The sequence below is a fragment of the Acinetobacter calcoaceticus genome, assembly GCF_900520355.1.
Taxonomy (GTDB): domain Bacteria; phylum Pseudomonadota; class Gammaproteobacteria; order Pseudomonadales; family Moraxellaceae; genus Acinetobacter; species Acinetobacter calcoaceticus_C.
The window spans coordinates 230686-288061 of the sequence record NZ_LS999521.1; the positions used below are offsets into that span (position 1 = coordinate 230686).

A 57376-nucleotide genomic window follows, 5' to 3' on the forward strand; every position below is an offset into this window, starting at 1 on the left:
AAGTTGAGGCAGAACGTCAAATTGCTTTATTACGCCCACAAATCGATAAAGCAAAGAATGATATACGTGGGTTAAACATTCAACTTAATGGTGAAGCCAACCAAGGTGGTAAAGTCGCTGAGAAAGCAGCATTAGACCCTGAAATTCAAGCAAAATGTTGGCAAAAAAAACAAAAGTATGACTCATATTTTCAGGACGCTTTTACTGGATTTAGAAATAGTGCAGAAAGATTTAAAGATAAAATTCTATTGGAAAAACAAATAAATACATCAATTCTTTTATCATTAGAAGAGTTAAAAGAGAAAGCCTCTACAATATTTTCAAGTAACGTCGAAAAATACAATCTTATTTCAGCTTTTAATGCTTCTACACTTGTTGGAGTAGAAGCAAACCCGATTTTACAAAGAATAATTATTGGTAATCAAGATGTTAATATCTCTAAGCTCATAGAAACTATAGGTAATAGTGATTGGGTTAAACAGGGCCGTGAACATTTTGAAAAAAGTTACCCCCAATGCCCTTTTTGCCAACAAATAACTCCACCAAGTTTTTCTGATGAATTACTTCAATTTTTTAGTGAAACATATGAGCAGGAAGTAGGGATTGTTGAACAACTATTTAGGCAATATCTAGACACATCTGAAATAGTATTAAATGCAATTCAATTCATAAGTAGTCAAAATACACCTTTTTTAGAAATAGAGCTTTTTCAAGCAGAAGCTCAAATACTCAATGAGCGCTTGGAGCGAAACAAGGGCATCTTACAAAGGAAATTGTCAGAACCGAGCCTAAAAGTTTCTCTAGAACCATTAGAACCCATTATTAGTAAAATCTTAGATCTGATCCAAGATGCAAATCAAAACATTATGCTACACAATCAAGTTGTCCACAACCTCGCGACTGAAAAGCAGAACCTTACAAATCAAGTTTGGAAATACATTATAAATGAGTTAGATAGTGACTTAAGTACTTATTTACAAAATAAGGCGAGACTCGAATCCACCATTACTGGAATGAACAATAGCTTAATACAAAAAAGAGAAATTTTAGATAATTTAGAAGCCCGACTAAAAGTATTTGAAAAGAAAGCTACGTCAACAATACCGACAGTAAATGAAATAAACGATCTTCTCAAATCATTCGGCTTTACTTCATTTTATATAAACCGTGTAGATGAACAAGGCCATTATAGAATTTGCCGAGCAAATGGAGATGATGCTAGCCGATCTTTGAGTGAAGGTGAAAAGACATTTATAACTTTCCTCTATTTTTATTCACTTATAAAAGGCTCCCATTCTTCATCAGGAATTACCGAAAATAGAATTGTAGTCTTTGATGACCCTATTTCTAGTTTAGATAGTGATATTCTCTATATTGTAAGCAGCCTCATAAAGCGTGTATTTGATCATGTTCGCACTAAAAATACTTTGATTAAACAAGTTTTTGTTTTGACCCATAACGTTTATTTTCATAAAGAAATTACTTTTAATAACAAACGAAGTCAGAATCAAATCATAAGTGATGAAACCTTTTGGATGGTCAAGAAAAATTCTAGCGGATCTACTATTGAAAAATGCTCTGAGAACCCTATTCGTTCAGCCTATGAACTACTCTGGTCAGATATAAAAACCAATAATCAGTCAAACCTAACTATTCAGAATACATTACGTCGAATTCTTGAAAACTATTTCACAATGTGGGGTGGTATGAAAAAAGATGAAATTTGTGATCTTTTTGAAGGAAATGAAAAGCTAATTTGTCAGTCGTTATTTGCATGGGTCAATGATGGTTCACATTCAATCCATGATGATCTGTATATTAACCACGGGCAACAAACTAATGAATCCTATTTATCTGTTTTTAAAGAGATTTTTCATAGGTCTGGTCAATCAGGTCATTATCAAATGATGACAGGTAGTTTAACAGATGGTATGTCTTGATTAGAAATAGTTTTAGTTTTGAATGCAAAATACTGGATATAGTATTCAACTTATGAAAATGCGATATTCCATTTGATGTTTGTGAAAGTGACTTATTTTATATTTTTGTGTTAAATATTAGCCACTTAAATATCATTTTTTCAGATATTTTTATTTTTTAATTAACATTATTCTACAATTTGTTAGTATTGATTAAATTTTTATTTTGAGATCTCATATGATAGATGTGATCCATGGAACAACAGATAAACCTGTTACATCAAAACAGCTTCAAGATGCTGTTCAACAAATAAAAGAATTAGATGGAACTTTATATTTAGGTTATCCAATTATAGGTACTGTTGATGGTGCCTATGAAATAGATGCACTTTTAACGTCTCCTCAACATGGAATTATTGCCTTTATTTTGGTTGAAGGGACTGAATTACCAGAAGATATATTAGATATACAAGACACGTGTTTTACGATGTTGTCTGCAAAGCTTATTCAATACAAAGAGCTTTTAAAAAGAAGGCAACTGGATGTAGATGTACGAGTTTTAACATTTTCACCAGCCGTATCAAATGGTCAAGAAAGCCTTGAAGAAGATAGTCTTATAATTACACAAGCTTCATCTTTAACTAATTATCTTAAAAATGAACAATTCGATAATTCTGAAAAATATAAGCAGATTGTAAGTGCTATTCAAGCTGTTTCAAAAGTAAAAGTAGGAAAAAAAAGGAATCCGCAACAACCCAACTCTAGAGGGGCTAAATTAGTAAAGCTAGATCAATCTATTACAAATTTAGATTTACAACAAAGTAAAGCCGTACTTGAAACAGTTAATGGTGTTCAGCGTATTAGGGGATTAGCAGGTTCAGGAAAAACTATTGTTTTAGCTAGAAAAGTGGCTTATTTACATGCTAAAAATCCTGATTGGAAGATAGCGGTTACTTTTAATACAAGATCATTAAAAAAGCAATTTGAAACTTTGATAACAAGTTTTGTTTATGAGCAAACTAATGAACTCCCCGACTTCGAAAAAATTAAAATTATTCATGCTTGGGGCAGTCCCTCTATGGAAGGGGTGTACTACAATTCCTCATTAGCAACAAATTCAAAATATTATGATTTCCGAACTGCAAAAATGTTTAGACGACCATCTGATCAAAATGAGTTTGATTTTGCGTGTAAGTCTTTATTAGATCAAAAACAGTCATTCCCGACTTTATATGATCTGATCTTAATTGATGAAGCTCAAGATTTTGCACCATCTTTTTTACAGCTCTGCTATAAGCTTTTGGATAAAAATAAACGACTTATATACGCATATGACGAGTTGCAAACACTTTCAGAGAGTTCAATGCCTAACCCTGAAGATATTTGGGGGAAAGATGAACAAGGGCGACCTTTGGTCAGTTTAAACACTAATGATGGTGAGCCTGAAAGAGATATTATTCTTGATACTTGTTATAGAAATCCTAGACCAGTACTAACTTCAGCGCATGCTTTAGGTTTTGGTATATATCGTAAAGTTCCTGAAGGTAAGCTGCCTTTAGTGCAAATGTTTGATTATGCTCCTCTCTGGAATGATATTGGATATGAAGTCGTTGAAGGTAACTTAACTGAAGGTGAAAAAGTACGTTTGGCGAGGACGCTTAAATCAAGCCCTGACTTTTTAGAGAATCATTCAGAAATTGATGATTTAATAGAGTTTAGGACATTCAATACAGAAGAAGAACAGATTAAGTATTTGGTAGCTTCAATTAAGAAAGATATTGAAGAAAATGAGTTAAAGCCTGAAGACATTATGATAATTCATCCAAATGCTTTAACTGCTAGAGATAAATTTGGTCCAGCTAGGTATGGCTTATATGACGAAGGGATTAACTCAAATCTGGCAGGTGTAACGATTTCTCCTGATGATTTTTCACAAGATGATAGTGTTACATTTACCTCCATTTTTCGGGCAAAAGGTAATGAAGCGCCAATGGTTTATGTGATCAATGCTGACTATTGTGCTCAAGGTATTGGACTGGCAACAAAAAGGAATATTCTTTTTACAGCTATGACGAGAACTAAAGCATGGTTGAGGGTATTTGGCGTTGGTTCTGGTATGAAAATTTTGGAAGACGAATTTCAGGAAGTAAAAAGAAATAACTTTTCACTTTCATTCACATATCCAACGGAAGAACAGAGACAACATTTAAGAATTGTGAACAGGGATTTATCAGATAAAGATAAAAAAAGAATTCAAGCTAGGAGAAAATTCTTAGAAAACTTGATTAAGGATTTAGATGAAGGTGTTCTTCATAAAGAGGATTTAGACCCAGATGTATTACAAAGATTTAAAGATATTTTTGGGTGATTGAATATGCCTTTAACTCCTTCAGATATTATCAATGAAATTAGAGCCATAGATGAGCTTTTCTTTAAGAATAGTTTAATTGATAAATATAATAGTTATTCGTTAAAAGAGCATCCTGAAAATAAAACAGAGATATGTATTTCATCATGTAAAGATATTTCCTTTACTTTATCGTCTATGAGCTATAAAGATTTATATGATGAATCTTATAAAAGGAACCTTTTTAATTACTTAATGTTAGATGGAGCAATCATCCAATTAAATTATTTATTTAATAAAAATAAAATTTATAAACATCGATTAGCCTATTTACCAAATCCAAATATGGAAGCTTTTCAGCATGAACCAGATATTTATATTGAGCAACCAATGTATGCTGAAATTATAGAGCCTTCTATAGTTCCAGTTCCAATTAGGTTTGATTATGATGAAACGGCATTTGAGGAGTTTAACCATCCAAAAAGCCACTTAACATTAGGTCAATATAAAAATTGTAGAATTGCTACAAGTTCACCTGTATCACCTCTAGTTTTTATCGATTTTGTTCTTAGAAGTTTTTATAACACTGCATACAAAAGCTATAACCAAGGCATTCGATATCCGAAAAGGTTTTTTGAGCCTACTATTACGGAAGGTGAAAAAAGTTTTCTACATATGAATATGATTAGATAAATAAACCTATCCTAAAATCTTTAATTTAAAAATTTTATTTGATAAAATTAAGTAAAACAGTGGTCTAAAATTCTCAATCCATCCTTGGAATAAAAATCTGTTAGTTCTTCAACTTTTAGAAGACTTAATTGTTTCTGAATTTCTTCTATGCGTTTTTTGAGAAGGAAGTTTTCTCTGAACTATAGAATTTTTTTAGATGCGAAAATACATAAACAGCGTGCAATATTCCTTTATTATTTTGAGGTTCATGTTTCCAAGGAAAATAAATATTTTTATTTGTTGAGAGATAAAAATCATATTTTTTTCTAATAATGATAGTAGAAAATGCATAGTTTCATGAATGGGTTAAGTACCAAATATTGTGCTTAACAGGATACATCTTCCAATCAAAAATTACCTGTCTCGAAATCATTGACCACTGAATTAGTCTGTATACAACCAAGCATCCACTAATCAGGCAAATCTAAAGATTTGTGTCTGGATCTATTACAAGGTGTTATGTGTAAGCAGATAGCCAATCAAAGTGGATTATGAATTGATTCCAATGTTGTGAATTACAGGATCATTACTCGGCTCGTCATTCTTATGAATACATCCTCTAAAAATAGTAAATTTTTAAAGGATTAGCTATATATTTTAACAATATACTTAACGTTTATTTATCAAGCAATTGAATTAAAATAACTATTATTTTATTGGTGTATATATCCGTTCTAATCAAAGTTTCAAAAAAGGCGAGTTTATCTCGCCTTTTTTATTACTCAATTCCAAGTAAACGTAAAAGTGCGGTACCAGCGGCTGCCAAACAAATCACCAATAATAGAGGCACTTTTTTCCAGACCAAGAAAAGCGCTAACCCAACACCAAAAATACGCGCGAAACCAGCGAAATGTTGGCCTTCAAAGAGTGTCGTGGTCACTGCAATAGCGCACAGCAAAACAGTTGCGCCGTTTGACAATAAAACTTGGTATTTTTCAGAAAAAGTAAACTTGGCACCTAAATGAAAACCAGCAAAACGAATGCTGTAAGTACCGAGTGCAAGTAAGGCTATACCTAAAATAATGAGTAATTGTTGATTCATTTCTTTCTCCCAAATATTAAACCAAAAAGAGAAATTAAAATTGGAAGTCCTGAGGCTAAAAAGGGTGTGGTGATCAGGGCTAAAGTTGCGCCAGAAAATGCAGCTCTTCGCGTAAATTTATTCTTTAAAGCAGAAAAAGTAAGAGCAATTAAAATGGCGGGGAAAATTGCATCTAGCCCAAATGTTTTTGGGTCTGGAATAGCAGTTCCAATAAAATAACCAGCGGTTACACCGAGTGGCCAACTGAGCATAATGCATATACCACACAACCAATAAGCAGCTTTTTTAGTTTCAAAATCAGGTTGTGCCATGCCAAACAAAACACTTTCATCGTTCATGATATGGCAGCCGAAATAACGTAAATATTTACCTCTGATTAATTCATTGACCGCAATTCCAAAAGGTAAATGCCTTAAATTGACCAATAGACCTGCAATTGCAGCTGCAATCGGACTACCGCCTACCGCTAAAAAACCAATAAAGATAAATTCAGCAGTTCCTGCAAGTACAAAAATCGATAAGCAAAGTGGAATCCACAAGGGGAGGCCATAGCTCGCGGCAAGAGAACCTAAAGACATTCCAACTACACTGGTTGCCAGACACACAAAGAAAATTGAGCGAGTGGTGTCTTTACTAAGTTTCTTAATGAGAGAGTATGTGGTCATAGCATGATATAACGAACGATTTTCCATTATAATGAATAAGTCTGATTGTTTTGTCAAAATGAACGATCGTTTTTTATATAGAACGGGTGTGTTGAATGTCTCAGCCAATTCAAATTATTGCCAAAGGTTTAACTCGTGAGCGCCAAAGAGTAGGGCTTTCATTGGCAGAGGTTGCTCGTCGTGCAGGTGTCGCCAAATCTACACTTTCACAATTAGAGGCAGGCCAAGGTAACCCAAGTATTGAAACCTTATGGGCGCTTTGTGTTGCGCTAAATATTCCATTTGCACGTCTGATGGAAGAGCCTAGCAATCAGGTACAAGTGATTCGTTGCGGCGAGGGTCCAACAGTGAGTTCAGAGATTGCCAATTACAAGGCAATTTTACTGGCGAATTGTCCGCCTCATGCACGTCGAGATGTGTATCTACTCATTGTTGAGCCTGGCGAAGACCGTCTTTCTGAACCCCATCCAGTTGGTTCTGTAGAGCACATTATTGTGGTTGAGGGCAAAGCCTTGGTTGGCTTAATTGATGAAGCTGTTGAGCTCGGTGTTGGAGATTATATTTGTTACCCTGCCGATCAAAAACATATATTTAGAGCCTTAGAAAAGGGTACAAAAGCTTTATTAATTTCTGAACAAAATTAAAGAATTTTAAACTGATTAAATTAAAACTTATTTATTATTTAAAATAAAAACCATTTACCAGCATCCCATACAAAAAGAGCCAATTTTGCGTATAAATTTTGCAATTGGCTCTCTCTTTTATTACAAAAATGGCTCTCGTTTCTTGACTGCCGAAACGACAAATTAAAGCCATTGGAAGTATGCATACGGAAGCGCCGGATAAGCTCAGTGAATTTTCTGTTTTAGAAATTGGGCAGAACGGCTAAATTTTTAGGGGATATTTTTTGGCTTCGGAGGTTTTCCGAGACTAGCCGATATCCTCCATATATTAAGGAAAATGATATGGCAGCTCATCAAAATGGTTCTGAAGCCAATCACTCCCAAAGTTTAAAACATGGACTCAAATCACGGCACCTGACGATGATCTCGATTGCAGGGGTTATTGGTGGTTCTCTATTCGTGGGCTCGGGTAGCATTATTTACAATACGGGACCTGTAGTTTTTCTAACCTATGCTTTGGGTGGTTTACTCGTTTGGTTCATCATGCGTATGTTAGGCGAGATGGCTGTTTTAAACCCTGACAGTGGCTCTTTTTCAACTTATGCTGACCGCGCGATTGGCCGTTGGGCAGGTTTTTCAATCGGCTGGTTGTACTGGTGTACGCTCGCAATGCTCATGGGGTGGGAAGCCTATGTGGCAGGTAAAATTTTAAACAATTGGTTCCCATTTATACCAATCTGGGCCTATATGGTCGTGGTCATTGTTGCATTGGTCGCAGTCAATTTACAAAATGTGAAAAATTATGGTGAATTCGAGTTCTGGTTCGCCCTTATCAAAGTTATCGCGATTGTTATTTTCCTTGTGATTGGTAGTTTGGCCATCATGCATTTGTGGCCTTGGGGTAATCCAGCTGCTTCTGGTATTAGTAACTTAACCTCTCAAGGCTTTATGCCAAATGGAGGATCATCCGTCATTACCGCTTTGCTTGGGGTCATGTTTGCCTATATTGGTGCTGAAATTGTGACTGTAGCAGCAGCAGAATCAGAAAACCCATCTAAGGAAATTCGTAAAGCTTCTAACTCGGTTGTTTGGCGAATTATTTTGTTCTATGTTGGTTCAATGTTTGTCGCGGTATGCTTAATTCCTCACAACAATGAACTTTTGAAAGATTCGACGTGGGGAACCTATAGCGTGACTTTGTCGGCACTTGGGATTCCGGGGGCTCGCCATATTGTGAATTTTGTGGTGTTAACGTCGGTATGTAGTTGCTTTAACTCAGCACTTTACACGTGTTCACGTATGTTATTTTCGTTGGCTAAACGTGGCGATGCACCGAAAAGTTTTGGTTCAGTAAACAGTAAAAGCAGCCCGTGGGTTGGTGTGATTGTGTCATGCTTTTTCTCTGTGATTGCCGTGGTTTTAACTGCAACCAAGAGCATGGACGTTTATGACTTTTTCATGCTAACCACAGGTGCAGCGACATTGTATGTCTATTTGACTATTGCTTATTCACAGCTCCGTATGCGTAAAAAACTAGAAGCTGAAGGCGTCAAAATTGACTTTAAAATGTGGATGTTTCCTTTCCTGACTTATGTGGTGATCTTTGCAATTATTGGTGCAATTCTCACCATGTTGATTGAAGGCACATATTTTAAAGAAGTGATTTACACCACAGCATTGTTCGGCATTATTGTATTTTTTGGAATATTGTCGGAAAAACTGGGTTGGGGCAAAGACCGTAGACAGACTCATTTAACCCATAACCATGAAGAAAAGTTGGTTTAGTATTTTTGAAACAATAAGAGCCTCTCGATGAGGCTCTTTTTTTATTCAGCAGAACGAGATTAAAGAATCAATTTAGTGTTGATACGCCTGCTTCGCGTAAGCACTGGAGCAAGACACCAAATGCCATCACCATGTCTTTTTCATTAACACAGGCAAAGCCCATCAGTAAGCCACGCTGGGCGTGTGCATGAGATTGCATGTAGTACTGCGAAAGTGGGCGAACTTTGACACCACGCTCAAGTGCAGTGGCTGCAATCGCCACATCATCGCAATGAGCTGGTAGTTTTAAAACCAGATGCAAACCCGCAGCTTCATCATAATCATGGATAAATTCTGCCCCCAGATAGCGTTTAATCAAGCTGACCAAGTAATCACGGCGTTTGCCATAAAGTAGACGCATACGACGAATGTGTGCTTCGTAGTAACCTTCGCGAATAAATTCAGCTAATGCTTTTTGTTCGAGTAAATGTCCACCACGGTACAACTCTGCTGCCACAATCCGTAGCGGAGAAAAGAGCGGTTTAGGCACCACCAAATAACCAATTCTTAGAGATGGATAAATGGTTTTACTAAACGTGCCCATGTACAGCACAGGTGCATCATTTTCTAGGCCCTGTAAAGACGGATAAGGTTGGCCCGAGAAACGGAACTCACTGTCGTAATCATCTTCTACAATCCAGCTATTGTGCTGACGGGCAATCTCAATCAATTTGCGTCGACGATCTAGGCTTAAATGTGAGCCAAGCGGATATTGGTGTGAGGGTGTGACAAAAATGAGTTTAGGTGGTTTAACCGGATTTTCTTCAGGGATAATGCCTTCGGCATCGACTGGCATGGGCTGAATATCAACGCCATTAATACGTAGCATGTTGCGCATTCCCCAATACCCCGGATCTTCAATCCAGATGCGATCACCAATATCGCTGAGTGCACGTGAAACTAAATCAATCGCTTGGTGAATACCTTCGGTAATAATAATCTGGTCGGCATCGCACTGGACTGAACGGGCAACCCGTAAGTAGTCTGCCAATGCACTTCGAAGTTCGATACATCCGCCCGCGTTGCTATAGATAAGGCGGTTAATGTCTGGCTCACGGCTTAATTTTGCTTGAATACGGCTAAAAATATGATGTGGGAACTCAGTGACATCAGGTGCGCCAGGCACAAATGCACCCCATTGATGTGGAGATGCTGCGGCATAGCCTAATAAATTTGAACCACGCTGTGATAGCGCATAAGAGTTTTGAACATGTGGTTTTGAAACTGTTTTCTTTTCATTTTTTGTATTTAAAAAGCTTTCGGGTAGCTTCTCTGCAACCCATGTGCCGTGTCCTGTACGTGCTTCTAAGTAACCTTCCGCTTGTAGTTGTTCGTAGGCAGTAAGAACTGTATTTCTTGAAACATGAATTTCACTGGCCAAATCCCGTGAAGCAGGCAAACGCGTTTTGGATTGAACCACTCCATCAATAATGGCAGCGCGTAGACAACGAAAAAGTCGCTGATGGAGTTTACCTTCGATGTCCTGTTGGAGCCGTTGTAACAAATGATCTCCAAGTAAACTACGCAATTGGCTCTCTCCTACAGTTAAAAAATGGCTCTCGTCAGTTGCCGCCAGACGAGCGAAATTACATGCATAGGCAGTTGTTGTAAAGCACCCTGAAAATTAAGCACAGGATGTAAAAAACCAAAGCTGCAACTGATGATGAAAATATGAGGGAATCAAATGGATAATCAACATTCTGCACTTAACGCACGTAAACAGCAAGCAACTCCACGTGGTGTAGGCGTGATGTGTCAGTGGTACGCTGAAAAAGCTGAAAATGCCACGCTTTGGGACAAGGAAGGCAACCAATTTATCGACTTTGCTGGTGGTATCGCGGTTTTAAATACAGGCCATCGCCACCCTAAAGTGATTGCAGCGGTAACTGAACAACTCACTAAATTTACGCATACTGCCTATCAAGTAACACCTTATGAGAGCTATGTCGCTTTAGCTGAGCGTATTAATGAACGTGCACCAATTGCAGGACCTGCCAAGTCTGCTTTTTTCACAACAGGTGCAGAAGCAGTTGAAAATGCTGTGAAGATTGCTCGTTGTTACACTGGTCGTCACGGCATTATCACTTTTGGTAATGGTTTCCACGGTCGTTCATTTATGACCATGGCGATGACAGGAAAAACAGCGCCTTACAAACGCGACTTTGGTGTTATGCCAGCAGGTGTGTTCCATGCGCGTTATCCAGTGCCTGCTAAAGGTATTTCGGTTGATGCAGCGATTGAAAGTGTTGAAGATATTTTCAGTGAAGATATTGCACCACATGATGTTGCAGCGATTGTGCTTGAGCCAGTACAAGGTGAAGGCGGCTTTCATGTTGTACCTGCCGAGTTCTTAAAACGTTTACGCGCTATTTGCGATAAGCACGGTATTTTACTTGTAGCTGACGAAGTTCAGTCTGGTTTTGCACGTACTGGTAAATTGTTTGCAATGAACCATTACGAGACCAAAGCTGACTTGATCACCATGGCGAAAAGCTTAGGTGGTGGTTTCCCAATTTCGGGTGTGGTTGGCCGTGCAGAAGTGATGGATGCACCAAACCCAGGTGGATTAGGTGGTACTTATGCAGGTAGCCCGATTGCGGTTGCTGCTGCACACGCAGTTATTGATGCGATTGAAGAAGAAAACTTATGCGACCGTGCAAATGAGCTAGGCGCTGAGTTGGTTGTTTCGCTTAAAGACATTCAGCAAGCAACAGGCAATGTAGTGACTGATATTCGTGCATTAGGATCAATGGTTGCAGTAGAACTAGAAACTGCCGAACAAGCAAAAGTTGTACAAAACTATGCAATGGAAAACGGGTTGTTACTTCTGACTTGTGGTAAATACGGTAATGTAATTCGTTTCTTATATCCATTAACCATTCCTGCTGAGCAATTCCGTCAAGGCCTTGATATCCTGAAACAAGGTTTTGCGGCACTCAAGGCGGGTAGTGCAAAAGCAATGGAGCAATCTGCATGATTCAAAATAATTTGCAGTATTTATTAACACACCCTGATATTTCATTAGAAGCGCCTGCATCAAATGACTATATCGAGGTAAATGATGCTGCTACGGGTGAAACTTTGGCATGGGTGAAAACCTATGACCGTGCAGGGGTTGAAGCCGCAATTAACCGTTCAGCAAAAGCGCAAGCTGCTTGGAAAAAACAAACTGCCTTGGTTCGTGCTGATGTGTTATTGGCATGGTACAACCTCATGCTTGAGCACAAAGAAAATCTGGCTCAAATTTTAACGGCTGAGCAAGGTAAACCATTGGCAGAAGCACGTGGTGAAATTGGTTATGCAGCATCATTCATTCGTTGGTTTGCTGAGCAAGCTCGCCGTGTTGATGGTGAGGTTTTAACACCGACACTGCCAAACCAACGTTTGCTCGTGATTAAACAGGCGATTGGTGTGACTGCTGCAATTACACCGTGGAACTTCCCAGCTGCCATGATTACGCGTAAAGCGGGTCCGGCAATTGCTGCGGGGTGTTCAATGTTGGTTAAGCCAGCAGAGCAAACACCATTAACTGCCTATGCGCTTGAAGTTTTGGCGTTACAAGCAGGCTTACCAGCCGATGTTTTAATTAACATTAGCGGTGATGCGGCTGAAGTGGGCAAAACTTTATGTGAAAGCGATATCGTTCGTAAGCTCAGCTTCACGGGTTCAACACAAGTTGGTCGTATCTTGATGCAACAATGTGCGCCAACCATTAAGAAACTGTCGCTTGAGCTGGGTGGTAATGCACCAGTCGTGGTGTTTGACGATGCCAACCTTGAACAAGCTGTTCAGGGCATTATGGCAAGCAAATATCGCAATAGCGGTCAAACCTGTGTTTGTGCGAACCGTATTTATGTTCAAGACGGTATTTACGATGCGTTGGCAGAGCGTCTGGTTGAAGCGGTGTCTAAGCTTAAAGTCGGTGATGGACGCCAAGAAGGTTCAACTCAAGGGCCTTTAATTGATGAAGATGCGATTGCAAAAGTTCAGTCTCATATTGCAGATGCAACCGAGAAAGGTGCAACAATTCGTATCGGTGGTCAACGCTCGGCACTTGGTGGCACATTCTTTGAACCAACAGTTTTGACTGGTGTAACACAAGACATGAAAGTGTCGAAAGAAGAAACATTTGGTCCACTTGCACCGCTATTCCGCTTTAAAACTGAAGATGAAGCAGTAGCAATGGCGAACGATACCGAGTTTGGTTTAGCTGCTTATTTGTTTACACAAAGCACAGCTCGTCAATGGCGAGTGGGTGAAGCACTTGAGTACGGTATGGTCGGCATTAACACGGGTGCGATTTCAAATGAAGTCGCTCCGTTTGGTGGCGTAAAACAGTCAGGTCTAGGCCGTGAAGGTTCAAAATTCGGCATTGAAGAATATGTCGAAATGAAATACCTCTGCGTAGACTTATCTGAGTAAGGAACAAAGCGAGTTCGTTTTGTTCTGAACGAAAACATGCAGTTATGCTGTATGTGATGTTTCACAAAAACCGGTCATGCCCATTCATGACCGGTTTTTTTTAAATAAGATTTCGAATTCGGACTTAGCGTGCTGAGTCTAAAACTTCGCTATTTTTAATCACTTCTTGAGCTTTGGTATAGCTTTCAATCAGTAGCTGATAGGCAGGGAAAATTTGAGTATAAACTTGTGCCCATTCAAGCGCGTCATCTCGATTCCATGTTTTTTGAATTTCAGAAGCAACTGCTGCCGTATCCATAGGAACTACACCAGCTTGCACAACACGCGCTAACGTAATTTCTTCCGCCATTTTGCTATAAGTTCCTGAAGCGTCAACCACTGCAAAAACTTTATATCCTTCTGCAACTGCACTAATAGCTGGGAAAGCCATACAAACGCTGGTAATGGTCCCTGCAATAATAAGAGTCTTACGGCCAGTCGCTTTTACTGCAGCTACAAATTCAGGATTGTCCCATGCATTGATTTCACCTTTACGGGCAACATATTGTGCATGAGGTGCATTTGCGTGAATTTCTGGAATAAGGGGACCATTTGGACCTTGTGGAACAGAAGCGGTTGTAATTACCGGAATATTCGACAAGCTTGCGATTTTAGCTAATGCTGCTGCACGGGCACGTAATTCGGTCATTGGCATGTCTGCTACAGTTTGAAATAGACCACTTTGATGATCGATCAAAAGCATGACTGAATCATCTGGATCGATGACTGGGCGTTGACCATTGAAATTTGCTGGAGTTGTCATTGTTATATGCTCTCTTTGATGAGTGTGTAATTCATATTACAAATAGGATAAAGGGTGAAAAATATCTAAAATAGAAATCATTGTCATATACAGAAAACAATATGGTATGTTTTATATTCAGCTTGCTGAAATGCACTGTAATTAATATGTGATATGTCAGGATTACAAAATGAAAGACTTAAATGACCTCTTTTTTTTCGTAAAGATTATTGATTGCGGTGGTTTTTCGGCTGCGAGTCACGAGTTGATGGTGACCAAGTCTTTATTAAGCCGACGTATGGTAGAGCTAGAGAATCGGCTTGGCGTGAAGTTACTCAATAGAACAACTCGCCAAGTCTCGATTACTGAGGTAGGCAAGATTTACTATCAGCACTGTAAGGCAATGCTGATTGAAGCAGAGGCAGCAGAAGAGGCGATTGAATATTTAACATCGGAACCACGTGGCCTAATTAAATTGTCTTGTCCCACAAACTTACTGCACATTAATGTAAGTGAAATGCTTAACGAGTTTCTGGCACTTTATCCTAAAATTAAACTACATGTAGAAGCGACAAACCGAAGAGTCGACCTGATTGATGAAAGATTTGATTTGGCCATTCGAATCCGTCCTTTGCCTTTACCTGATAGTGATTCTATTGTTCGTGAGCTGGCTCTGGCACGACAGTTTGTTGTTGCTAGTCCTAACTTAACCAGTCGATATTTTTCAATCTCACGACCTGAGCAATTAGCCGATTGGCCTATTTTGATGATGGAGTCTTTTGCACCTGAATATACATGGCATCTCGATTCGCAAGATAAGCAAAAAGTCACAGTAAAATGTCACCCTCGGTTCACCACTACGGATTTAACCGCTTTAAAAAATGCCACATTACAAGGATTAGGGGTAGCAAAATTACCAGAACTTGTGGTCTATGAAGATCTCGCTAAAGGAACACTCGTGAACGTATTGCCTGAATGGCAATTTCCTCCTGAAATGATTCATTTGGTGTATACAAGCAGGCGTGGATTGTTGCCTTCAGTAAAGTTGCTCATTGATTTTCTTGTAGAAAAGTTTAAAGAACTTAAAAAGAATGCATCTGTTCTTTATTAAAAGAAGTATTCAATGCATTATGAAAATGAATAACCTTGATTACTTTCAGGCAAACGTCGCAATTCATCAATCAGCGTTTCAATGAGTTTTTCAACCACAAGACGCTGGCCTTTTCTGGACACATAAACCAGTTGTAGCATGCCAATATTTGACTTCCAGTCAGGCAGAATATGAATAAGTTTGCCTTTACGAATTTCAGATTCAACGGTTAAAAAGGGAAGGTCCGCGATTCCTAGGCCGTCCATAACGGCATAGTAAACACCTGCTAAGTCATTACTTTTTATTCGTGGTTGATAAGGCACATCAACCGATTCGCCATTGCGTGTGTTACATAAATGCCAGACATGATTTTGCTTTTGAGTACCCAGGCTAATACTTGGAAAGTCCTGTAATTCTGAATAATTTTGGATTACTCGACCTTGGAGCAATTCAGGCGCGGCTACCAGACAATGATCGGTTTTAATCACATCACGAACAATAAGATTTGAGTCTTCATTGGGTTCGAAATTGGTCCGAATGGCAAGGTCGATGTCATCATGCAAAATATCTACTCGACGGCTTGTAAGTTCGAGTGATATTTCAACTTTAGGATAGGTTTTTAAAAACTGATTTAAAATTTTTCTAATTTGAAAATGCATCATCAAAGGTGGGCAACTCACTTTTACCAACCCTTGAGGTTCACTTTTTTGCTTTAATAAAACGTTTTCTGCACACTCAACTTGAGCAATAACTTTGCAGCATTCCTCATAAAACTCTTGGCCTAAATCGGTCACCTTAAAATGACGGGTGGTTCTTTGAATCAGGCTAACGTTAAATTTATTTTCAAGGTCGATAATGCGTCTGCTGAGTTTTGATTTACTAATGTTTTCGGCTTCACTGGCCGCACTAAAGCCGCCGTGCTTTACGACCAAATAGAAATAATAAAAATCATCAAAAGAGCTTATCAATTTCAGATCAATCCATTTAAATGCAAGATTAGAATGCTTAAGCATTCTAATCTTGGTCATGTCATTATTTTTGCGATGTATTAAAGCTATAGCTGGTCATCAGGTTACGATAATCAGGAATATGATTTGAGAATAATGCACCTAAACCTTCTACATCATTACGCCAGTCACGATGTAATTCACATGCCATCCCGAACCAAGTCATGAGCTGAGCACCTGCTTTTGACATACGGTCCCAAGCAGCATCACGTGTTAATTCATTGAAAGTACCAGAAGCATCGGTAATCACAAACACTTCAAAGCCTTCTGCTAACGCAGCTAAAGCAGGGAATGCCACACAAACTTCGGTTACCACACCCGCAATAATCAGTTGTTTTTTACCTGTTGCTTTGACAGCTTTTACAAAATCTTCATTGTCCCATGCATTGATTTGGCCTGGGCGTGGAATAAAAGGCGCATCTGGGAAAAGTTCTTTTAACTCTGGAACTAAAGGACCATTTGGACCATTTTCAAAACTGGTCGTTAAAATAGTAGGTAAATTAAAATATTTTGCAGCATCGGCAAGTGCTAATACATTATTTTTAAATTTATCCGGATCGATATCTCGAACTAAAGAAAGTAAACCTGCTTGGTGGTCAACTAAAAGAACTGCAGCATTATCCTTGTCTAAACGCACGTAATCTTGAGCCATTTTTTATTTCCTCATGTTATCAAAATGAATGATGAAAAATTATTGAGTAGGTCATCATTGCCTAAAATTATGCTAGTTGAGTTTTATGTTGTGATTAAGTCTAAAAAATAGGATTAAGAATTTTAAAAATAGGACGATCTTTTAAACTGCGTATCAAATTCTAAGATTGTCTCATATATGAAATAATGTGTTGCTAATCCTGATCTATAAACTGCAATTATTGAGGCGTAAAATCAATCCCAGTTCAAGAAAATCCTACATATATAGGAGAGATCAGATGAAGAAATTTCTTGGTGCATATCAAAATAACCAGATGCATTGGGTAGGTGATGGTTTCCCTGTATATAACCTGTTCTCTTATGACCGTTTAGGCCAAACCCTAAGCCCATTTTTGCTACTGGATTATGCAGCGCCTTATACCTTCTCACCAACGACTGAGCAACAAGGTGTAGGTTCACATCCCCACCGTGGTTTTGAAACGGTGACAATCGCCTACCAAGGTGAAGTGACGCATAAAGACTCAAGTGGTGGCGGTGGAACCATTAAAACTGGTGATGTGCAATGGATGACTGCTGGTGCAGGAGTGTTACATGAAGAGTTTCATTCTCCTGAGTTTGCAGAGCATGGCGGTCTTTTTGAAATGGTGCAATTATGGGTGAATTTACCTGCCAATTCAAAAATGACCCCTGGAAAATACCAAGCCATTGAAGCTAAAGATATTCCAGACATTGCATTAGACGAGCATGGTAGCCATTTGCGTGTTATTGCAGGTGACTATGCAGATATACAAGGTGCAGCAACTACGTTTAGTCCGTTAAATGTATGGGATGGCAAACTAGTTAAAGGCCAAAAACATACCCTTTATGTACCTGAAGGACATACAACGCTGGTTGTGGTGTTAGAAGGGGCTGTTGTGGTTAATGACTCAAACCGTCTTGAAGGTAAAACTGTTGCGATTCTATCTCGTGAAGGCGTTGAGTTCACCCTAAATGCAGAAGAAGACACCAAGTTTTTAGTGCTAACAGGTCAGCCACTCAATGAGCCGATCGAAGGTTATGGTCCATTTGTAATGAATACCAAAGCCGAGATTATGGAAGCGATTAATGATTTTAACCGTGGAAAATTTGGTTCACTCATGCAAGAAGGATAAATTGCTCTCGAGTAGGCATTAAAGCAAAGTAATAAAAAGCCCGCTATCAAGTGTGAATAGCGGGCTTTTTCGCTGTAAAGGTTCTATTTTTATGATGGTTGGCATTGTTGTGTCGGCATTGTTTTGTGTGATTTGCTTCTCATTATTATGGGTTAATGATATCCCAAAAAATAACAGTTGTAAAACGAATGATATAAATATAGTTAAATTATCTTATTTTATTTAAAAGATTTTTTTTAAATTTTCAAAGAATTTAAGGTTTTATGTACTTCACTGCTATTGTAAGGAAATATAAAAAATGAATCGGATAAGAAACTAAATATTTTGTGTATAAATTCATGCAAAAAATAAAAATCTGGTAGTTTTTAATACGGTGTTTTTTTAGGGTATGAGTGATAATCAAAAAAACTCTCAAAGAATGGGACATCATTTTGAATATCGCAATTATTGGCAGTGGAATGGCAGGTCTTGCAGCAGCAAGAATTCTGAAAGATGCAGGGCATACGATCACGATATTTGAAGCACTTCCTGGCAGGGGAATGGACAGCCATAGCATTGAGTTCGATGGTGGAATTATTGATGCGCCATTGCGTGTTATGAACCCGCATTTATGGAAGAACACGCTTAGCCTTGCTGCTCATTTAGGCATTAAAACCTTTCCGGTTCGTACTTATATGTCATGTAGCTGGTTATTTGAAGACCGTACTGAAACATGGTTAACCACATCTCGTAGCCGTATTGGTAATTTCCCGATTATTAATAACCGTAAAGGAATCCAGCAATATGGCTGGCGCTTGGTTAAAGGGATGTTGCAATTAAAAACTGCGATTCATCAGTTCTTTAAATCTAAAAATCAAGATATTACCCTTGCTGAATTTATTAATCAGAACGATATAGAAGAAGTATTCTGGCATGGTGTAGTAATGCCGGTTTTATATACCATTTGTACGTGTAACCCAAAAACAATTGGTGACTGGCCTGCAAAAAATTTACTTGAGTTTTTACGTCACTTAACTGATGGCGACATGTTGTTGCGTATGAAAGGTGGTACACCTGCATTTGTAGATAATCTAATTAAAGATATCGACATCCATAGCGGATCAGCGATTAAGAAAGTTGAATTACAAGGCGAAAAAGTACTGGTTGAAAACAGCCAAGGTGAACAGAATTTATTTGATCGCGTGATTGTGGCAACACCAACATCTAAAATCGATGAGTTTTTAAACCCTGAACAATTTGCTGAAGATATGAAACTCTTGAAGCAATTCCGTTTTGAGCAAGGCGATCTTGTGATTCATACAGATGCCACAGTAATGCCACCACGCCGTAAAGACTGGTCGGTGCTGAGCTATATGATGGATCGTAAGTTTACGCGTCAACAATTCACAGTGTGGATGAATGCGGTTGAGCCAACACTTGTAGGTAAAAATCCTGTATTTCAGACTTGGCGTCCAGTCACTGATATTGACCCTAAAAAAGTTATTTCAAAAGTGACCTTAACGCGTGCAGTTGTAGACTCGCAAACAATTGCTTTAAATAAAGAATTGCAACAACGTCATTTAGACTTAAACCGTAAAGTATTTTACTGTGGTTCATGGTCATGTGATGGTTTGCCAATTTTAGAGTCAGCAGTAACCTCTGCGATGCACATTGCTGAAATTTTAGGTGCACCTTTACCATTTGTAGGTTTAAAACCTCAGGTTGAAGTTGCTCCTGAGCTCGGTTACTAAAATTGTGAAAACAAAAGTTCGAGCAGCTCTTTCTCGATTGATTCCCCATAAATATGCAATTGATGCATCAAATTTAGGGGATGATGGAGAGCTTGCTTGGACAAATTTGGGTTTGTGGAAAAATACCCAAAACTACCGTGAAGCTTGTTGCCAATTGGCCGACCATTTGGCACAAGCTGTCAATTTAAATTCAAAAGATCATCTATTAGATTTAGGCTGTGGGCAGGGTGCAAGTTTATTGCATTGGTTAAAGTACTATCAGCCAAAAAGCGTAAGTGCGGTCGATTTGCAAGCCGAATGTGTTAATAAAATTCAAAAACTTATTCCAGAGATAAACCAGATTTACAGTGGTTCTTTTTTAAATTTAAAACAATTTGAATTCAAACAATTCTTCGATGTCGTGCTATGTATCGACGCGGCTTATCACAGTCATTTAAATTCATTTCTTGATTCAGTTGTTTCAGTTTTAAATTCAAAAGGACGATTAGGTTTTCATTACCTAATGCGTGCCGATTCATGTCAAAACATGACGGTGTTGCAAGAACAAAAATATCGTTACCTGCTTAAAGCGGCAGACGTGGTTTGGGATAATGTGCCAAACGAGAAAACGCTAAGAAATGCCTTGGAACAACAAGGTTTTGCCAATATTCAAATTGAAGATTTATCCGAGCAAGTATTACTCGGTTTTTCACAATATATTCAAAATCAACAAGAGAGAAATCAAAGCCGAGGGTTGGCAAACTTTAAAATTCAAATGACTGCAAAGTTATGTCGACAACTCTACCAGAACGGATATGTACGTTATATTCAGATAACAGCAATAAAAAAATAGAGTGAACTATGTCAGCCAAATATCAGGGATCGTGTTTGTGTGGAGCTGTAAGTTATCAAAGTGCAGCAGAGCCACGTTATAGCTTTAATTGCCATTGTCGAGATTGCCAGAAGGCAACAGGTTCGGCATATGCGCCAATTGCTTTTTTTCATCAATCTGAATTGAAGGTGAGTGGCGAGCTTAAATATTTTGAGACTTTAGGTTCTTCTGGTCGTTCTATTAAAAGAGCATTTTGCCCGACTTGTGGTTCTCAGCTTTTTGGCTTACCTGAAATTGCCCCTGAAATGATTTCAATACGTGCAGGCACTTTAGATGACCCGAGTCTCTATCAGCCTAGGGCGGAAGTTTTTGTGAGCCAAGCCTATGCTTGGGATACGCTCAACCCAAACCTTAGACATTTTGAAAAAATGATAGAGAAGAAGAAAGAAGGTTAATAAATATAGTCAAAAAATATGATTCCTTTTTCTTTTAACTATCTCTGGATTTTCTTAATTGCTTCCTTAGGGAGTTTCGTTTTTTTTCTATTTGCAGTGGGCATGATTTTTAGTACTAAATTACGCTCTGTGATTAGGAATGGAAATATATTAATTCGACTCATTTTTTTAATGAGCTTTTTATGTGTATTGTTGAATATCGGTTTAGGTATTCTCTCAATCATTATTGATAATAAAATTAAAAAAGATCATGAGGCTTTAAATAAGGTACTTGTAAAAGAAGAAAAAATTTTAGGTATTCAGATGCCTAAAGGTACTCAACTTGAGCTATATCAACCTGATCAGCTTGATTCGTTTAGAAATGTGACGTTCCCTCAACCTATTCAATTCGGAAATTTTCACGTCAATTCTATTAAAATTGCGAGAGGATTTGATCTTGAACTATTCAATGATAGATCTATAACCTTAGAAGGCGATGGCACAGATCTGGTTGAAGGATGGCCATGTAAGGTTTCTGTTTATATAAAAGTTTACCTAGATAAAGATGCCAAAATTAATGGACTGGAATACTGTTCGCTTGCGCATTTAGTTCGGTTGAATCATCTGGAAATTCAGCCAGAAGCTAGTGTCGAGCGTTCAAAAGACCAGAAATATCCAGATGGCTTTGTTTCAAAGGATTACTGGGAAATTAAAAGTGCTTCTATAAAATATAAAAATATTTCGATGAGTTGGGCTGATATCTATTTTGACCACGATAAGAATTTAGTAGGTATTGAAAATGCAAGATTGGGAGAAGATTTAAAATTAGGCAATATTAAGTATCCTAAAGGTACTGAATTCAATTTACTGGTTCGTCCTTTAGCTAAGCAAGAAGCATGGTTATTCATTCCCCCTGAAAAGTTGAACGCAATAGATAAAAATGGAAAAATTTATACCCATCAACAAGCAATTCTCCAAAGCCCAAACGGAGTAGTAAAACAGGTTCTTGATATATCCGACCCTAATCTTATGATGAGAATGATGAATTAATCGGTTTTAATGATGAAAATCTAAAGGTGTAGTTTGTGTATTCGGTATATGACCAAATATATATTCATCTTTAGTCTGGAAAAAAATATCAAAGCTCTTGCTCATTAATTTGTCATGTTGACTTTGTTTTCTAAAAATCTCAGAAAGTTGTTGAATGTAGTAGTTTATCCAGTCAGTTTTATCTGAAAAAAAAGAACAACTTCTAAGCCTGGCATAGAGCGATTGTAGATTACTTGCGATCACATCAATATTGGGTTGAAAAAGCCAAATAAGAATTTCGTTGGTTTCTAATGGAGTAGATAAATAATCTTGTTCGGGAGAAAATTTTTCGATTTTATAGAGTTGTGCTCTATGCTCAGTATAGCTTGAACATAATAACTTAGTATTCTCTACTTGATAGAAGCCAGTTCCCATTTCTGCCTCTCTAATAAGTTTAGAAATAAGTAAGCAATTTGGTAACTCTTCTAATGAGGGAATTGGAAGATTTTTAAAAAGATTAACCGCTCGACTGATAACCTGATATTCACCTGTACCTGTAATAATTCCATTCCCCCATAGATGTATCTTTGAGATCTTTTCATGAGAAAATTGAATTATTCCATCTTCTTGCTGGGTAACTTTCTTATTATCTGAAGCAACAATAATGCTATCGTTTAATTGAATAGCAACAATAAAGGTCATGTTTAAATAGTGAGAAAGGTCTAAAATATTAGACTGATTATAGGTTAGATTTAATAAAATAATAGGTAAATCATGGCTGGTGGTTCACAAATCATTATTAATAAGAATGGTATTACGGTTATTACTCCCGCAAAGTTTGAAGTAAAAGCGGGACAGCATATCTTTAAAGGTGGTGCAGAAGTTGGAGTAAACCTGCAAGGTTTACCTGCATATGAAAAATACGATGAAAAGTTTAATTTATTTCTACCTTCTGGAAAACCTTTAACTAATGTGAGTTATAACATTCAGTCTAATAATCAGAGCTTTATGGCAACCACTGATATGAAAGGGAAAACTAAAAGGGTTAATACTAAAGAAGCAGAACAACTTGATGTTGATTTAAATTGGTTGAATTTTGAACCTGATGAAAATGACCCTGTGAAATAATTATTTCTTCTCATCATTTAAAAGGATAAATTTTAAAATGGCTGGTTCTCTTGATTGGGCTGGAACTACAAATAATATTGAAAATAGTTGTAAATCAGTAAATTGTGATTGCACTACAGTATGGGAATATTACCAGCAAATGGCAATGTCCCTTTTATCTAATAAAAAAGATAATCAAAATTATTGTATAGAACCTGGTTATGAAGCTCGTGCTAGACGAATTGCATCAATTTACGCCCGTATTTATTTGGAAATGTTTCCTTTTACATCGAATCAATCTCTTACCGCATCAACCTATAGCGGGAGATTTTACTGGATGGGGTTAGGTGCTTTTGCATCAAAAACAGTTGCTGCAGTATTTGATCATATTGTTTCTAAGACAGGGTCAAATGCAGATGCTTTAATTAAATCGATCAGTTCTGATCATTTTAATTTAAATAGTTTTGGTGTTGCAGGCATTCATACTTTTGCAAAAGGTAATCTATGGCTCTATATGGATATTAGCGTCTGGCATTTTGTTTGGGCTAAGTCATCTGCCGATTTTAAAATTTGCGTAGGCAACAGAAATACAAAAACTTATAAAAAAGTTAAAAGCTCTTTGTATAATTTTCCATGGTCTGGGTGTTTAACAAAGATTAATAATCTTAAAGCAACCACAGAGATTCATAATGCATTTGAACAGACTTTACCCAACATAGAAAAAGTTTTTGCGGCGAACGCTTTAAGGCAAGACAAGTTCACCCTCGCTGCTAAAGACTTGTTATATCACTTATTACAAATTGCAAATCAAGAACAGATCAATATCTTACAGAAAATCGTTTGGGATGATCCTATTGTACAAAATGGTGCAGATGTTCAACGTAAGGCTGGAATCCCCAAAGCTGAACTGATTCTTTCAAGTGAATATGATGGAACAATAAAAAAAATACATGCTGTTCGTGGCAATGTTTATTCGTATGAAACTGAATTTGGGAAAAAGATCAAGTCATTACCCGAATCTCCAATCAGCACACCGCCGAGTGGCACCAAAGTTGAGAACCAAGATAGCCGTATGCGTTGGATTAATTTGGCAGCTCAAAAATATCATCGTTTGATGTTGAGTGATGTTGGGCGACCTTATTTAGAAAAAGAGTTACGCACAATTGCTGGTTGGAATACCAGTAAATGGGATGACGGTCTAAGTCAGTTCGATAAATTATTTATTAAAATAGGAAAAGATTCAAATGATGGAAAGGGCGGTTAGTTATATATTCCTAATTTTTATTTTTTTAAATTTACAGGCCTGTCATGCCCAGCAAAAGGAACAAAAAATGTCTTCTCAACCTGAACTCTATACCTTGAATTTTGGTGTAGAGGGTGAAAAAAAGTTTAAATCTTATATGCAAACAGGTGTAGACCAGCAACCAGCTGGGATGTCTTTTTTTGACCTTACGTGGGAACCACCGCATTTAGCAAATATAAAAATAGATTTAGGTGAAAATAGTTTTGTTATTAAGAATGCATTTTTAGCAATGGGAACCCGGATTGACTATGCACAGCAAAATGAAGGTATCCAAATTATTGATGTAACTGCAGGGTTAAATAAAGAAGAGTTTGTTAGTGAAGAGCAGGCTTATATGGCCTATAAGGAGTTATTTGGTCAATTACAAAAAGCAGGGTGGGAACAGTATTTTTTTCCAAGTACTTCTAGAATTGCAAAAAAAGATAATATGAAGTCTATGAGTGAAGATGGCCTTATTATAGACCCTTATAATCTTTTAACGCTTACAGAGTGGAGTAACTTTTTTAATAAAAAACCAACAGTGACAGTACGATTATATACTCATGGTGTATCTTTAGAAATCAGTATAGATAAAACAAAATCAGAAAAAGATAAAAAACAATATATGCTTAGATATTCAATAGAAACAATTAATTACAGTATAAAAAATTCAATTAAAGATGGCTATAAACTGTCAGGTCAGGAACTAAAAACTGCTTTTGATGAAAGAGTGAAATATAATCAAAAACAGAGAGCTAGAGTTGAAAGTCAAGCCAAAAAAGAAGGTTTCCATATTGATGAGTCATATCAGGACCCTGATGTTTGGCAGTATGTAAAATAGTCGGATTATTGAATTTAAATCTATAAAACTAAACTCTGGATTTTCTAATTGATGAAAAAAATAGTTAGTTATTTCTTCTTATTTTTTATTCTTTTAAATTTACAAGGATGTAATGCTGAGAAAAATAATAAAAAAGCATTTTCTCAACCTGAACTTTACTCATTGAATTTTGGTATAGAGGGTGAAAAAAAGTTTAAATCTTATATGCAAACAGGTGTAGACCAGCAACCAGCTGGGATGTCTTTTTTTGACCTTACGTGGGAACCACCGCATTTAGCAAATATAAAAATAGATTTAGGTGAAAATAGCTTTGTTATCAAGAATGCATTTTCAGCAATGGGAACCCGGATTGACTATGCACAGCAAAATGAAGGTATCCAAATTATTGATGTAACTGCAGGATTGAATAAAGAAGAGTTTGTTAGTGAAGAGCAGGCTTATATGGCCTATAAGGAGCTATTTAGTCAATTACAAAAAGCAGGATGGAAACAATACTTTTATCCCTCAGATGCTCGTTTTGATAAAAAAGATAATTTAAAGAGAATTGGAAAAAATAATACTGTAATAGATCCCTATAATCTATTAACTCCAGCCGAATGGAGAGAGCATTTTAAATCTTCTACCTCACTATATTTCAATTTATATAAAAATGGTGTTTTAACTGAACTAAATTTAGAGAAAACTAGTAAAAAAGAGTTAAATGCTGAGAAAAATGAACATTTTATGTTGAGGTTTTCTATTCAGTCAATTAGATACGTAACAAAAAATTTAATTGAGAATGGATATAAATTAACAGGGACTGAGTTAAAAAGAGCTTACGATGAAATGGTGTTAGTAGATCAAAAGGAAAGAAGCAAAGCTGAAATTAAAGCCAAAAAAGAAGGTTTCCATATTGATGAGTCGTATCAGGACCCTGATGTTTGGCAGTATGTAAAATAGTCGGATTATTGAATTTAAATCTATAAAACTAAACTCTGGATTTTCTAATTGATGAAAAAAATAGTTAGTTATTTCTTCTTATTTTTTATTCTTTTAAATTTACAAGGATGTAATGCTGAGAAAAATAATAAAAAAGCATTTTCTCAACCTGAACTTTACTCATTGAATTTTGGTATAGAAGGTGAAAAAAAGTTTAAATCTTATATGCAAACAGATGTAGACCAGCAACCAGCTGGGATGTCTTTTTTTGACCTTACATGGGAACCACCGCATTTAGCAAATATAAAAATATATTTAGGTGAAAATAGTTTTGTTATCAAGAATGCATTTTTAGCAATGGGAACCCGGATTGACTATGCACAGCAAAATGAAGGTATCCAAATTATTGATGTGACAGCAGGGTTAAATAAAGAAGAGTTTGTTAGTGAAGAGCAGGCTTATATGGCCTATAAGGAGCTATTTAGTCAATTACAAAAAGCAGGGTGGAAAGCATACTTTTATCCTTCAGATACTCGTTTTGATAAAAAAGATAATCTTAAAGTTATGCAAGAAGATGGAGTTATTATTGATCCTTATAATTTCTTAACTTTAAAACAATGGAAAGAATATTTTGATAGCAAGTCCATAGTGGTAATTAGATTATATACAAATGGTATATTAGCAGAATTAAGTATGTCTAGAACAAAATCTAAAGAAGATAAAAAACAGTATGTATTAAGATTTTCTGTACAAACAATTAGATACGTAACAAAAAACTCAATTGAAAATGGATATAATTTAACAGGGCCTGAGTTAAAAAGAGCTTACGATGAAATGGTGTTAGTAGATCAAAAGGATAGAAAAAAAGCTGAAATTAAAGCTAAAAAAGAAGGTTTTCATATTGATGAGGCATATCAAAACCCAGATGTTTGGCAGTATGTAAAATAGAGATTAAGAAAATACATGATTAGGTTTTCACTACTACAAAGTAGTCGAGATAGCTTGGGATACGCTCAACCCAAACCTTAGATACTTTGAAAAAAATGATAGAGAAGAAAAAAGAAAGTTAAAGCTAATCTGACAAGTCCGTACGCTTTTTCGTACATTCATTCAGGAAATTTGCGTCTTTCTATGATCTCATGAATTGCCTATGATGAACCCATCAGGAACAGGAAGTTCCGAAACGTAAAACAACAATAATAAGTTTAAGCATCAGGACGTGAGGTATTATAGGAAGTGTACCTAGTAACGAAATACGAAAAAAGCCCAACAGGATGTTGGGCTTTTTTCATTTTGTATTAATAAATTTGTTTTCCACCTAAGGCAGCACAATCAACAGGTGTATTCCATTTTACGGCAGTTCCTGTGAGTACTGGACGAACAATACGCCATGGCCAGAATCCAAATCTTTGGCTTTGATGATAATTAATCACCACATCTGCACCATATTTACGGGCAACCATAGCTAATTTAGGTTTTATTTCTTCAAAACCACCATAGGTTCCTTTTGCGGCTTTAATACGTTTGATTACTTTATAGTGTTCGGCTGTAGGGTTACCCTCAATTAAGCAAACTGGTGTTTGCATTTGGGGTTGAGATGCAGCATCTTGGGCATGTATTGTTAAAGGTAATCCTAGAAATAAAGCAGGTAAAATAAAACGGAGTTTCATATTTTTCCTTGTTGGTATCATAATGAATTAAAGTTTATAAATAGGTCTTATTAACATGACCTTATTTGGTGGCGCATTATAATCATATCTTTTTCATATTTTTTATTTTAAAACCTGTTTTTTTGATAAATTAGAAACATAATTTTTTGTCTTTAAAGGAATAAATTGGTTTTTATAACATCATTTTTAAGCTCAGATTTATAATAATTATTTATCAAATTTAAAAAAGAGTTTTGATAAGAGCTTTTTATCAAAAAGATATTCTTTAAAAAATATAATTAATATATTTTGTTTAAAATTATAGCAGCGGCAAAATAGATGGTTACTGAACTGCAGAAATACGAAAAATAATTTGAGGGGTGGTAGATCACTAGGTCGTCTGCACTCTATTCTTTTGAAAATACTTATAAGTATTTGTGTATTTCAAAACCTACAGACAACAAAAAACCCCATAAATCAAATATTTATGAGGTTTAATGATGGTGCCGGCACACGGATTCGAACTGTGGACCTACTGATTACAAGTCAGTTGCTCTACCAACTGAGCTATGCCGGCAACGTGGAGTGAATTTTACAGTTTCTTAAAAAAAATACAAGCCAAAAAATGAGCATTTAAATTTTTTCTATCAATTTTTAAATGCTTGTGCACTTAAGCTTTAGAAATTACTTAAGACTTCAACACATAAATAAAAGATTCAACACGTTCGCCACTATTTAAAGTGAACTGAACAGGCACTCTTTCGTATTCTTCACCTTCAAAATCATCAAGCAATTTCCAGTTCGAACCTAAATGTTCCGAGCTAAAAACAAAACCTTGAACTTGATTAGCACTATTATCAAGCACAATTCCCGCATAGCCTAAATTGGCTCCCCAACCTTCGTTACGCAAGGTTCCATTTACCCAGCCTTCTGCCCATTGTCCTCCAATATTTTCAAGGACATGAGCGTTAGGTCGGCCCGGACCTAAAGTGCCATAAACAAATAAACTCGACATGTGAGGTTCCTTTAAATGAAAAATTAATGAGCTTTTGCGTGTGAGGTATAAACCGCTAAAAATATTCCAAGTAATGAAAGTACAACCGTTAAACCGACTATGGCGCTCCATCCGCCATGTAACCAGAACCAGCCACCTGCCGAGCCAACAATGCTCGAACCCATATAGTAAAACAGTAAATACAGTGAACTGGCGTGGGCTTTAGCTTGTTTGCTTTCAGCACCCACTGAGCTGCTTGTGAGTGAGTGGGTAACGAAGAAACCCGTTGTAATAAATGCAATACCGATAATAATGCCGAAAAGGGAGGTGAGCAGCGTCATGAGACTGCCCACAATCATTAAGGCAAAGCCGCTCATCATCATGGTTTTTTTGCCGAAGCGATCGGCTAGGCCACCTGCTAACGAGGAAGACACCATACCAAAGCTATACGACAAGAAAATAAGGCTAATTTGAGTTTGGCTGAGTGAATAAGGCGCTCCACTTAAACGGAAAGTAGCGTAGTTAAACAAAGTGACAAACACACTGGTTAGCAAGAATCCAATGGCAAACAGACGTAGCAATTTGAAATTACTTAAATGTGTGCGCCACATTTGCATGTGAAAATCTAAATTCAAACCTTTTTTCTGTACGAAATTACGCGAAGCAGGAAGTAAATTCAAAAAAGCAATCGAGCAAATAAAACAGATTGCCCCAAGTAAGCCTAAGGCAGTGCGCCAAGAAAAATATTCAATCAAAACGCCCATGCCAACACGGCCCATCATTCCACCAAAAGCCGTACCTGCAATATATAAACCCATGGTTTTACCAAGATGTTCAGGTGCAATTTCTTCAGCAATCCAAGCCATGGTGACGGCGGGTACTCCACCGAGTAACAGACCTTCTAGTGCTCGTGCTATGAGTAAGCTGTTCCAGTTAGGTGTAAACATCGCCACAATATTAAGAATCGCTGCACACAGCATTGAGCTGAAGATCACACTACGACGGCCAATCGCTTGTGAAAAAGCACTCGATAGTACAATTGAAATTGCTAAAAAAGCAGTCGTTAAAGACAGGGCGAGGGAGCTGCTTGCAGGGCTAATCTGGAAGCTTTGACTAAACGCTGGCAAGAGTGGTTGTACACAATAAATCAGAGAGAAACTAGCAAAGCCTACCAAGAATAAAGCGAAACCAGCGTGCTTATAGGCTTTAGTACCTTTGTAAATCCACTCGCGGGAAAGAACAGAAGTTGCTTCAGTGCTTAAGGTACTGGGTGTAGATGAAGAGCTCATATCATGACCATGACATAAAAGGGGTACGGCGCCTTTAGGCGTGCTGCATCGAGAAAATTCGATAAATTAAAATTAGCAATTTAGATGGTATTTTTCTAATATATTTAACAAGGGATCATGATATGTTTTATATATAGCTATGGAATTAAGACATATACGCTACTTTTTAGCAGTAGCAGAAGAAAAAAACTTTACCAGAGCGGCGCATCGCTTAAACATGAGTCAGCCACCTTTAAGCATGCAAATACGAGACTTAGAAGAAGAGTTAGGTGCAGATTTATTTATTCGTTCTCCGCATGGGGTGGAACTGACCGAAGCTGGGCTTGCCTTTTTAAATGCCATTCAGCCAGTACAGCAGCGTGTAGAAGATGCAGCGAGCTTAGTCAAACAAGTTGCTAATGGTGAAGTCGGCCAATTGCGATTAGGTTTTACAGGTACTTCAATGTTGAATCCTCTAATTCCTAAATGTGTTCGCTATTTTCAGCAGCAATATCCTAAAGTGAATCTTAAGCTTGAAGAAGCGAACACACTGCTACTCATCGATTTACTGCTTGAAGACCGCTTAGACGTCGCAATTATTCGCTCCCCACGCCACGTTCCAGATAGCTTAATCGTTCAAGATTTATTGGCTGAACCTTTAATTGCCGCTTTGCCTTCTGAATTTTTTAAACTAGATGATTCATCAAAAGAAATTGATTTAGCTTCCCTGCGAGAGATTGATTTTATTGTCTCGCCACCTTCAATCAGTGCAGGGCTTTTTGATGCGATTAAACAAGCCTGTCAAAGCTGTGGCTTTGAACCTAAAATTGGACAAAATGCGCCGCAAATTGTGTCAATTTTATCGTTAGTGTCTGCAAACTTGGGGGTATCTTTGGTTCCAGAGTCGACCAAACAATTGCAAATTCAGGGTGTAGCTTATCGCTCTTTGCAAGCGCCAGTACCTACCGTGGGTTTAGGACTTGCTTATAAAAAACATGCCCCTTCACAAATGGCGATTAACTTTGCCAGTGTGGTGCAAGTGGCTTGCCACCACGCAGACGAATATCAATGAAATTGGCTGACTTATGACTTGGGTGCTCTGTTCATTAAAAAGATGCCTGAAATAATGAAAATCGCGCCATATAAAAACGATAAGGTCGGTTGCTCATGAATGAACACCCAAGCCATCAGTGCTGCAAAAATTGGCTCAGAAAGTTCGGTCACTTGGACTTTTGCCGCGGGTAAATATGTTAATGCTTTTGTGGTGCAATAAAATCCAAGAATGGTAGGCAGAACTGCCAAGCCAATTAAACCTAAAATAATATTAGTGCTAAAGTTTATGCTATGAAAATTGATTAAAAAGGGCACGGCAAGATAAACACTACCAAAAAGTAATAAATACTTAGTGAGAAAAATTCCGCCGTTTAATCTGAATTTTTTGATTAATACTGAAAATAGACCATAGCCAATACCTGCAATAGAGGCATTGATAAGCATTAATAAACTATTTTCACCTTTCCATGAAATTACACTAATACCCGCTATAGCTAATAATGTTCCAGCAATAGAATGAATATAAATACTTTCTTTTAAAACTAACCTGCCAAAAAATAAAGCTGAAATAGCGGCTGAAGCCATTAATACCACGACCACATTGGCCGCAGCACCATGGTTGTAGGCAATAGTTTCAAAAAAGAATAGCGAAAAAATTCCTAAAAAAGCACATATGGCAATTTGTACAAAAACACTCAGTTTGCTCGGAGTGTTACTAATGTATGCAATCTTTTGGCTAACAGGGACTTTAAATAAAAAAACACTTAAAAAGAAAAAGGCAATAATGGTTTTTAAAAAGGCAATATCTTGTGGGTTTAAACCACTATGCATGAGTAATTTACTAATCACACCAATAGAGGCATTGAGTGCAGCTGCACAGAGCGCAAATAGGGTTCCGATAATTAAATTATTCACTTTTATAATACTTCCATATATTTAGCCACAAGGATTCTACATTATTTTTTGTAATAATATAGCCCTGTTAAATTCCTTCTTTTCCATGAAGTGTAAGTTATTTAAATTTTGTTGGTGGTGAATATTAATTGGAATTAATTTTTTTGTTTAAACAATATTGTTGCTTAATTGTTAATTGAATTTATTACTTTTATTTTTGATTAATAATACTTCTTTTAGTTAGAAATTCTAAAAAATAATATTTTGTTGACATTTTATAAAATATATTTAAACATAATATTTGCTTGTTTTAAGTTTAATTAATAACAATCTTAATTCGAGCTAAATAAGTATTTAATACTTGGATAATAATTTAAATATAACGGAGATAAAACGTGTTTTTTTCACAGGAAAGTCTGAAAAAATTAGAAAGTGCGGTTGATCATGCTATGCATAGCGAGTTTAAAAAAGATGAAATTATGCATAAATTTCATAATGAAGACTGGTTCGATGAAAAATATTATAAACGACATATTTTAGAGTGCGTTATTCGCATTCATATGAATAATGAGTTAGATGCAAATGCTGTACGCGTTGCTGCAATCAATAATATCTCTGCTGCAAAACAGCTTTCATATTATTTATATGATGAATTTGGACACGATGAAATGTTTGGTCAAGACTTGACTAAATATGGATATTCTTCAGATCAGATTATTTCAAAAAATGCATTTCCTGAAACATGGAAACTGATGGGGTATTTAAACTTTTGTGTAGAGAAATTTGGTGCATTGCCAGCAGTCGTTTGGGACTGGTTCCTTGAATATTATGGCGACAAATTTAATAATTTTATTACGCAAAAAGCGGGTGTTCATATGGGGAATCTGGCTGTATCGGGCGCAGCTTCGCATGTTGCATTTGATGAAGCTGAAGACCATAGCGGCATGATGACAGATATGCTTTCTTCTGTAATTAAAACACAAGAAGACTTTGATCTTGCAATCAAGCATATCAATAGTTTTGTTCCGATGGTGGGAGAGTATTTTCAGGCTGTGCGTGCTGAAACCCTTTCATAGCAATGGAATTAGAATATGCCAATGGTGAATATTCGCATTAAAGAGCATATTTACATTGCTGATTCTGAGCAGCCTCTTATCAATGCGGTGCCTGATAGCACAGTGATGAAAGGCTGTTTAAAAGGTGTGTGCCGAGTTTGTCGATGTAAGCTAAAAGGTGGAGTCGTATATGAATCGGGAAACCAAATTGCCATAGATAAAGAGTTCTTACCTTGTATTAGCTATGCTCAGAGCGATGTCGAAATCACACCATTGGTGAATAATTTTAGTGTAGCTCAATTAATAACTAGAAATTTTCTTTCTGAAAATATTGTTGAGCTCACATTTAAAATTAAAAGGACCTTCTTTAGTTCTAAAGCAATTGTAAATATCAAACACCCATCAGAATCTTTAATTCGAAGTTACTCTGTGGTTTCACTGGGTGTGAAAAATTATGATTTTTTTGTTTTGCACATAAAATTAAGACCAAATGGAATATTTTCTAACTTATTTGAAAAGCTAGCGATTGGTGATCAATTAGAATACAACCTGAATAATCATATAGAGCCTGAATACGAGAAGTCCATCTCTACGCTTAATATTGTAAGCGGTGGAAGTGGCATGGGTGCTGCACTTACTCGGGGATTGGATCTCATCCGAAAAAATCCTATTTCTAAAGTGAATATCTATGCGATTAATCGGTCAGTTTTAAGTCATTATCATCAATATTGCGTCAATGTTTTTCGAGAGCAGGTTGAAGCTGAGGTCAATATTATAAATATCCCGTTTTGTACGTGGACGAATAAAGGATTTGATTTTTCAAATTATTTGGACTCTCACGAGTTAACAGTGGGTGTCGGTTCTACCCCAATAATTAATAAAATTTTAAATCAGCCTCTGTGCGAGTTAGAAAGTTTTGGTCCCTAACGGAGACTGTAACAATGACTGTAGTAGTTATAGAACCTATTTCTTCGGGCATCACTTATTTAAATGCCGCTCAAGAATTAGGTATAGATTTATATGTTTTTTCTACTGACGAAGGAGAGTGCAGCATTGATGGAACAATGCGACAAAAAGCAAAAGAGATAATAAAAATAGATACCAGTGATTTTCATAGCCAACTCTCTAAAATTAATGAGTTAAAGACTGTAAGAGCGATATTACCGGGGGTTGAATATGCCGTACCTATGGCAGCACAACTAGGCAATTCATTTGCCAAAAACTCTCTTGAATATACGACAGCTCAAACGGTTCGAAATAAATTCAAATTTCGTGACAAGCTAACCAAGTCAGGTTTAAGCGATATTCAATATGCCTTGATTTCACAGGGTAAAGAGATCTGCTTACCTCAAGGGTTTAAGTTTCCTGCTGTAGTGAAGCCAGTTGATATGGCGGGCAGTATGTCTGTTAAAAAAGTTGCAGATTTTGAGGAGCTTTTACGAACAGTTGAAGCGATCTGGAAATCTAAACCGAATGATATTGGTTTCTATGCAAGTGGTGATTTAATTGTTGAAGAATATATCGTTGGGAAGGAATACAGTGTCGAAGGAATTGTTCATACAGATGGAAAAATAACCTTTGCTTCACTGACAGAAAAACTATTAGGGCCCGAACCTTACTTTGTCGAAATTGGGCATATCGTTGGAAATAAATATGACGGTCAATTTTCTGAACACGTTTTTGACTATGCCGCAAAAGTCATTCAAACCTTAGAATTAAACATCGGACCTTTTCACCTAGAACTGAGAGTAACGCCTCAGGGAAAAGCCGTAGCGATCGAGTTAGCTGCACGTTTACCGGGTGACAATATTGTTGAGTTAATTAAACTGGCGACTAATTTTGACCTCGCACAAGCTGTACTGAGCGAATACCTCGACCTGCCATATTCACCTTCAATAGAGAAAAATATGGTCTCTGCAATTGCCTTTATTCCGCAAGGCAACCACCGTCTTTTTAAAGGTTTTAGTGGCTTAGACCAATTATTAGAAGCACCTGAATGTGTACACCATCACTTCTACTATGAAGCAGATGATGAACTCGCGTGTAACCATGATTGGACCTCACGATTAGGCTACATCATCCTCCGTTCTGAAAGTGAAGATAAGATCCGTAGTTTAGTCACACATATACATGAGCAGGTGAAAGTCATATGAAACATGTATTAATCATCAATAGATATGACGATGAGTTGTCTGACTTTAATAAATATATAGATCACGATGCTGTCCATGTCTCTTATATTTCATTAATAGAAACGATGCGCTATATCACCTCTTCAAACTGTTATTGCATAGCGGGTTTAGAACGATTAAATGAAGAGGATGTATTAAAAGAAGCCGTAAAGATCTATGAAAAAAAGCCAATAGATTACGTGATTGCTATCTCGGAATATGACCTCGATGCAGCCGCTCGCATTCGAACTGAATTGAATATTGTGGGTGCAACGGTTGAAGATAATTTGTTGTGCCGTAACAAGAAAAAAATGAAGGATGCTTTAGCTCATTCTACTGTCCGTTATCCAAAATATGCAGAAGTGTCTTCACACCAAGACATTGAAAAGTTTCTGCTAGAAAGTGGCTCAGCGATTATTTTAAAACCTCAAGTAGGTGCAGCTTCTGAAGGTGTAATCAAAATTAGTGAATTGGCTGATATACCACGATTGTCTTCCTATGCAGGCTACGAAGTCGAGGAGTTTATTGAGGGAGATATCTATCACGTTGATGCGATTATTTCTGACAATAAAATGCCTTACTTTAAAGTCTCAAAATATATTAATACCTGTTTAGATTACAGAAACGGCGCGCCATTAGGCTCAGTCACGATTGATAATTCTGAATTTATTCAAAAAGTAGAGCGATTTACTTTAGACGTATGTAAATTCTTAAAATTAAAAGATCAGGCAATTCATCTCGAATTTATCGAATCTAAAGGTGAGCTGATCTTTTTAGAAGTCGGTGGGCGAGTCGGTGGCGGGGAAATTCCGTTCATTACATTACGTAATGAGTCAGTCGACTTATATGAAATGTGGATTAAGGCGGCAATGAATATTCCGCTAGAGCCAGTGAATACGAAAATCACGGGTTTTCTGATGATGCCGAATCCGTATAGTTCTGGCTTTTTATTTAATGGCATTAAAGAATTAGAGAATGAAACGATTACCTATCAGTTAATTCAAGAAAGCGGCGACCATAACAATTTTAGTTATGAAAATATCCCGGCAAAAATTCATTTTATGGGAGAGAGTCAAATACAGGTGGAAGCTGCAATTAAAAGTAGTATGAAAATTTTACAAAGTGCAATTTGTCAAAATCATCAATCTAATTTTCATATGAGCGAACCTGCTTAAAAGAAAAAATAAAGGCTGTGTTTATCATTAGTTCCTGAATATAAGAGGCCCGAGCTTAAAATGTTCGGGTCTTTTATATCGCTTGTTCAATGAATGATGAAACATCGATTTTTAAGTCTTGTAATGGACTTTTGTTGCAGAGAATTGTGATTTATTGAACTAGCTCATATTATATAATTAGTTAATTATTAAAGAATTTTAAAAATGATTAAATCTATTATTTCAGGTTGCGTGGTTCTGACACTTTCGGCTTTGTCGGTTACTCATGCAGAGTTTTCTTTTGCACAAGAGCTACAACAAAGCTGTAATAAAGTGAAGCAATACGCGAGTTTAGGTAAGAAAAACTACGACCAAAAACAATATAAAAAAGCCCTAGAAAATTTCCAAAACCAAGCCTCTTGGACAGCATTTTGTAAGGCCAATGCAGATGAAACCACGGTTAAATTTACTGACCGAGATGTGGAAGTTGCCAATAACAACGTGGGTTTAGCCTATGCTAAATTGGGTCAGCCACTTTGGGCAAGATCGTGGTTTATGCTCGATGACAAATCAAAATCGAGCCAATTTAACCTTAAGCAATTACCTGCACCTAAAGCATCAAATGACTTGTCTGGTGAATATGTGCGTTACTCAGGTTTTGGTGAATGGGATCACATCACGGTAAGCCGTGAGAAGGGGCAATATGCAATCAGCTATGCTGGTTTATATATGGGACTTAGAAGCTTAATTTACGGCCCGAACATGGGTGAGTTTGGCACCACAATGCCGAGCAATAAAAAGCAAATCGTCTATAAAGATCAAGACTGCCGCATTCAGCTCGATTTTAAAACCAATGCGAAATTAGGAAATTATATTCAGGTCAAACAAAACGAGGGTAACTCGGGTTGTGGCTTTGGACACAACGTGTATGCAGACGGAACTTATTTAAAAGTTGAGTCTGGAAAATAAAACTAAAAATATAGGGAATTAAATAATGAATATATTTGCACGGTTGCTATTACTTTCTACGATTGCGATTTCTTCTCAAATTTATGCAGAGCCAACGAGCGTACGTAAAGAGGTGAAATTCCAAAAAGCCGATCAGGTTTGGAATGGGCACTATTATTTAAATGGTGTGATGGAAGTTGGTTCAGAACTTTTACTTCAGCCAGACGGCAAGTTTAAATGGATGTTAGCTTATGGCGCTTTAGACCAATATGCCGAAGGCACATGGTGGAAAAATGGCAACTGTATTGGTTTAAAACCAGACTCTAAATTCAAAAAGAATTTAAGTATATTTCCAGAAAGCTTGACGATTTCTGAAAAATCGTTAGACGTAACTTGGAACGATGGACGCCAGCAGGGCAGTTATAGCAAAGACTAAAGTAAAAAGTCCGACATTAAGTCGGACTTTTTTATAGCTCATATTTTAATGGTTTACCGCAGCAAGTTGCTCAGCGTTATAGCGTGCGCCCATGTTTGGATATCTCGCAATAATTGCGTCGATTTCTGCCAAATCTGCCGCTGTTAAATCAAGGTCTACAGCGCCAGCATTTTCCACAAGTCGCTCGATTTTACGCGTACCCGGAATTGGAATAATGTCTTCACCTTGCGCCAAAATCCAAGCCAAAGCCAGTTGAGCCGCTGTCGCGTTTTTGCTTTGGGCAAATTCGCTAAATGCTTGCGCCAAGCTTTGGTTATTTTTCCAGTTATCACCTTGGTAGCGTGGCAATTGACGACGGAAATCGTTTTCTTCTAGGTTGCCGACATCGAGCGTGTTAGTAATTAAACCACGCGATAGCGGTGAATACGGCACAAGGCTAATGCCTAACTCACGAATAGTTTGTAAATGGGTTTGCTCAAACTCGCGGGTGAGTAGCGAATATTCATGTTGAACCGCTGCAATCGGGTGAATCGCATGCGCTTTGCGAATGGTTTCAGCTGAAGCTTCACTGAGTCCTAAGTAGCGAACTTTACCCTGTTGGACCAAGTCAGCCATGGCGCCAATCGTGTCTTCAACTGGAATGTTTGGGTCTATACGGTGTGCATAATACAAATCAATCACGTCTGTATTTAAGCGTTTTAAACTGTTTTCGACCGCAACTTTAATCCACTCTGGAGAGCCGTCTATATAAGACTCTAAAGAGTTTTGTGGGTTAAGGTTGTCTTCTTTATAACGAAAGCCAAATTTTGTTGCCAAAAACACTTTGTCGCGATGTTTTTCTAAAACTTTTGACAGCAAAACTTCGTTTGCGCCGTTGCCGTACATATCGGCAGTGTCCCAAAAGTTAATGCCGAGGTCTAGGGCTTTTTCTAGGGTTGCAATGCTTTGTGTGTCGTCTGAGGCACCATAGGCAAAACTCATTCCCATGCAACCTAAACCAAGTGCTGATACTTTTTCGCCCGTTTGTCCTAAAGTTCTATATTTCATTTTTCACACTCTTTTTGCAAAATCACTTGAGTAGAAAAACTATAAAATGCTTTGGCTCAAACTGACGTATAACATTCAAACCAATAATTATAAAATTCAAACAATCTGTTTTTATGCCACACAGTCTTCGCGGAACTTTTTAGGCGAAAATCCGGTATTTTTCTTAAAGAAGTTGGTGAAATATGCTGAATATTCAAAGCCTAAGCTATAGGCAATTTCGGAAATATTCCAACTGGTATGTTGTAGTAGGGCTTTAGCTTCTTGCGTAATGCGCGAGCTAATATGCTCAGACGTGGTTTTGCCTGTGGCTTCTTTTACGGCTCGGTTTAAATGGTTTACATGCACCGATAAACCATAGGCATAGTCATTTGCCGTTTTGAGTTTAAGCTGAAAATGGGGTGAGTCGATGGGGAACTGGCGTTCTAATAACTCAAAGAATAAATGGCAAATCCGAACCGCGGCATTACTATGTTTTTCAAACTGTTGGGTTGGTTGCATTTTCATGGCTTCATGCACAATCAGGTGCAAATAGTTTCTTAAAACGTTGTATTTATGAATGTAGTCTGAATTTATTTCTGCCATCATCTTTTTGAAAATAAATGAAATTTCATCAACCTGTTGATCGTTTAAAAAATATAGCGGGTCGCCGTCGACTTTAAATAGCGGTGAGTCTTTTAAAAAGCTTTGTCTTGATTCTTGGTTTACAAACTCTTCGGTAAATAGACAAAACCAGCCTGCCTGTTCAGGCGAATTAATTTCCCATGCATAGGGAACCATCGGGTTTGAAAACAACAAAGCAGGGCGGTCTACCCGAATCCAGCGGTTGGCGTAGTGAAGGTCACCTGTGCCTAAAACCAGTGAAATTTTATAATAATCGCGGCGACTGTGAGGCGTGAGAAACGAGCAGGCATCGCGTTGGAACACGTTAAAATGTCCAAACGAAGTTGATGGAACCGAGTAATCGCTATCTCTGGTTAAAGAAAAGCGGCGATAAAAATCATGTATGGTTTCCATGTCTTTGCCTGCATGCGTTATCAATTTATTCAAACTTATAAAATTCAAACTTTATTTACTGTAGCTTTTATTTATGGCGTGATCAATCGGTTCATTTAAGCAGTTTTGAAAGTGAATGATAAATTAACAATGAAATAACCAGACAAACTAAACTTTAAGAAAATATATTGTTAAATCACTATGCCAATGAAAAACAAAAATAATCTTTATAAATGAATAGCGAATATCACATTGACACTCCAAAACTCGCGGATTATCCTTTGCCTGCTGGCCTACATTGCCAGTCGGTCTTAGCAGGCCGCGGTACAGATTACATCAGATTTATTCCTTCTGAGGGAGAAGTTTGCGTGTATTCAACTCGTCTCCCTCACGTTGCGGTAGGGCGAGAGGGGGACACCTTCGGGTGTGCTGGTTCTGTACCCAGTCTGCTAACCCCCTTTCGTTCTGCCACCATCTTTTAGCAGAGATCGGCAGAATCCTTATTTGTACAGGAATCCGTCATATGCGTACTAATTCATCTCTCTCATTGGCAACCTTTGCCAAAATCTTTAGGTCTATACCCAACTGGTTTTTAAAAAGGTTTAACAGACTCTAGGTTTTAAGCCATAGGTCATTACGACTAAAAAATCATAGCAACAATAAAACCCGAGATAGGCGAGCACACCATTTTTGTGCGGCTTTTGCATGCCTGTTTTTAGCGCTCAATTTAAGAGTGACGGCATTTCTATCTCTTTTACATACAACAAAAAATTATTTTAAACGGTATAAAAATGCCAAATTTAGAAGCATCATTTAGAGCATTAAGCGTGCTCCACGCAGCAAAAGATTTATTTAATCAAAATGGGTTTTACATCGGGATAGATCGGATTATTGAGGAAGCCAAAATCCCTAAAGCCACTTTTTATAACTATTTTCACTCAAAAGAAAGGCTCATTCAGATGAGCTTAACTTTTCAAATAGATGCATTAAAACATGAGGTGTTTTCTATTATTCATTCGTACCGCGAACTCATGGCATTCGATAAACTCAAGAAAATTTATCTCTTACATGCGAACTTAGATGGCTTTTATCGTTTGCCATTTAAAGCTATTTTTGAAATTGAAAAGCTTTATCCAGCGGCCTATAAACTTGTCATTGACTACCGAAACTGGTTCATTAAAGAAATTCATAAACTGCTTTTAACTGTAAAAGCGACTGCTACAGTTGAAGATGCGCACATGTTTCTGTTTGTGATTGATGGCGCGATGGTCCAGCTTTTGGGGACCAATAACACTGATGAAAGAGATTTATTACTTGAATACTTTTTAAGTCGGGTTTGATGGGGGGAAGGCCTATATTTAGGCCTTTTATTTGTCTAAAGTAGGATAGAAGCTATGCTTCACTATTATGTGTTTAATGATTCTAATGCTGAGATAAATCTATAAAAACTATAAGAATATTCTCTCGGAGCTGAATGGTTTCTCTTTTTACGTAAGGGGGTTGCTATAACCTCATATTGATTAGGATCCTTGGGCTCACTTAAACAAAGATCATGTCGTCTTAATGCTCTATTTAAATGTACAAATCCTGAATGAATTCTTCTTCTAGATAATTCATCTTGTTTAACATATAACGCTAGAAGCCAACATTCTAATGAGTGGATACAAATTGCAAAAATTATTTTTTCTTTATATTTTTCATACGTATCTGGACAATAACTATTTATCCATTCAATAATTTTATTTTTAATAGTCTCATAAAACAGTTCCATATCTTCATCAGCTACCGTAATAGAGCTAGCATCATAATTAACATGTTCACATTCGTCGGTATCTATTTGAATAACTAAATATTCACTGTAATCTAGAGCATCTACTAATAAATTTGATTTTAAATAATCGACTACATTTTCCCATCCTGCTCTACCATTCGTTCTATGTGAATATGCATCAACAGAAGGTACTAAAACATTAACTACTGCATCGTCTATAATTGATTCAATAACAATACGTAATACTCGGAAATCAGTGTTACCTTCCGCAATAATATTAAAGTTCATATCTTAGCTCTTTAAAAATTAGAAGGTAAGCCACCTAAATAACCGCGTAAAAATGCCTCTGAAAGATGAACTTTTTCACCATCTTTTTTAGGTTTTGGAATATTTTTTTCAGTTAATTCTCTTAATCTAGTTTCTCCAGTATATTTTCTATCAACAACAAAGATAGTCTCTTCTGGATCAAGTAAATTGATACCATCTAATACAGCTGGATTATGTGTACTTAAAAAAACCTGTTTTTTATGTTTTTTAGCTTTATCCGAGAGTTTTCTTATTAAAACTTGGCATAATCTAGGATTTAAAGATTTATCAATATTTTCAACAGCAAAAATTTCGGGCGTCTGATTTGAACAGAATAAACAAGCATAAAATAATGTAAATAGAAATCCCTCATTAGCATTTTGAGGCTTTATTACATCACCCATAAATCTATCTTTAAGGACAATTTCTATTTCACCATTTATATTTTCATTAACTTCAATTTTCTCTAACCAGTTAAAAATTGAAGCAAGTTCAAGAACGTCTTTAAAATTTTCAGGTTCGGTCTTCGCCATTACTCCTAATAGCGTAAATAAACCCTCACCATTAACACCTAAAGGCTGAATATAAGATTGCCCTTTGCCACCCATCAAAACGTAAGTATCAGGATTGAAAATAACAAAATTATTTTTAGATACCTTTTTGTTTTCTAGATTATTTAGAAGACCCATTGATCGCTGAACAAAGAAAAGATCTTTTCTTAAATCTTGAAGCTTTTGGAGTTTTTCAGGAGATTGTATTTTTGTCTTTTCATAGATTTCTGAATCATAAAGATCATTTAGTTCTTCAACTTCACTAAATTCTTTACTTATTTCACTAAATATTTTAAATAAATCATTCTTTAATAAAGAATCTTTGTTAGTTAGACTTTCTTCACTTAATACATAACTAGCCGGTTCTTTGTCTGGACGTGGGGTCAGAATTTCAGCTTTTAATTGTCGATAAGGATCTTCTTTATCATGAAAAGCGACTACTCCAATATAGAATTTATTTAATTGGGCAAATATACTAAATTTTTCCTCTGGTTCAACATTTGAATCTTCTTTATCTTCATCATCTATTGAAAATTTCGTTATAGTTGTTAATGGATCAATAGGGCGAATACCACGAGATGATAGAAATTCATTACTTAGCATATTAGAAGTCGCGGCTGAAAAAATAGCCAAGCTTTCTAGAATATTAGATTTGCCAGCACCATTTTCACCGATAAAGAGATTGACTCTTTTGGGGTGAAAGGACATTTTTTTTATAGATTTGTAGTTTGAAATTTTAATATTTTCAATCATTTAGTTTGTGACGTTAATACCTTTATTATTTACTATGCTAACTTAAAATATATAAAGAAGATATTCAAGCTTTATAGAAAAATGATCACATCTGTACATTTTCTAAAATTAATGAAATGTAAATCAGTAAAAATATTTAGCTTTTGAAGGTAAGTACCAAAAATATAACAATATTTTTACTGTTCACTCAAAACCAACTCTTTAATCTTAACCGCTTTCTCGAAGTGATCTAGCTTATGCAACATAATCCACCAATGGGCTGCTTCCATCAGTAACTCAGGGTTATCGTTCTTATTTTTAAAAAAAGCATAAAAAGACAGACCCACATTGTCTCCCTTCTTTTCAATTTTATCGTCGCATCCCTTAATAAAAATTTCTCTTAATTCATTTCTCATATTTAGTATCACTTCAAGTCTATAAAACTAAGACGGCTTATTACGCTCGCCCCATTCACACATCATATCTAATAAAGGAATCAAAGACTGTCCTCTTTCTGAAAGACGATACTCAACTTTTGGCGGAATTTGAGGATATTCCTTACGATGAATCAGTCCATCTCTTTCTAACTCTTTGAGTGTATTGCTAAGTGTTCTAAACGAAATATTGCCAATGCAACGTTGCAGTTCGTTAAAACGCATGACGGTTTTTCCATAAAGCCAATACATAATAATCATCTTATATTTGCCATTAATCAAAGAAAGGGTGTAGCCAAAACCCGTATCTTCTAATGGCGTATACGTTGGAATGCAGTCATCCATTTTTAAAATCCATACTATCTTTTGGTATAGTATATAACATAAATTACCGTACTTATATTTAGGAAAGCATACTTCTATAATCGATTTATCTACTTTTCGATAAGCGTGTTTTCATAATGAAAAAGACATTAGTTATTGTTACCCATCCTCACATAGACCAGTCTGTTGTAAATAAAAGATGGATTGAGGAACTAGAAAAGCATCCCGATCAATTTACGGTCCACCAAATTTATCAAGCTTATCCAGACGGGGTGATTGATGTTGCCAAAGAGCAAGCACTTGTCGAAGAACATGAAAATTTAGTCTTTCAATTTCCTGTGTATTGGTTTAATTGCCCGCCGCTATTAAAGCAATGGCTTGATGAAGTTTTGGCGTATGGATGGGCTTATGGTTCAGAAGGCAACAAGCTCAAAAATAAAAAGTTTATGCTGGCTTTATCTGCTGGTGGGCAAGAACAAGTTTATTCAGAAAGCGGAGAGTATCAAATTTCTTTAGAGAAGATTTTTACTCCATTTGAACTCACAGCTTTATATGTCGGGGCAGTCTATCAACCGCTTCATGCATTTTATGGTTTAGACACGAATCCTTCAGAAGACGACGTTATCCCGACTCACCAAGACATAGACAATAATGCAATTCAGTATGTTCAGAAGTTGTTAGCGTTGTCTGAGTAAGTTTAAAGATGGGAAAGGCCTAAACGTGAAGTTTGGGTCTTTGAAATACGAAGAATAGTTTTGATATCTTTCTGATTTTCGATAAATCATTTGCAAAAACCAATTTTGTCTATAAGTTGAAAATACAATAATACGTCTTTGGAAAAAATTATGAATATCGCGCCTTTTCCATTTCAAATTACAAACTGGGAAGAAATTGAAGTCACTGAATATAGCGGTGAAACTGGAAAAGCTTATTGGAAAACTCAATTTTTTGGTGAAGAAGGAAACAAAATAAGAGTAAGACTTGTAGAGTACTCGGCAAATTACTTAGCTGATCATTGGTGTGAAAAAGGACATATTTTATTTTGCCTAGAAGGTGAGTTAGAAAGTAGATTGAAGGATGGGCGAACATTTACTTTAACTTCAGGAATGAGTTATCAGGTAGGGGATAATTCGGAGCCACATCAGTCTTTTAGCCTGAATGGTGCGAAGTTACTTATAGTTGATTAGAGTGATTTTATTTAGATTCATTAAAAAGAGTGCAATAAAAAAGACCCAAATCTAAACGATTTAGGTCTTTTTTTAATTCTGGCGGTGAGAGAGGGATTCGAACCCTCGATACGCGCAAACGTATACACACTTTCCAGGCGTGCTCCTTAAGCCACTCGGACACCTCACCAAGGCGTGCGATAGTAACTAAAAAAACAAGTTCTGCCAAGATTTAAGATGAGCTTTACAGAAAAAAAATAATAGAGGTGATAAGATTGCGATAAAAATCATGTTGGTTTAATTACACAATGCAAAATACGGCCAAAAAAGCAACCTTGCCTGCCACGGCTTTGGCAGCTCTTGGGGTGGTCTTTGGAGATATTGGAACAAGTCCACTCTACGCCTTAAAAGAGTCCTTCCATGCCGCGCATGGGTTGGGAATTAAGCCTGAAAACGTATTAGGAATTTTATCTATTATTTTTTGGTGCTTAATGCTGATCATCAGTATTAAGTATGTCGCCATCGTCATGCGTGCAGACAACAATGGCGAAGGCGGAATCATGGCCTTACTCGCATTGAACTTACGTAAAGCCAAAATTGCCGATAACAAAAAAATCTACATGATTGCCATTGGTTTTATTGGCGCATCGCTGTTTTTTGGTGACGGTATTATTACCCCAGCCATTTCGGTACTCTCGGCAGTCGAAGGCTTGTCTATTGCCACCAATGTGTTTGACCCATTCATCATGCCAATTGCGATTACCATTATCATCGCGTTGTTTTTGGTACAAAAACACGGTACTGCCTTTGTCGGTAAGTTTTTTGGCCCGATTACAATGGTGTGGTTCTTAGCTTTAGGAATGTTAGGTCTTCATAGTGTCATTCAAACCCCTGTGGTGTTAGGCATGTTTAGTCCGCATTGGGCAATTCAGTTTATCTATCACCAACCGCTAATGACCTTTTTTGTTATGGGTGCTGTGGTTTTAACAGTTACCGGTGGTGAAGCACTTTATGCCGATATGGGACATTTCGGACCAATTCCGATTCGTCTAGCATGGTTCTTTGTAGTGTTGCCGTGTTTGGTTTTAAACTACGCAGGCCAAGGTGCATTACTATTAAGAGATCCATCGGCAATTGAAAACCCGTTCTATTTATTGGTGCCGCAGTGGGCACTTTACCCAATGATTATTATGGCGACCATGGCAACCGTGATTGCCTCTCAAGCCGTAATTTCTGGGGTATTTTCACTTGCTCGCCAAGCGATTCAATTGGGCTATTTACCACGTTTAAGCATTAAACATACCTCTGAGTCTGAAGAAGGTCAGATTTATATTCCTTTCTTAAACTGGTTACTTTTAATCGCAATTATCATCTTAATTTTGATTTTCAAAAGCAGTTCAAACTTGGCAAGTGCATATGGCTTAGCAGTAACTTTAACCATGCTGTGTGACACAATTTTGGTTGCTGTGTTTATCTATTCGGCTTGGAAGTGGAGTCTGCCAAAAGTGCTACTCCTGATTATTCCATTCTTTGTTCTAGAGTCGGTATTGGTGGGCGCAACTTCACTTAAAATCTTGTCGGGTGGTTGGGTTCCATTACTCATTGGTGCGATTGCAGTGACCATTTTAATGACATGGAAACGTGGCCGTGAGCTCACTTTTGCCAAGCTCGAACACGATACGTTATCACTCGATTTGTTTGTGAAAAGTATTGGTAATAGCGTGCACTGGGTTCCGGGCGATGCAGTCTTTATGACGGGTACGCCAAACGTGGTTCCACATGCCATGCTGCATAACATCAAGCACAATAAAGTGCTGCATCAGCGCAATATCTTGGTGACTGTAGTCATTGAAGATGTACCGTTTGTCGAACCAGAAGACCGTATTTCAACAGAAACTTTAGCTGAACATTTCTTCCGTATTAAAATTTTCTACGGCTTTAAAGATGAAATGAATGTACCAAAAGCACTTATGCAAGCTTACGAGCAGTTAGGTCTTGAATATGACTTAATGCATATCAGCTTCTTTATTTCGCGTGATCGTATTGTTCATTCGGTGGGCGATGGTATGTCTCCATGGAGAGAAAAACTATTTATCTCTATGCAGCGTAATACCAGTCCGGTGAGTGATTTCTACCAAATTCCAACCAACCGTGTGGTTGAGTTAGGCAGTCAAATCGAAATATAAAAATTCATGAAATAAAAAAACCAAGACACATGTCTTGGTTTTTTTATGGCTTTGTTTATTGAGCTTGAACAGGCGCATCTGCTGGCAAAGGACCATCTTTTGCCATTGGGTCTGCCGACTGAGTTGGATCCGCCGGAGGTGGGGTCATATTTTGGTCTTGTGGCGCTGGAGACGCTTGATTTGGTGCAGGAGCATCCATTGGTGCAGCCGGAGGTGCCATTTCACCGCCTGCTGGAGGCGCTGGAGGAACATCTGCTGGAATAGGAGCACCTGTAGGTGCTGCATTTGTTGGTGCAGCAGAAACTTGCTGTACTTGTCCGCTATTAACTAAGTCACTAATAGAGCCGGGTTGGCCATTTACAGTTGTTGTAACTTTTACTTTAGATAAACTTTCTAAAGTTTCTCCTGGCTGGACTGCTGGTTCAGCCAAAGCGGCCATACTACATAATCCCGTGATTACGCCAATACCAATAATCTTTGAATGGATCATTAAGTGGACTCCGTTTATATTTTTATCCAAATTTGTGGAGCTAACCATGTCATAAGCAATCAGTGCTTTTCAACGAAAGATACGCAATTGACGTAATTCAATAGCCAAAGCCTCTAAGAAGCCCAACAAATTGTTACGTATAGTGGAGTAGAGTTACAAAAAATATGACTATGTTTTAACCATTTGAAAGATAAGAGATATACTTAAAAAAGCAGGATTGTTAAGCTGCGGGTGGACAGTGGTATTGATATAAACATGGCAACTAAAAAACGTAGTAAGGGTACAAACCAATTTTCTATAAGTGGACATTTCGGCAAGATTATTCTTGCTTGTATTGCGGCCGGAAGCTTTGCAATTGCTTTTGGTAGTGAAAAAATTTCGCAGTGGTTTTCGCCTTTAAGTACCAATTCAACTTGTCTTAATCAGTTTTATCGTGAAGTACCACCCGCTTTAAATAAAGAAAGCTTAAAAAAAGACAGTTATCCGCTGTGCTTTAATGGCTTTAATGTCTTGTATTCAGGCATTTCTAAAACGCCGTTATGGTCGGCTGAACATCTAAGTCCGGAACGTTTAAGTGTCAAAATTAAGCGTGAAGATAGTTTTCATGAAGAAACCCGTATTGATCTAAAGCACCGTTCACTGTTAAGTGACTATCGTGGCTCAGGTTATGACCGTGGTCATATGGCACCGAATGGCGATATGCCAAATAAAAACTCACAGTCTGATAGCTTCTCGTTGAGTAACATGGTGCCGCAAGCCCCTAAAAATAATCAGGAAGTCTGGCGTAAACTTGAAGAAGCCACACGTGCCCTTGCCACTAAGCAGAAACAAGATGTATATGTGGTTACAGGCCCTGTTTTTGAGGGTAAACGTCTTAAAACTATTGGAAAGGGTGTAATTGTTCCAACCGCCGTTTATAAAGCGGTATATATACCAAAAACAGGTGCTATTGGGGCTTACTACGCACCCAACAATAATTCTCTGCAAGTGAGAGTGGTGAGTGTTTGCTACCTTGAAGAACGATTAGGCGTTAACCTGTTCCCGCAGTTAACTGAGCAGCAAAAGCGTAATGTCTATCGTCTACCTTTAACGGTTACATCGGTTAAGCCAAATCAGAAGTTAGACTATTTACATTGGGATGGTGAGAGCCAATGTGAGCAGGACTTAAACGCTGATCAAATTAAAGCGTTACAAGATCAGTTTAAAAAGCAAAAAAGTGGCTCGTCAGAACCAATGGAAGCAAAAGTTCCAAGCATTGATGAAGAAACACGCCAAGCGATTGTGAAACAATTGGTTGAAGCCTTGGTGAACTATTTCTTACAAATATTGAAATAAACAGTTTTTTTTATTGTTATTGCACAGCCTTAAAATTATACAATAAGATAAATAGACAGATCTGTCTGATTTTTTATTTTAATAAGGACAATAACAATGTTTGCCTCGATGTTTCTTTTTTCATTTGCAATGTCTATTACCCCGGGTCCCGTGAATACCGTAATTTTATCGACCAGTTTAAATCATGGTTTAAAAAGGTCGCTTCCCTATATTTCAGGCGCGACCATTGGTTTTACCTTACTTTTGATTTTTATGGCATTTGGTCTTCAGAGTTTATTAACTCAATTTCCTGTTGTGTTAAAAATTCTTGCGATTTGTGGCACCTTATTTGTTTGTTATATCGGTATAAAAATTATTTTTTCTGCTGCCAACATTTCCATTTCAAATGCTCCTGTAGAGCATATTATTATCCCCAATTTTAAAGATGGCTTCTTATTACAGTGGCTTAACCCCAAGGCTTGGCTGGCGTGCGTGTCTGGCATTACCATGTTTACAAGCATTGAAAACCCACAGTCGTTGCCCATCTTTATCATTATTTATTTCTTCACTTGTTATGCATGTTTGTTCTTTTGGGGACTATGTGGCGATAAATTTTCGGTGGTACTGAATCATGGCAACCGTTTGAAATATTTTAATATCTTGATGGGAGCATTCTTAATTTTATCGGCACTTTTAATTTTGATTGATTTTTTTTAAATTGGTCGTATTACACTGTCAACATATAACAACGAGACAACACCTATGTTTAAGCCATTTGAAAAGGGTACAGAGTCTTCTTCAATTGAAGATTTAACATTAGAAAATGATGTCGATTACGTCAGCATTTATGGCAATTTGCAAATTACTAAAGACAAAGTCGGTTTAGAACAAGCGAAGGTATTACAGAGCTTTTTAAACGATGTAGTTGCGGCTTTGGAAAAAGAAGAATTGCCTGAGAAAATTGAACGTCCAGCTGAACAAGAAATTAATAATCCATTTTTATAATTTATACACTCTATGTCTTATATTTAGCATGGCCGTGCTGCCATACAGTCTTTAATACCACGTTAGGTCTTATTGAGTTTGTATAGACATTTCTTACTTTTGAAAGCCCAAAAGTAAACAAAAGGCTTTGTTGATCAGAGGGTACATCCATGTACCCCTGCTCAACAGGTGACATCCATGTCACCCACCGCGATAGTAGATTGAGTCTAAGAAAAGTTAATCCTTATCCCCAGCAACCACTTTATAAATAATCGCCCCAATCACAGCACCTAAAATTGGAGCCACCCAGAACAACCATAATTGACTTAAAGCCGCAGTTTCAGCAAAGAATGCAACGCCTGTACTACGTGCAGGGTTCACCGAAGTGTTGGTTACTGGAATACTGATTAAGTGAATAAGCGTTAAGCCTAAACCAATTGCGATAGGAGCGAAGCCAGCAGGTGCTCGACGGTCAGTTGCACCTAAAATAATGATTAAGAAGAAAGCAGTAAGTACCACTTCAATTAAGAAAGCAGAACCTAAGCCAAATTTATTTGGTGATAAATCACCAAAACCATTTGAAGCAAAACCACCAACGCCGCTAAAGCCAGCTTGACCTTGAGCAATAATGTAAAGAACAAATGCAGCAGCGGTCGCACCAACCACTTGTGCAATAATATATGGAATTAAATCTTTAACATCGAAGCGGCCGCCGACCCAAAGGCCAACACTTACCGCGGGATTAAAATGTCCACCTGAGATATGCCCTAGAGCATAAGCACCTGTCAGTACGGTTAAACCGAAGGCAAGGGCTACACCTGCAAAGCCAATACCAAGTTCGGGGAAAGCTGCGGCTAACACTGCGCTACCACAACCACCAAAGACAAGCCAAAATGTACCTAGAAACTCAGCAAAATATTTATTCATTATGATTACTCATCTATTCGTCTATTTTAATTAATGTGAATTACGTCACACAAATTTGAAGCATGTGACTATATGAAATTTTTGTTTTCAGTGTTGTTTTAATCAAGAAAAGAATTGTAAGTTTTGGTAGGTTAATTATTGTTCAAAAAATAATCTCGCCATTGTTGGGGTGTTTGACCTGTCCAATGTTTGAAAGCTCTTTGAAAAGCACTTTGTTCTGAATAACAAAGCAAAAGAGCAATCTCTTGTAAGCTTAAATGCGGATCTTTTAAATATTCAGTCGCCAACATAAATCTCACTTGTTGTACTCGCTCCTGAAAGGTGGTGTTTTGCTGCTGCAAATGTCGTTGTAGCTGTCTAATAGATAGGCTTAAAGAATTTGCGATTGATTCGATTTGATATTGGTTTTTTTGTAGGCCCGTTAAAATGGCATATTGAAGACGTTGGTCTATTTGAGTCGAACTCGGTAATTTTTCTAATAGTGCTTGTGCTTGCTGAACAAGTAACTGCTGTAATGTATGGTCTGCCCTACTTAATGGCTTTTTAATTTCAGTAAGAGGAATTAACAGTTCGGTACGTGGTTGATTAAACTTAACCCGACATTGAAAGTATTTTTCATAGACCATCATATTTTTAGGTGCAGAATTTAAAAAATGCACCTCATGTAAATGTACATCTTGATGTGACATGAAAAGCCGTAAAAATTGGACGACTAAGGCAATGGCAATTTCATCGGTCAACTGGGTCGGATGAAGCTCGGTTGCTTCCCAACGAATAGAAGCATATTGCCCATGTAGTTCAACAGCTAAAGGGCTACCGTCATAAATCAGGCGATGAAAATCATAATAACGAGTTAATGCTTCACCTAAGTTGTCACAGGAGAGCGCAAGGTAGGCAATAATCCCTAAATGTTTAGGCTGTACATATTTTGCGATTTCGAGGCCTAATGCGGGCTTCGGATCCAGCTGATAAATGACTTCTAATAAATCACGCCAAACCACATAGTCAAAGCGTTCCAGATTTTGAATTTTTTCTAATTGCTCAGGAACTGCTAACTGATTGGCCTCACAATAAGCTTTTAATAGGTGTCCCAATCCTCCATAGACAGAACCTGTATAGTTTTTTAGTTGTGGCATCCCTGACCACCTCTTTCTTGTCGTGATTTGTCAATGAAACCATAAATTCTGGTCAATACCAAGCATAACGAATTTTATATGCTGAATAAAAAGAAAAAGGAGTAAAGCGATGTTAAAAGGGTTTATTGCCGGAATTGCAGTTGCCAATGCATTTGAATGGGTGGCACACAAATATATTTTGCATGGTATGCACCGTGCCGGACAACCGCGCTATAGCCCAGTGCCGAAAAGTATGGAGTCGCATTGGGCACACCATCGTGAAGTCCGTAAACAACAATTTCATGATGATTGCTATGTGGAAGGTGTTGGAAACTGGCGAACTAAAAATGAGTTAATTTCACTAGCGGTGGTGGCAACTGTTTCAAGCGCAATTTTCTATCCATTTTCAAAAGGTATGGCACTCGCAGCTTGGTACAGTGCTGGAAATTATTACTATATACATCGCCGTGCACATCTGGAGCCTGAATGGGCAAAGCGTAAAATTCCGTGGCATTACGACCACCACATGAACTCTAATCAAGATGCCAACTGGTGTGTGACCAAGCCTTGGTTTGATTACGTCATGGGAACCCGCGTTGTTTCTTCGGCAGATTTAAAAGAACAAAATCCTTTGGGCATAAGGTTACCAGCAGCGCTCGCTCAACCATTGTCTCAAGCTGTAGAAAAAATCTTTCCTGCAAAATGGGTCGAGAAAAAAGAAAAACCTAAACTCATCGGTGATGTGAATGTTGTAGACGGTGCTGCATAAAAAAAGGGGCATATTGCCCCTTTAAATATCAATATGCTTACAAGCGCATTTCAATGCCTTGTTCAGCCAAATATTGTTTAGCTTCTGGAATTGTATATTGGCCAAAATGGAAAATACTTGCTGCCAATACTGCATCGGCACCACCTTGTAAAATCCCGTCTGCAAGGTGTTGTAAGTTACCTACACCGCCAGATGCAATTGTTGGAATGGTAACGCGGTCATTAATAGCACGCATTAAAGCAATATCGTAACCCGCTTTAGTACCGTCGGCATCCATACTGGTGATGAGTAACTCACCCGCACCATAGTCAGCCATTTTTACAGCCCATTCAATCGCATCAATACCCGTTGGTTTACGACCACCGTGAGTAAAGATTTCCCATTTATTATCGCCAGTTTTTTTAGCATCAATTGCAACCACAATACATTGCGCGCCAAAGTGCTGTGAAGCTTCTTGAACAAATTCTGGGTTAAATACGGCAGCCGAGTTAATACTCACTTTATCTGCCCCTGCATTTAATAACGCACGAATATCTTCAACTTTACGTACACCACCACCAACAGTTAATGGCACAAATACAGTCTCTGCCATACGTTCAACAGTACGGTAAGTGGTATCACGTCCATGATGTGTAGCGGTAATGTCTAAAAAGGTAATTTCGTCTGCACCTTGTTCGTTATAACGACGTGCCACTTCAACAGGGTCGCCAGCATCACGAATATCGAGGAATTGAACGCCTTTAACTACGCGTCCGTTATCAACGTCTAGGCAAGGAATAATACGTTTAGCAAGCATAGCTTTTTCCAAAAATAATCGCCGTTGGTGAAAGTTCCTACACAGGCGCTACACCTTCATGGAGGGAAGAGGTATTCTATCAAACTTCACAGATGTTTTTTGCAGGTTTTCCATGTCGGTTTATACCACTTTGAGTTTAGATGAAGTTCGCGCCTTTGCTGCACCTTATGGATTAGAGGTGTTGGAGCTGAACCCAATTCAGGGAGGTATTCAAAACACCAATTATTTTTTGGTTGATGTAAACCGTAAGCAATATGTACTCACTGTATTTGAAGAGCTAGATGCTCAAGGGGCGGGTGAACTCATTCCAGTTCTTGAACAACTGGGAACTCATGATGTACCAGTTGCTGTGCCGTTAAAACATAGTGGACAAGCGGTTCATGTGATTGCAGAAAAACCTGCACAGATTGCACCACGTTTAATGGGGCACCATCCCATGCAAACCACAGTTGCACAGGTTGCTGCTATTGCAGACGCACAGGCAAAGCTGCATGTTGCTTTGCAAGATTTTCCGCTTGAGCGTGAATATAGACGTGATCATCAATATTGGACGGGCGTGGCTGAACAGCTTAAACCAAGCATGACTCCAGAGGACCAAAATTTACTTGAACAGGTCTATCAAGCTTTTAATGCGAAAACAGCACAGTATTCAAACCGACCAACAGGTTTTATTCATTCAGATTTGTTCCGCGACAATACTTTGTTTGAAGGCGAGCAACTACAAGGTATTCTAGATTTTTACGAGCTAAACCAAGATGAGTTGCTGTTTGATATTGCGATTACCATTAATGATTTTTGTACCGAATATCCAGAGGCACATTTAAATTTAGAAAAAGTAGAAGCTTACTTAGACGCATATCAAAAAGTTCGTACACTTACTTCAGATGAACTTGCATGTTTAGATGTATTCTTGGCAATGGCGGCGTGCCGTTTTTGGTCGATGCGTTTGCAAGTTGCTCAAAAAAATAAAGAAGAAGGACGTACCGGCGATGATATTTTGCAAAAAGATCCGCAAGAAATGCGAGCAATGATGCAAGACCGTTTAAGTCATGTAAAAGCATAAAAGGAATAGAGATGCGAGATCAGGGGCGATTAGTCGAATGGTTCGACGAAAAAGGTTATGGCTTTATTCAGCCAGATGATGCTGAAAAAGAGCGAGTCTTTTTGCATATCAAAGATTTTGCACGCCCCGGTCCTCGGCCAATTATTGGCTGTGCACTGGAATATCTGATTATCCTTGATGAACGTGGTCGCTTTCGTGCCCAGCAGGTAACCTACCTAAAAGCATCTCAAACTCGTAAAGCTTCAAAGCCAGCAAAAACAGAATCTTCTTTTCAAGCTAAACCCTGGTCTGCCATGCAAATGGGGATCGTCGTTTATTTTGTTTTAATGGGCATTATGAGTTTTATCCATACTTTGCCAGCTTATACCTTATTGTTTGTTTTAATGATGAATGTGCTGAGTTATTGGCTCTATTCACAAGATAAGGAAGCTGCACAATTGGGTAATCGCCGTGTGCCTGAACAAACATTGCATATTGTCAGCTTTTTAGGGGGCTGGCCTGCTGCATGGTGGGCACAACAAAAACTGAGACATAAAACACAAAAACAACCCTTTCGTAAGATTTATTTTTGTACCATATTCCTTCATTTACTTTTGATTTTATGGCTAATTTCTCCCTTAAACGTATTGCGGGGCTCATAAAAGTAAATTGTTTTATTAAACTTGAGAGGTATAAAAATGAATAGTTCTATCGACCAAGATTCAAATCGTACTTTAACACTTGTTTTATATGTACTTTATATTGTTGCTATTTTTACTGGCGGCTTACTTGCGGTTATTGCTTTAATTATTAACTACGTAAAACGCTCTGATGTACAAGGTACAATTTTTGCGAGCCACTTTACATGGCAAATCAGAACATTCTGGTGGTATCTTGCTTGGAATATTATTGCCTTTTTGCCGTTTATTTTCTTGTTCTTTACTGGTGAAAATACCGATCTGTTTGCAGGGGTTGCAGTCTCATCGACCGTATTCTGCGTAGGTGTAATCGGCGCTGCGTGGATCTGGATTGTATATCGTGCAATTCGCGGCTTGATTGCTTTAAATGATAACCGCCCGATGTATCAACCTTAATAGATAAAAAAGAGAGCATTTCGCTCTCTTTTTTTTATTCTTGAATTCTTTTGACTTTTTTGGTCGGCAACTTAATTTTTAACTCACTGACTAAAACACCCAATACCACTAAAGCACCCCCAAATAGGGCAATAACTGGTAAACGCTCACCTGCAATTCGGCCAATAATGCCTGCCCAAACGGGTTCTCCTGCGTAAATAATTGCAGCACGTGAAGGATCAACTACGCGTTGAGCCCAGTTCATCACAAATTGAATGAGTGCGCTGGCTAAGCCTAATGCAACAGCAATCAGTACCAGAGACCATGAAAATGCTGGAATCGAATGTTCACCGACCACAGGCATAATGGCAAAAGAAAGTAGAGAGGCGACGCCGAGTTGAATGATTGTGACACGGCGTAAATTTACTTTTCCAGCAAAGTAGCTAATAAAAATAATCTCTAAAGCAATCGCAAATGCACCAAGCACTGTTAAAAGCTGCCCAAAACTTAATGAAATTTGTTTAAAACCATTGCCTGTCAACAAAACAAGACCAGCAAAAGCTAGAGCTGCTCCAACCCAAGTCATAATATGTGGAGTTTTTCTAAAGATGAGCCACATTAAAAGAGGGACAAGCGGCACATAAAGTGACGTTAAAAACGCGGATTCACTGCTTGGAATGGTTTGAAGACCAATCGTCTGTGTGCCATAGCCCGCCGCAATTACAAGGCCAATCGCACTTCCTGCACCTAAATCTTTTAACGTAACGCCTTTCATACTTTTTAATGAAATAAGCAGTAACGTTAAGGCAGCTACTGCAAAGCGGCAGCCCACAAAAAACATAGGTGAAGAAAAATTCAGTGCATATTGCACGGTAAGGAATGTTCCGCCCCAAATAATGGTAATGAGGATAAGAGCTAAATGGGGGGCTTTGCTTGAACTCAGAGAAATTGATGGCATATCTGATCAGGAAAATGTGCAATATACTGCACATCTTGCAGTATTCTTATGTTTTGTGCAATATATTGCTCATATTTTCTTTGCTACTTATTCTATGACCCAGTCCAGCACCGTTTTACAGCATGTCGGCACAAACATCCGTTCATTAAGAGATGAACAAGGTTTAAGCCAACAGGACTTGGCCGATCAAGCGGGTGTAAGCAGACGAACAATCGCAGCTTTGGAAACAGGGCTGGTCAATATTAGCTTGGCTAAACTCGATGCGATTGCGGTAGTGTTGGGCGTAGATTTTAGAACAATTGTGAGTGCGCCAGAGCTCAAAGAACAAGCCTTAGTGAATGTACTAGCTTGGCAGGGAGACAAAGAAGAA

Annotated in this window: 60 protein-coding genes and 2 tRNA genes (2 of these 62 running past the window's edge); 37 read left to right on the plus strand and 25 right to left on the minus strand. The window is 37.6% G+C overall.

Annotated features, from left to right (window positions below):
- The 3 genes from AC2117_RS01035 to AC2117_RS01045 form a co-directional block, all read left to right on the plus strand.
- Positions 1 to 1940: the 3' portion of an AAA family ATPase gene (locus tag AC2117_RS01035; protein ID WP_133971330.1), read on the plus strand. Its footprint begins 274 nt before the window's first position; only the last 1940 of its 2214 coding nucleotides appear in the window; the start codon falls outside the window, past its left edge; its stop codon occupies positions 1938 to 1940.
- A gap of 217 nt (positions 1941 to 2157) precedes the next feature.
- Positions 2158 to 4287 (plus strand): DEAD/DEAH box helicase, encoded by a 2130-nt coding sequence (locus tag AC2117_RS01040; protein ID WP_133971332.1) that lies wholly within the window; start codon positions 2158 to 2160, stop codon positions 4285 to 4287.
- A gap of 6 nt (positions 4288 to 4293) precedes the next feature.
- Positions 4294 to 4959: a DUF2290 domain-containing protein gene (locus tag AC2117_RS01045; RefSeq protein WP_133971334.1), complete on the plus strand. Its 666-nt coding sequence runs from the start codon at positions 4294 to 4296 to the stop codon at positions 4957 to 4959.
- A 757-nt stretch (positions 4960 to 5716) separates the two neighbouring features.
- Here the strand turns inward: AC2117_RS01045 and AC2117_RS01050 are convergent.
- On the minus strand, positions 5717 to 6040 hold the full coding sequence (locus tag AC2117_RS01050) for an AzlD domain-containing protein (RefSeq protein ID WP_133971336.1): 324 nt from the start codon (positions 6038 to 6040) through the stop codon (positions 5717 to 5719).
- Entirely contained in the window at positions 6037 to 6732 is a 696-nt protein-coding gene (locus AC2117_RS01055; RefSeq protein ID WP_133971338.1) for an AzlC family ABC transporter permease, read from the minus strand. The genes AC2117_RS01050 and AC2117_RS01055 overlap by 4 nt, the downstream gene beginning before the upstream one ends.
- 68 nt (positions 6733 to 6800) lie before the next feature.
- Here AC2117_RS01055 and AC2117_RS01060 point away from each other — a divergent pair, with 68 nt between their 5' ends.
- Positions 6801 to 7349 (plus strand): helix-turn-helix domain-containing protein, encoded by a 549-nt coding sequence (locus tag AC2117_RS01060; RefSeq protein ID WP_133971340.1) that lies wholly within the window; start codon positions 6801 to 6803, stop codon positions 7347 to 7349.
- 321 nt (positions 7350 to 7670) lie between these two features.
- Positions 7671 to 9113, plus strand: coding sequence for an amino acid permease (locus AC2117_RS01065; protein ID WP_133971342.1), 1443 nt, complete (start codon positions 7671 to 7673; stop codon positions 9111 to 9113).
- A 67-nt stretch (positions 9114 to 9180) separates the two neighbouring features.
- On the opposite strand, the gene AC2117_RS01070 is transcribed toward AC2117_RS01065, so the two are convergent.
- Positions 9181 to 10680, minus strand: a complete 1500-nt coding sequence (locus tag AC2117_RS01070) for a PLP-dependent aminotransferase family protein (protein ID WP_133971344.1) — start codon at positions 10678 to 10680, stop codon at positions 9181 to 9183.
- Positions 10681 to 10836: 156 nt separating this feature from the next.
- On the opposite strand from AC2117_RS01070, the gene gabT reads away from it, so the two are divergent.
- Together gabT and AC2117_RS01080 are read left to right on the plus strand one after the other, a co-directional pair.
- Positions 10837 to 12129 (plus strand): 4-aminobutyrate--2-oxoglutarate transaminase, encoded by a 1293-nt coding sequence (gene gabT, locus AC2117_RS01075; protein ID WP_133971346.1) that lies wholly within the window; start codon positions 10837 to 10839, stop codon positions 12127 to 12129.
- Complete coding sequence (locus AC2117_RS01080; protein WP_133971348.1) at positions 12126 to 13574, plus strand: NAD-dependent succinate-semialdehyde dehydrogenase; 1449 nt, start codon at positions 12126 to 12128, stop codon at positions 13572 to 13574. Before gabT ends, AC2117_RS01080 begins: the two co-directional genes overlap by 4 nt.
- 124 nt (positions 13575 to 13698) lie before the next feature.
- Here the strand turns inward: AC2117_RS01080 and AC2117_RS01085 are convergent, their stop codons facing one another.
- Positions 13699 to 14376, minus strand: coding sequence for an isochorismatase family protein (locus tag AC2117_RS01085; protein WP_003653987.1), 678 nt, complete (start codon positions 14374 to 14376; stop codon positions 13699 to 13701).
- Positions 14377 to 14545: 169 nt separating this feature from the next.
- Between AC2117_RS01085 and AC2117_RS01090 the strand changes: the two genes are divergently transcribed.
- The gene (locus AC2117_RS01090) at positions 14546 to 15466 is read left to right on the plus strand and encodes a LysR substrate-binding domain-containing protein (protein ID WP_133971350.1); all 921 of its coding nucleotides are present in this window, start codon (positions 14546 to 14548) and stop codon (positions 15464 to 15466) included.
- Positions 15467 to 15483: 17 nt separating this feature from the next.
- Here the strand turns inward: AC2117_RS01090 and AC2117_RS01095 are convergent, their stop codons facing one another.
- Together AC2117_RS01095 and ycaC are read right to left on the minus strand one after the other, a co-directional pair.
- The gene (locus AC2117_RS01095; RefSeq protein ID WP_133976117.1) at positions 15484 to 16458 is read right to left on the minus strand and encodes a LysR substrate-binding domain-containing protein; all 975 of its coding nucleotides are present in this window, start codon (positions 16456 to 16458) and stop codon (positions 15484 to 15486) included.
- A 19-nt stretch (positions 16459 to 16477) separates the two neighbouring features.
- Positions 16478 to 17104 (minus strand): isochorismate family cysteine hydrolase YcaC, encoded by a 627-nt coding sequence (ycaC, locus tag AC2117_RS01100; RefSeq protein ID WP_003653981.1) that lies wholly within the window; start codon positions 17102 to 17104, stop codon positions 16478 to 16480.
- A gap of 277 nt (positions 17105 to 17381) precedes the next feature.
- On the opposite strand from ycaC, the gene AC2117_RS01105 reads away from it, so the two are divergent.
- The 5 genes from AC2117_RS01105 (at position 17382) to AC2117_RS01125 (ending at position 22279) form a co-directional block, all read left to right on the plus strand.
- A complete protein-coding gene (locus AC2117_RS01105) occupies positions 17382 to 18254 on the plus strand; it encodes a pirin family protein (RefSeq protein ID WP_133971352.1) in 873 nt (290 codons plus the stop codon).
- Between the two features lie 431 nt (positions 18255 to 18685).
- Positions 18686 to 19984, plus strand: a complete 1299-nt coding sequence (locus tag AC2117_RS01110) for an FAD-dependent oxidoreductase (protein ID WP_197730965.1) — start codon at positions 18686 to 18688, stop codon at positions 19982 to 19984.
- 4 nt (positions 19985 to 19988) lie between these two features.
- A complete protein-coding gene (locus AC2117_RS01115) occupies positions 19989 to 20816 on the plus strand; it encodes an SAM-dependent methyltransferase (protein ID WP_133971355.1) in 828 nt (275 codons plus the stop codon).
- Between the two features lie 8 nt (positions 20817 to 20824).
- Positions 20825 to 21250, plus strand: coding sequence for a GFA family protein (locus AC2117_RS01120; protein WP_133971357.1), 426 nt, complete (start codon positions 20825 to 20827; stop codon positions 21248 to 21250).
- Between the two features lie 18 nt (positions 21251 to 21268).
- Complete coding sequence (locus AC2117_RS01125) at positions 21269 to 22279, plus strand: hypothetical protein (protein ID WP_133971359.1); 1011 nt, start codon at positions 21269 to 21271, stop codon at positions 22277 to 22279.
- Between the two features lie 6 nt (positions 22280 to 22285).
- On the opposite strand, the gene AC2117_RS01130 is transcribed toward AC2117_RS01125, so the two are convergent.
- Entirely contained in the window at positions 22286 to 22960 is a 675-nt protein-coding gene (locus AC2117_RS01130) for a hypothetical protein (protein WP_133971361.1), read from the minus strand.
- A gap of 72 nt (positions 22961 to 23032) precedes the next feature.
- Here AC2117_RS01130 and AC2117_RS01135 point away from each other — a divergent pair, with 72 nt between their 5' ends.
- The 5 genes from AC2117_RS01135 (at position 23033) to AC2117_RS01155 (ending at position 27354) form a co-directional block, all read left to right on the plus strand.
- Entirely contained in the window at positions 23033 to 23386 is a 354-nt protein-coding gene (locus AC2117_RS01135) for a hypothetical protein (RefSeq protein ID WP_133971363.1), read from the plus strand.
- A 37-nt stretch (positions 23387 to 23423) separates the two neighbouring features.
- On the plus strand, positions 23424 to 24629 hold the full coding sequence (locus AC2117_RS01140; RefSeq protein ID WP_133971365.1) for a DUF2515 family protein: 1206 nt from the start codon (positions 23424 to 23426) through the stop codon (positions 24627 to 24629).
- Positions 24630 to 24696: 67 nt separating this feature from the next.
- Positions 24697 to 25488, plus strand: coding sequence for a hypothetical protein (locus AC2117_RS01145; RefSeq protein WP_227549218.1), 792 nt, complete (start codon positions 24697 to 24699; stop codon positions 25486 to 25488).
- 51 nt (positions 25489 to 25539) lie between these two features.
- Positions 25540 to 26427 carry a hypothetical protein gene (locus AC2117_RS01150; protein WP_227549219.1) on the plus strand — a complete coding sequence of 296 codons (888 nt, stop codon included), beginning with the start codon at positions 25540 to 25542 and terminating at the stop codon, positions 26425 to 26427.
- Between the two features lie 51 nt (positions 26428 to 26478).
- Positions 26479 to 27354 (plus strand): hypothetical protein, encoded by an 876-nt coding sequence (locus tag AC2117_RS01155; protein WP_227549220.1) that lies wholly within the window; start codon positions 26479 to 26481, stop codon positions 27352 to 27354.
- Between the two features lie 350 nt (positions 27355 to 27704).
- On the opposite strand, the gene AC2117_RS01160 is transcribed toward AC2117_RS01155, so the two are convergent.
- The 4 genes from AC2117_RS01160 to sxtP form a co-directional block, all read right to left on the minus strand.
- Positions 27705 to 28076: a hypothetical protein gene (locus tag AC2117_RS01160; RefSeq protein WP_133971374.1), complete on the minus strand. Its 372-nt coding sequence runs from the start codon at positions 28074 to 28076 to the stop codon at positions 27705 to 27707.
- A gap of 480 nt (positions 28077 to 28556) precedes the next feature.
- Positions 28557 to 28632: transfer RNA gene (locus AC2117_RS01165), tRNA-Thr, on the minus strand.
- A 111-nt stretch (positions 28633 to 28743) separates the two neighbouring features.
- Positions 28744 to 29070 carry a gamma-glutamylcyclotransferase family protein gene (locus tag AC2117_RS01170; protein ID WP_133971376.1) on the minus strand — a complete coding sequence of 109 codons (327 nt, stop codon included), beginning with the start codon at positions 29068 to 29070 and terminating at the stop codon, positions 28744 to 28746.
- A gap of 23 nt (positions 29071 to 29093) precedes the next feature.
- Positions 29094 to 30338, minus strand: a complete 1245-nt coding sequence (gene sxtP, locus AC2117_RS01175; RefSeq protein ID WP_133971378.1) for a multidrug efflux MFS transporter SxtP — start codon at positions 30336 to 30338, stop codon at positions 29094 to 29096.
- A 139-nt stretch (positions 30339 to 30477) separates the two neighbouring features.
- Between sxtP and sxtR the strand changes: the two genes are divergently transcribed.
- Positions 30478 to 31389, plus strand: a complete 912-nt coding sequence (gene sxtR, locus AC2117_RS01180; protein ID WP_133971380.1) for a multidrug efflux pump transcriptional activator SxtR — start codon at positions 30478 to 30480, stop codon at positions 31387 to 31389.
- 11 nt (positions 31390 to 31400) lie between these two features.
- Here sxtR and AC2117_RS01185 read toward each other — a convergent pair whose 3' ends face one another.
- Positions 31401 to 32285 (minus strand): DMT family transporter, encoded by an 885-nt coding sequence (locus AC2117_RS01185; protein ID WP_133971382.1) that lies wholly within the window; start codon positions 32283 to 32285, stop codon positions 31401 to 31403.
- 374 nt (positions 32286 to 32659) lie between these two features.
- Here AC2117_RS01185 and AC2117_RS01190 point away from each other — a divergent pair, with 374 nt between their 5' ends.
- The 6 genes from AC2117_RS01190 to AC2117_RS01215 all read left to right on the plus strand — a co-directional run bounded on the left by AC2117_RS01190 (position 32660) and on the right by AC2117_RS01215 (position 38028).
- On the plus strand, positions 32660 to 33340 hold the full coding sequence (locus AC2117_RS01190; protein ID WP_133971384.1) for a hypothetical protein: 681 nt from the start codon (positions 32660 to 32662) through the stop codon (positions 33338 to 33340).
- Positions 33341 to 33355: 15 nt separating this feature from the next.
- Positions 33356 to 34246: an FAD-binding oxidoreductase gene (locus AC2117_RS01195; protein WP_133971386.1), complete on the plus strand. Its 891-nt coding sequence runs from the start codon at positions 33356 to 33358 to the stop codon at positions 34244 to 34246.
- A gap of 14 nt (positions 34247 to 34260) precedes the next feature.
- Positions 34261 to 35472, plus strand: coding sequence for an ATP-grasp domain-containing protein (locus AC2117_RS01200; RefSeq protein WP_133971388.1), 1212 nt, complete (start codon positions 34261 to 34263; stop codon positions 35470 to 35472).
- Entirely contained in the window at positions 35469 to 36665 is a 1197-nt protein-coding gene (locus tag AC2117_RS01205; RefSeq protein ID WP_133971390.1) for an ATP-grasp domain-containing protein, read from the plus strand. The genes AC2117_RS01200 and AC2117_RS01205 overlap by 4 nt, the downstream gene beginning before the upstream one ends.
- 204 nt (positions 36666 to 36869) lie before the next feature.
- On the plus strand, positions 36870 to 37613 hold the full coding sequence (locus AC2117_RS01210) for a hypothetical protein (RefSeq protein WP_133971392.1): 744 nt from the start codon (positions 36870 to 36872) through the stop codon (positions 37611 to 37613).
- A 22-nt stretch (positions 37614 to 37635) separates the two neighbouring features.
- Complete coding sequence (locus AC2117_RS01215; RefSeq protein ID WP_133971394.1) at positions 37636 to 38028, plus strand: hypothetical protein; 393 nt, start codon at positions 37636 to 37638, stop codon at positions 38026 to 38028.
- A gap of 45 nt (positions 38029 to 38073) precedes the next feature.
- Here AC2117_RS01215 and AC2117_RS01220 read toward each other — a convergent pair whose 3' ends face one another.
- Positions 38074 to 39075 (minus strand): aldo/keto reductase, encoded by a 1002-nt coding sequence (locus AC2117_RS01220; protein WP_127493581.1) that lies wholly within the window; start codon positions 39073 to 39075, stop codon positions 38074 to 38076.
- Between the two features lie 111 nt (positions 39076 to 39186).
- On the minus strand, positions 39187 to 40089 hold the full coding sequence (locus tag AC2117_RS01225) for a helix-turn-helix domain-containing protein (RefSeq protein ID WP_133971396.1): 903 nt from the start codon (positions 40087 to 40089) through the stop codon (positions 39187 to 39189).
- A 770-nt stretch (positions 40090 to 40859) separates the two neighbouring features.
- On the opposite strand from AC2117_RS01225, the gene AC2117_RS01230 reads away from it, so the two are divergent.
- Positions 40860 to 41408 carry a TetR/AcrR family transcriptional regulator gene (locus tag AC2117_RS01230; RefSeq protein ID WP_133971399.1) on the plus strand — a complete coding sequence of 183 codons (549 nt, stop codon included), beginning with the start codon at positions 40860 to 40862 and terminating at the stop codon, positions 41406 to 41408.
- 65 nt (positions 41409 to 41473) lie between these two features.
- On the opposite strand, the gene AC2117_RS01235 is transcribed toward AC2117_RS01230, so the two are convergent.
- From AC2117_RS01235 to AC2117_RS01250, 4 genes are all read right to left on the minus strand, one after another.
- Entirely contained in the window at positions 41474 to 42127 is a 654-nt protein-coding gene (locus AC2117_RS01235) for a hypothetical protein (RefSeq protein WP_133971400.1), read from the minus strand.
- An 11-nt stretch (positions 42128 to 42138) separates the two neighbouring features.
- Entirely contained in the window at positions 42139 to 43449 is a 1311-nt protein-coding gene (locus AC2117_RS01240; RefSeq protein WP_133971402.1) for an AAA family ATPase, read from the minus strand.
- Between the two features lie 176 nt (positions 43450 to 43625).
- Entirely contained in the window at positions 43626 to 43844 is a 219-nt protein-coding gene (locus AC2117_RS01245) for a DUF6500 family protein (RefSeq protein WP_133971404.1), read from the minus strand.
- Between the two features lie 27 nt (positions 43845 to 43871).
- On the minus strand, positions 43872 to 44207 hold the full coding sequence (locus tag AC2117_RS01250) for a winged helix-turn-helix transcriptional regulator (RefSeq protein ID WP_133971406.1): 336 nt from the start codon (positions 44205 to 44207) through the stop codon (positions 43872 to 43874).
- 116 nt (positions 44208 to 44323) lie between these two features.
- Between AC2117_RS01250 and AC2117_RS01255 the strand changes: the two genes are divergently transcribed.
- Both AC2117_RS01255 and AC2117_RS01260 read left to right on the plus strand, forming a co-directional pair.
- On the plus strand, positions 44324 to 44881 hold the full coding sequence (locus tag AC2117_RS01255; protein WP_133971408.1) for an NAD(P)H-dependent oxidoreductase: 558 nt from the start codon (positions 44324 to 44326) through the stop codon (positions 44879 to 44881).
- 150 nt (positions 44882 to 45031) lie between these two features.
- A complete protein-coding gene (locus AC2117_RS01260) occupies positions 45032 to 45373 on the plus strand; it encodes a DHCW motif cupin fold protein (protein ID WP_001017478.1) in 342 nt (113 codons plus the stop codon).
- A gap of 79 nt (positions 45374 to 45452) precedes the next feature.
- Here the strand turns inward: AC2117_RS01260 and AC2117_RS01265 are convergent.
- Positions 45453 to 45542, minus strand: a tRNA-Ser gene (locus tag AC2117_RS01265).
- Positions 45543 to 45660: 118 nt separating this feature from the next.
- On the opposite strand from AC2117_RS01265, the gene AC2117_RS01270 reads away from it, so the two are divergent.
- Positions 45661 to 47538 carry a potassium transporter Kup gene (locus AC2117_RS01270; protein WP_133971410.1) on the plus strand — a complete coding sequence of 626 codons (1878 nt, stop codon included), beginning with the start codon at positions 45661 to 45663 and terminating at the stop codon, positions 47536 to 47538.
- Positions 47539 to 47593: 55 nt separating this feature from the next.
- Here the strand turns inward: AC2117_RS01270 and AC2117_RS01275 are convergent, their stop codons facing one another.
- On the minus strand, positions 47594 to 48028 hold the full coding sequence (locus tag AC2117_RS01275) for a hypothetical protein (protein ID WP_133971412.1): 435 nt from the start codon (positions 48026 to 48028) through the stop codon (positions 47594 to 47596).
- A gap of 255 nt (positions 48029 to 48283) precedes the next feature.
- On the opposite strand from AC2117_RS01275, the gene AC2117_RS01280 reads away from it, so the two are divergent.
- The 3 genes from AC2117_RS01280 to AC2117_RS01290 all read left to right on the plus strand — a co-directional run bounded on the left by AC2117_RS01280 (position 48284) and on the right by AC2117_RS01290 (position 50347).
- Positions 48284 to 49363, plus strand: a complete 1080-nt coding sequence (locus tag AC2117_RS01280) for a DNA/RNA non-specific endonuclease (protein WP_042895588.1) — start codon at positions 48284 to 48286, stop codon at positions 49361 to 49363.
- A 96-nt stretch (positions 49364 to 49459) separates the two neighbouring features.
- On the plus strand, positions 49460 to 50059 hold the full coding sequence (locus AC2117_RS01285) for a LysE family translocator (RefSeq protein WP_227549221.1): 600 nt from the start codon (positions 49460 to 49462) through the stop codon (positions 50057 to 50059).
- A gap of 45 nt (positions 50060 to 50104) precedes the next feature.
- Positions 50105 to 50347 carry a hypothetical protein gene (locus AC2117_RS01290; RefSeq protein WP_133971414.1) on the plus strand — a complete coding sequence of 81 codons (243 nt, stop codon included), beginning with the start codon at positions 50105 to 50107 and terminating at the stop codon, positions 50345 to 50347.
- 10 nt (positions 50348 to 50357) lie between these two features.
- Here AC2117_RS01290 and AC2117_RS01295 read toward each other — a convergent pair whose 3' ends face one another.
- The 3 genes from AC2117_RS01295 to AC2117_RS01305 all read right to left on the minus strand — a co-directional run bounded on the left by AC2117_RS01295 (position 50358) and on the right by AC2117_RS01305 (position 52389).
- Positions 50358 to 50522 carry a hypothetical protein gene (locus tag AC2117_RS01295; protein WP_133971416.1) on the minus strand — a complete coding sequence of 55 codons (165 nt, stop codon included), beginning with the start codon at positions 50520 to 50522 and terminating at the stop codon, positions 50358 to 50360.
- A gap of 41 nt (positions 50523 to 50563) precedes the next feature.
- A complete protein-coding gene (gene aqpZ / locus AC2117_RS01300) occupies positions 50564 to 51253 on the minus strand; it encodes an aquaporin Z (RefSeq protein WP_133971418.1) in 690 nt (229 codons plus the stop codon).
- Between the two features lie 131 nt (positions 51254 to 51384).
- The gene (locus AC2117_RS01305; RefSeq protein WP_133971420.1) at positions 51385 to 52389 is read right to left on the minus strand and encodes an AraC family transcriptional regulator; all 1005 of its coding nucleotides are present in this window, start codon (positions 52387 to 52389) and stop codon (positions 51385 to 51387) included.
- A 109-nt stretch (positions 52390 to 52498) separates the two neighbouring features.
- On the opposite strand from AC2117_RS01305, the gene AC2117_RS01310 reads away from it, so the two are divergent.
- Positions 52499 to 53137 carry a hypothetical protein gene (locus tag AC2117_RS01310; RefSeq protein WP_133971422.1) on the plus strand — a complete coding sequence of 213 codons (639 nt, stop codon included), beginning with the start codon at positions 52499 to 52501 and terminating at the stop codon, positions 53135 to 53137.
- A 37-nt stretch (positions 53138 to 53174) separates the two neighbouring features.
- Here AC2117_RS01310 and hisF read toward each other — a convergent pair whose 3' ends face one another.
- Positions 53175 to 53933, minus strand: coding sequence for an imidazole glycerol phosphate synthase subunit HisF (hisF, locus tag AC2117_RS01315; protein WP_000880078.1), 759 nt, complete (start codon positions 53931 to 53933; stop codon positions 53175 to 53177).
- Between the two features lie 112 nt (positions 53934 to 54045).
- On the opposite strand from hisF, the gene AC2117_RS01320 reads away from it, so the two are divergent.
- Genes AC2117_RS01320 through AC2117_RS01330 form a run of 3 tightly spaced genes read left to right on the plus strand, consistent with a single transcriptional unit; the run spans position 54046 to position 56069 of the window.
- A complete protein-coding gene (locus AC2117_RS01320; protein ID WP_133971424.1) occupies positions 54046 to 54996 on the plus strand; it encodes a homoserine kinase in 951 nt (316 codons plus the stop codon).
- An 11-nt stretch (positions 54997 to 55007) separates the two neighbouring features.
- On the plus strand, positions 55008 to 55637 hold the full coding sequence (locus AC2117_RS01325) for a DUF1294 domain-containing protein (protein WP_133971426.1): 630 nt from the start codon (positions 55008 to 55010) through the stop codon (positions 55635 to 55637).
- A gap of 36 nt (positions 55638 to 55673) precedes the next feature.
- The gene (locus AC2117_RS01330) at positions 55674 to 56069 is read left to right on the plus strand and encodes a DUF4870 family protein (RefSeq protein ID WP_133971428.1); all 396 of its coding nucleotides are present in this window, start codon (positions 55674 to 55676) and stop codon (positions 56067 to 56069) included.
- 34 nt (positions 56070 to 56103) lie between these two features.
- Here AC2117_RS01330 and AC2117_RS01335 read toward each other — a convergent pair whose 3' ends face one another.
- Entirely contained in the window at positions 56104 to 57006 is a 903-nt protein-coding gene (locus AC2117_RS01335; RefSeq protein ID WP_133971430.1) for a DMT family transporter, read from the minus strand.
- Between the two features lie 94 nt (positions 57007 to 57100).
- Here AC2117_RS01335 and AC2117_RS01340 point away from each other — a divergent pair, with 94 nt between their 5' ends.
- On the plus strand, positions 57101 to 57376 hold the start of the coding sequence (locus AC2117_RS01340; protein ID WP_197731015.1) for an XRE family transcriptional regulator. The gene runs 276 nt beyond the window's last position; the window shows 276 of its 552 coding nt (coding positions 1-276); it begins with the start codon at positions 57101 to 57103; its stop codon lies beyond the right edge, outside the window.

Bases quoted from the DNA above. Each gene is read 5' to 3' on its own strand.
- AC2117_RS01305 (WP_133971420.1), bottom strand. From the start codon at position 52,389: ATGCCACAACTAAAAAACTATACAGGTTCTGTCTATGGAGGATTGGGA.
- AC2117_RS01055 (WP_133971338.1), bottom strand. From the start codon at position 6,732: ATGGAAAATCGTTCGTTATATCATGCTATGACCACATACTCTCTCATT.
- AC2117_RS01295 (WP_133971416.1), bottom strand. From the start codon at position 50,522: ATGTCACCTGTTGAGCAGGGGTACATGGATGTACCCTCTGATCAACAA.
- AC2117_RS01220 (WP_127493581.1), bottom strand. From the start codon at position 39,075: ATGAAATATAGAACTTTAGGACAAACGGGCGAAAAAGTATCAGCACTT.
- AC2117_RS01200 (WP_133971388.1), top strand. From the start codon at position 34,261: ATGACTGTAGTAGTTATAGAACCTATTTCTTCGGGCATCACTTATTTA.
- AC2117_RS01275 (WP_133971412.1), bottom strand. From the start codon at position 48,028: ATGATCCATTCAAAGATTATTGGTATTGGCGTAATCACGGGATTATGT.
- AC2117_RS01330 (WP_133971428.1), top strand. From the start codon at position 55,674: ATGAATAGTTCTATCGACCAAGATTCAAATCGTACTTTAACACTTGTT.
- AC2117_RS01255 (WP_133971408.1), top strand. From the start codon at position 44,324: ATGAAAAAGACATTAGTTATTGTTACCCATCCTCACATAGACCAGTCT.
- AC2117_RS01120 (WP_133971357.1), top strand. From the start codon at position 20,825: ATGTCAGCCAAATATCAGGGATCGTGTTTGTGTGGAGCTGTAAGTTAT.
- AC2117_RS01250 (WP_133971406.1), bottom strand. From the start codon at position 44,207: ATGGATGACTGCATTCCAACGTATACGCCATTAGAAGATACGGGTTTT.
- AC2117_RS01285 (WP_227549221.1), top strand. From the start codon at position 49,460: ATGTTTGCCTCGATGTTTCTTTTTTCATTTGCAATGTCTATTACCCCG.
- AC2117_RS01080 (WP_133971348.1), top strand. From the start codon at position 12,126: ATGATTCAAAATAATTTGCAGTATTTATTAACACACCCTGATATTTCA.
- AC2117_RS01090 (WP_133971350.1), top strand. From the start codon at position 14,546: ATGAAAGACTTAAATGACCTCTTTTTTTTCGTAAAGATTATTGATTGC.
- AC2117_RS01335 (WP_133971430.1), bottom strand. From the start codon at position 57,006: ATGCCATCAATTTCTCTGAGTTCAAGCAAAGCCCCCCATTTAGCTCTT.
- AC2117_RS01240 (WP_133971402.1), bottom strand. From the start codon at position 43,449: ATGATTGAAAATATTAAAATTTCAAACTACAAATCTATAAAAAAAATG.
- AC2117_RS01060 (WP_133971340.1), top strand. From the start codon at position 6,801: ATGTCTCAGCCAATTCAAATTATTGCCAAAGGTTTAACTCGTGAGCGC.
- AC2117_RS01260 (WP_001017478.1), top strand. From the start codon at position 45,032: ATGAATATCGCGCCTTTTCCATTTCAAATTACAAACTGGGAAGAAATT.
- aqpZ (WP_133971418.1), bottom strand. From the start codon at position 51,253: ATGAATAAATATTTTGCTGAGTTTCTAGGTACATTTTGGCTTGTCTTT.
- AC2117_RS01225 (WP_133971396.1), bottom strand. From the start codon at position 40,089: ATGGAAACCATACATGATTTTTATCGCCGCTTTTCTTTAACCAGAGAT.
- AC2117_RS01040 (WP_133971332.1), top strand. From the start codon at position 2,158: ATGATAGATGTGATCCATGGAACAACAGATAAACCTGTTACATCAAAA.
- AC2117_RS01045 (WP_133971334.1), top strand. From the start codon at position 4,294: ATGCCTTTAACTCCTTCAGATATTATCAATGAAATTAGAGCCATAGAT.
- AC2117_RS01270 (WP_133971410.1), top strand. From the start codon at position 45,661: ATGCAAAATACGGCCAAAAAAGCAACCTTGCCTGCCACGGCTTTGGCA.
- AC2117_RS01155 (WP_227549220.1), top strand. From the start codon at position 26,479: ATGAAAAAAATAGTTAGTTATTTCTTCTTATTTTTTATTCTTTTAAAT.
- AC2117_RS01195 (WP_133971386.1), top strand. From the start codon at position 33,356: ATGCCAATGGTGAATATTCGCATTAAAGAGCATATTTACATTGCTGAT.
- AC2117_RS01235 (WP_133971400.1), bottom strand. From the start codon at position 42,127: ATGAACTTTAATATTATTGCGGAAGGTAACACTGATTTCCGAGTATTA.
- ycaC (WP_003653981.1), bottom strand. From the start codon at position 17,104: ATGGCTCAAGATTACGTGCGTTTAGACAAGGATAATGCTGCAGTTCTT.
- AC2117_RS01325 (WP_133971426.1), top strand. From the start codon at position 55,008: ATGCGAGATCAGGGGCGATTAGTCGAATGGTTCGACGAAAAAGGTTAT.
- AC2117_RS01245 (WP_133971404.1), bottom strand. From the start codon at position 43,844: ATGAGAAATGAATTAAGAGAAATTTTTATTAAGGGATGCGACGATAAA.
- AC2117_RS01145 (WP_227549218.1), top strand. From the start codon at position 24,697: ATGTCTTCTCAACCTGAACTCTATACCTTGAATTTTGGTGTAGAGGGT.
- AC2117_RS01310 (WP_133971422.1), top strand. From the start codon at position 52,499: ATGTTAAAAGGGTTTATTGCCGGAATTGCAGTTGCCAATGCATTTGAA.
- gabT (WP_133971346.1), top strand. From the start codon at position 10,837: ATGGATAATCAACATTCTGCACTTAACGCACGTAAACAGCAAGCAACT.
- sxtR (WP_133971380.1), top strand. From the start codon at position 30,478: ATGGAATTAAGACATATACGCTACTTTTTAGCAGTAGCAGAAGAAAAA.
- AC2117_RS01135 (WP_133971363.1), top strand. From the start codon at position 23,033: ATGGCTGGTGGTTCACAAATCATTATTAATAAGAATGGTATTACGGTT.
- sxtP (WP_133971378.1), bottom strand. From the start codon at position 30,338: ATGAGCTCTTCATCTACACCCAGTACCTTAAGCACTGAAGCAACTTCT.
- AC2117_RS01140 (WP_133971365.1), top strand. From the start codon at position 23,424: ATGGCTGGTTCTCTTGATTGGGCTGGAACTACAAATAATATTGAAAAT.
- hisF (WP_000880078.1), bottom strand. From the start codon at position 53,933: ATGCTTGCTAAACGTATTATTCCTTGCCTAGACGTTGATAACGGACGC.
- AC2117_RS01205 (WP_133971390.1), top strand. From the start codon at position 35,469: ATGAAACATGTATTAATCATCAATAGATATGACGATGAGTTGTCTGAC.
- AC2117_RS01150 (WP_227549219.1), top strand. From the start codon at position 25,540: ATGAAAAAAATAGTTAGTTATTTCTTCTTATTTTTTATTCTTTTAAAT.
- AC2117_RS01095 (WP_133976117.1), bottom strand. From the start codon at position 16,458: ATGCTTAAGCATTCTAATCTTGCATTTAAATGGATTGATCTGAAATTG.
- AC2117_RS01125 (WP_133971359.1), top strand. From the start codon at position 21,269: ATGATTCCTTTTTCTTTTAACTATCTCTGGATTTTCTTAATTGCTTCC.
- AC2117_RS01290 (WP_133971414.1), top strand. From the start codon at position 50,105: ATGTTTAAGCCATTTGAAAAGGGTACAGAGTCTTCTTCAATTGAAGAT.
- AC2117_RS01050 (WP_133971336.1), bottom strand. From the start codon at position 6,040: ATGAATCAACAATTACTCATTATTTTAGGTATAGCCTTACTTGCACTC.
- AC2117_RS01210 (WP_133971392.1), top strand. From the start codon at position 36,870: ATGATTAAATCTATTATTTCAGGTTGCGTGGTTCTGACACTTTCGGCT.
- AC2117_RS01085 (WP_003653987.1), bottom strand. From the start codon at position 14,376: ATGACAACTCCAGCAAATTTCAATGGTCAACGCCCAGTCATCGATCCA.
- AC2117_RS01280 (WP_042895588.1), top strand. From the start codon at position 48,284: ATGGCAACTAAAAAACGTAGTAAGGGTACAAACCAATTTTCTATAAGT.
- AC2117_RS01320 (WP_133971424.1), top strand. From the start codon at position 54,046: ATGTCGGTTTATACCACTTTGAGTTTAGATGAAGTTCGCGCCTTTGCT.
- AC2117_RS01230 (WP_133971399.1), top strand. From the start codon at position 40,860: ATGCCAAATTTAGAAGCATCATTTAGAGCATTAAGCGTGCTCCACGCA.
- AC2117_RS01105 (WP_133971352.1), top strand. From the start codon at position 17,382: ATGAAGAAATTTCTTGGTGCATATCAAAATAACCAGATGCATTGGGTA.
- AC2117_RS01160 (WP_133971374.1), bottom strand. From the start codon at position 28,076: ATGAAACTCCGTTTTATTTTACCTGCTTTATTTCTAGGATTACCTTTA.
- AC2117_RS01065 (WP_133971342.1), top strand. From the start codon at position 7,671: ATGGCAGCTCATCAAAATGGTTCTGAAGCCAATCACTCCCAAAGTTTA.
- AC2117_RS01130 (WP_133971361.1), bottom strand. From the start codon at position 22,960: ATGACCTTTATTGTTGCTATTCAATTAAACGATAGCATTATTGTTGCT.
- AC2117_RS01170 (WP_133971376.1), bottom strand. From the start codon at position 29,070: ATGTCGAGTTTATTTGTTTATGGCACTTTAGGTCCGGGCCGACCTAAC.